This is a genomic window from Streptomyces sp. NPDC004126 (assembly GCF_050275515.1).
Classification (GTDB): domain Bacteria; phylum Actinomycetota; class Actinomycetes; order Streptomycetales; family Streptomycetaceae; genus Streptomyces.
Map to the genome: position 1 here is coordinate 1 of NZ_JBNNPF010000039.1, position 53748 is coordinate 53748.

56 protein-coding genes are annotated in these 53748 nt (G+C 71.9%); 28 read left to right on the forward strand and 28 right to left on the reverse strand.

Annotation, left to right across the window (positions count from 1 at the left end; translation table 11 throughout):
* Nucleotides 1-91: 91 nt before the first annotated feature.
* Nucleotides 92-619 (reverse strand): DUF4245 domain-containing protein, encoded by a 528-nt coding sequence (locus ACQKM2_RS29510; protein WP_427715092.1) that lies wholly within the window; start codon nucleotides 617-619, stop codon nucleotides 92-94.
* Between the two features lie 183 nt (nucleotides 620-802).
* On the opposite strand from ACQKM2_RS29510, the gene glpX reads away from it, so the two are divergent.
* Nucleotides 803-1834, forward strand: a complete 1032-nt coding sequence (gene glpX / locus ACQKM2_RS29515) for a class II fructose-bisphosphatase (protein WP_427714987.1) — start codon at nucleotides 803-805, stop codon at nucleotides 1832-1834.
* Nucleotides 1835-1921: 87 nt separating this feature from the next.
* On the opposite strand, the gene ACQKM2_RS29520 is transcribed toward glpX, so the two are convergent.
* Together ACQKM2_RS29520 and ACQKM2_RS29525 are read right to left on the reverse strand one after the other, a co-directional pair.
* On the reverse strand, nucleotides 1922-2323 hold the full coding sequence (locus ACQKM2_RS29520) for a WhiB family transcriptional regulator (RefSeq protein ID WP_386274951.1): 402 nt from the start codon (nucleotides 2321-2323) through the stop codon (nucleotides 1922-1924).
* A gap of 132 nt (nucleotides 2324-2455) precedes the next feature.
* A complete protein-coding gene (locus ACQKM2_RS29525) occupies nucleotides 2456-3148 on the reverse strand; it encodes a DUF1707 SHOCT-like domain-containing protein (RefSeq protein WP_427714989.1) in 693 nt (230 codons plus the stop codon).
* 150 nt (nucleotides 3149-3298) lie between these two features.
* Between ACQKM2_RS29525 and ACQKM2_RS29530 the strand changes: the two genes are divergently transcribed.
* From ACQKM2_RS29530 to ACQKM2_RS29540, 3 genes are all read left to right on the forward strand, one after another.
* The gene (locus ACQKM2_RS29530; RefSeq protein WP_427714991.1) at nucleotides 3299-4963 is read left to right on the forward strand and encodes a fumarate hydratase; all 1665 of its coding nucleotides are present in this window, start codon (nucleotides 3299-3301) and stop codon (nucleotides 4961-4963) included.
* Between the two features lie 138 nt (nucleotides 4964-5101).
* A complete protein-coding gene (locus tag ACQKM2_RS29535) occupies nucleotides 5102-5722 on the forward strand; it encodes a hypothetical protein (RefSeq protein WP_427714992.1) in 621 nt (206 codons plus the stop codon).
* A 96-nt stretch (nucleotides 5723-5818) separates the two neighbouring features.
* Complete coding sequence (locus ACQKM2_RS29540; protein ID WP_427714994.1) at nucleotides 5819-6592, forward strand: glycerophosphodiester phosphodiesterase; 774 nt, start codon at nucleotides 5819-5821, stop codon at nucleotides 6590-6592.
* An 84-nt stretch (nucleotides 6593-6676) separates the two neighbouring features.
* Here the strand turns inward: ACQKM2_RS29540 and ACQKM2_RS29545 are convergent, their stop codons facing one another.
* Complete coding sequence (locus ACQKM2_RS29545; protein ID WP_427714996.1) at nucleotides 6677-8206, reverse strand: ricin-type beta-trefoil lectin domain protein; 1530 nt, start codon at nucleotides 8204-8206, stop codon at nucleotides 6677-6679.
* A 107-nt stretch (nucleotides 8207-8313) separates the two neighbouring features.
* Here ACQKM2_RS29545 and ACQKM2_RS29550 point away from each other — a divergent pair, with 107 nt between their 5' ends.
* The 3 genes from ACQKM2_RS29550 (at nucleotide 8314) to ACQKM2_RS29560 (ending at nucleotide 12927) form a co-directional block, all read left to right on the forward strand.
* Nucleotides 8314-9717: a class II fumarate hydratase gene (locus tag ACQKM2_RS29550; protein WP_427714998.1), complete on the forward strand. Its 1404-nt coding sequence runs from the start codon at nucleotides 8314-8316 to the stop codon at nucleotides 9715-9717.
* Between the two features lie 103 nt (nucleotides 9718-9820).
* Complete coding sequence (gene fomD / locus ACQKM2_RS29555) at nucleotides 9821-10543, forward strand: cytidylyl-2-hydroxypropylphosphonate hydrolase (RefSeq protein ID WP_427714999.1); 723 nt, start codon at nucleotides 9821-9823, stop codon at nucleotides 10541-10543.
* 251 nt (nucleotides 10544-10794) lie between these two features.
* Nucleotides 10795-12927 carry a SpoIIE family protein phosphatase gene (locus ACQKM2_RS29560; protein WP_427715001.1) on the forward strand — a complete coding sequence of 711 codons (2133 nt, stop codon included), beginning with the start codon at nucleotides 10795-10797 and terminating at the stop codon, nucleotides 12925-12927.
* A gap of 95 nt (nucleotides 12928-13022) precedes the next feature.
* On the opposite strand, the gene ACQKM2_RS29565 is transcribed toward ACQKM2_RS29560, so the two are convergent.
* Nucleotides 13023-15314, reverse strand: coding sequence for a transglycosylase domain-containing protein (locus tag ACQKM2_RS29565; RefSeq protein WP_427715002.1), 2292 nt, complete (start codon nucleotides 15312-15314; stop codon nucleotides 13023-13025).
* Nucleotides 15315-15559: 245 nt separating this feature from the next.
* Between ACQKM2_RS29565 and ACQKM2_RS29570 the strand changes: the two genes are divergently transcribed.
* The 5 genes from ACQKM2_RS29570 to ACQKM2_RS29590 all read left to right on the forward strand — a co-directional run bounded on the left by ACQKM2_RS29570 (nucleotide 15560) and on the right by ACQKM2_RS29590 (nucleotide 20500).
* The gene (locus tag ACQKM2_RS29570; RefSeq protein ID WP_427715004.1) at nucleotides 15560-16471 is read left to right on the forward strand and encodes an SPFH domain-containing protein; all 912 of its coding nucleotides are present in this window, start codon (nucleotides 15560-15562) and stop codon (nucleotides 16469-16471) included.
* A gap of 140 nt (nucleotides 16472-16611) precedes the next feature.
* A complete protein-coding gene (locus tag ACQKM2_RS29575; protein ID WP_427715094.1) occupies nucleotides 16612-16797 on the forward strand; it encodes a hypothetical protein in 186 nt (61 codons plus the stop codon).
* A 159-nt stretch (nucleotides 16798-16956) separates the two neighbouring features.
* Nucleotides 16957-17481, forward strand: a complete 525-nt coding sequence (locus ACQKM2_RS29580; RefSeq protein ID WP_362466956.1) for a PadR family transcriptional regulator — start codon at nucleotides 16957-16959, stop codon at nucleotides 17479-17481.
* Complete coding sequence (locus ACQKM2_RS29585; RefSeq protein WP_427715006.1) at nucleotides 17478-18164, forward strand: ABC transporter ATP-binding protein; 687 nt, start codon at nucleotides 17478-17480, stop codon at nucleotides 18162-18164. Before ACQKM2_RS29580 ends, ACQKM2_RS29585 begins: the two co-directional genes overlap by 4 nt.
* On the forward strand, nucleotides 18161-20500 hold the full coding sequence (locus ACQKM2_RS29590) for an FtsX-like permease family protein (protein WP_427715008.1): 2340 nt from the start codon (nucleotides 18161-18163) through the stop codon (nucleotides 20498-20500). The genes ACQKM2_RS29585 and ACQKM2_RS29590 overlap by 4 nt, the downstream gene beginning before the upstream one ends.
* 18 nt (nucleotides 20501-20518) lie before the next feature.
* Here the strand turns inward: ACQKM2_RS29590 and ACQKM2_RS29595 are convergent, their stop codons facing one another.
* Nucleotides 20519-21466 carry a hydrogen peroxide-inducible genes activator gene (locus ACQKM2_RS29595; protein ID WP_427715010.1) on the reverse strand — a complete coding sequence of 316 codons (948 nt, stop codon included), beginning with the start codon at nucleotides 21464-21466 and terminating at the stop codon, nucleotides 20519-20521.
* 124 nt (nucleotides 21467-21590) lie between these two features.
* On the opposite strand from ACQKM2_RS29595, the gene ACQKM2_RS29600 reads away from it, so the two are divergent.
* From ACQKM2_RS29600 to ACQKM2_RS29610, 3 genes are all read left to right on the forward strand, one after another.
* Nucleotides 21591-21920: a hypothetical protein gene (locus tag ACQKM2_RS29600; RefSeq protein WP_427715012.1), complete on the forward strand. Its 330-nt coding sequence runs from the start codon at nucleotides 21591-21593 to the stop codon at nucleotides 21918-21920.
* A 144-nt stretch (nucleotides 21921-22064) separates the two neighbouring features.
* Nucleotides 22065-22619: a peroxiredoxin gene (locus ACQKM2_RS29605; protein ID WP_401244525.1), complete on the forward strand. Its 555-nt coding sequence runs from the start codon at nucleotides 22065-22067 to the stop codon at nucleotides 22617-22619.
* Between the two features lie 3 nt (nucleotides 22620-22622).
* Nucleotides 22623-23162 carry an alkyl hydroperoxide reductase gene (locus tag ACQKM2_RS29610; RefSeq protein WP_125601103.1) on the forward strand — a complete coding sequence of 180 codons (540 nt, stop codon included), beginning with the start codon at nucleotides 22623-22625 and terminating at the stop codon, nucleotides 23160-23162.
* Between the two features lie 77 nt (nucleotides 23163-23239).
* On the opposite strand, the gene ACQKM2_RS29615 is transcribed toward ACQKM2_RS29610, so the two are convergent.
* The 5 genes from ACQKM2_RS29615 to ACQKM2_RS29635 all read right to left on the reverse strand — a co-directional run bounded on the left by ACQKM2_RS29615 (nucleotide 23240) and on the right by ACQKM2_RS29635 (nucleotide 28952).
* Nucleotides 23240-23929: a hypothetical protein gene (locus tag ACQKM2_RS29615; RefSeq protein WP_427715014.1), complete on the reverse strand. Its 690-nt coding sequence runs from the start codon at nucleotides 23927-23929 to the stop codon at nucleotides 23240-23242.
* Complete coding sequence (locus tag ACQKM2_RS29620) at nucleotides 23913-25316, reverse strand: AI-2E family transporter (RefSeq protein ID WP_427715016.1); 1404 nt, start codon at nucleotides 25314-25316, stop codon at nucleotides 23913-23915. Before ACQKM2_RS29620 ends, ACQKM2_RS29615 begins: the two co-directional genes overlap by 17 nt.
* Before the next feature lie 117 nt (nucleotides 25317-25433).
* On the reverse strand, nucleotides 25434-26153 hold the full coding sequence (locus ACQKM2_RS29625; RefSeq protein WP_427715017.1) for a transglycosylase SLT domain-containing protein: 720 nt from the start codon (nucleotides 26151-26153) through the stop codon (nucleotides 25434-25436).
* Nucleotides 26154-26567: 414 nt separating this feature from the next.
* Nucleotides 26568-27884, reverse strand: coding sequence for a PhoH family protein (locus tag ACQKM2_RS29630; protein ID WP_427715019.1), 1317 nt, complete (start codon nucleotides 27882-27884; stop codon nucleotides 26568-26570).
* A gap of 306 nt (nucleotides 27885-28190) precedes the next feature.
* A complete protein-coding gene (locus ACQKM2_RS29635; protein WP_362466965.1) occupies nucleotides 28191-28952 on the reverse strand; it encodes an isoprenyl transferase in 762 nt (253 codons plus the stop codon).
* Nucleotides 28953-29079: 127 nt separating this feature from the next.
* Between ACQKM2_RS29635 and mgrA the strand changes: the two genes are divergently transcribed.
* A complete protein-coding gene (mgrA, locus tag ACQKM2_RS29640; protein WP_427715022.1) occupies nucleotides 29080-30117 on the forward strand; it encodes an L-glyceraldehyde 3-phosphate reductase in 1038 nt (345 codons plus the stop codon).
* 131 nt (nucleotides 30118-30248) lie between these two features.
* Here mgrA and ACQKM2_RS29645 read toward each other — a convergent pair whose 3' ends face one another.
* Complete coding sequence (locus ACQKM2_RS29645) at nucleotides 30249-30944, reverse strand: prepilin peptidase (RefSeq protein ID WP_427715024.1); 696 nt, start codon at nucleotides 30942-30944, stop codon at nucleotides 30249-30251.
* Nucleotides 30945-31391: 447 nt separating this feature from the next.
* On the opposite strand from ACQKM2_RS29645, the gene ACQKM2_RS29650 reads away from it, so the two are divergent.
* From ACQKM2_RS29650 to ACQKM2_RS29660, 3 genes are all read left to right on the forward strand, one after another.
* A complete protein-coding gene (locus ACQKM2_RS29650) occupies nucleotides 31392-31763 on the forward strand; it encodes a DUF192 domain-containing protein (RefSeq protein WP_427715026.1) in 372 nt (123 codons plus the stop codon).
* Nucleotides 31764-31799: 36 nt separating this feature from the next.
* Entirely contained in the window at nucleotides 31800-32417 is a 618-nt protein-coding gene (locus ACQKM2_RS29655) for an SMI1/KNR4 family protein (protein WP_007266244.1), read from the forward strand.
* Nucleotides 32418-32726: 309 nt separating this feature from the next.
* Nucleotides 32727-34022 carry an extracellular solute-binding protein gene (locus tag ACQKM2_RS29660; RefSeq protein ID WP_427715096.1) on the forward strand — a complete coding sequence of 432 codons (1296 nt, stop codon included), beginning with the start codon at nucleotides 32727-32729 and terminating at the stop codon, nucleotides 34020-34022.
* Nucleotides 34023-34200: 178 nt separating this feature from the next.
* Here ACQKM2_RS29660 and ACQKM2_RS29665 read toward each other — a convergent pair whose 3' ends face one another.
* Nucleotides 34201-34824, reverse strand: coding sequence for a hypothetical protein (locus tag ACQKM2_RS29665; RefSeq protein WP_427715027.1), 624 nt, complete (start codon nucleotides 34822-34824; stop codon nucleotides 34201-34203).
* A 186-nt stretch (nucleotides 34825-35010) separates the two neighbouring features.
* On the opposite strand from ACQKM2_RS29665, the gene ACQKM2_RS29670 reads away from it, so the two are divergent.
* Complete coding sequence (locus tag ACQKM2_RS29670; RefSeq protein ID WP_427715029.1) at nucleotides 35011-36138, forward strand: serine hydrolase domain-containing protein; 1128 nt, start codon at nucleotides 35011-35013, stop codon at nucleotides 36136-36138.
* Nucleotides 36139-36145: 7 nt separating this feature from the next.
* Here the strand turns inward: ACQKM2_RS29670 and ACQKM2_RS29675 are convergent, their stop codons facing one another.
* The 3 genes from ACQKM2_RS29675 to ACQKM2_RS29685 all read right to left on the reverse strand — a co-directional run bounded on the left by ACQKM2_RS29675 (nucleotide 36146) and on the right by ACQKM2_RS29685 (nucleotide 39183).
* Nucleotides 36146-36466: a nuclear transport factor 2 family protein gene (locus ACQKM2_RS29675; RefSeq protein WP_427715030.1), complete on the reverse strand. Its 321-nt coding sequence runs from the start codon at nucleotides 36464-36466 to the stop codon at nucleotides 36146-36148.
* Between the two features lie 113 nt (nucleotides 36467-36579).
* The gene (locus ACQKM2_RS29680; RefSeq protein ID WP_427715032.1) at nucleotides 36580-37416 is read right to left on the reverse strand and encodes a polysaccharide deacetylase family protein; all 837 of its coding nucleotides are present in this window, start codon (nucleotides 37414-37416) and stop codon (nucleotides 36580-36582) included.
* 186 nt (nucleotides 37417-37602) lie between these two features.
* Nucleotides 37603-39183 (reverse strand): MDR family MFS transporter, encoded by a 1581-nt coding sequence (locus ACQKM2_RS29685; protein WP_427715034.1) that lies wholly within the window; start codon nucleotides 39181-39183, stop codon nucleotides 37603-37605.
* A 120-nt stretch (nucleotides 39184-39303) separates the two neighbouring features.
* On the opposite strand from ACQKM2_RS29685, the gene ACQKM2_RS29690 reads away from it, so the two are divergent.
* Nucleotides 39304-39888: a TetR/AcrR family transcriptional regulator gene (locus ACQKM2_RS29690; RefSeq protein WP_427715036.1), complete on the forward strand. Its 585-nt coding sequence runs from the start codon at nucleotides 39304-39306 to the stop codon at nucleotides 39886-39888.
* Between the two features lie 27 nt (nucleotides 39889-39915).
* Here ACQKM2_RS29690 and ACQKM2_RS29695 read toward each other — a convergent pair whose 3' ends face one another.
* Both ACQKM2_RS29695 and ACQKM2_RS29700 read right to left on the reverse strand, forming a co-directional pair.
* A complete protein-coding gene (locus tag ACQKM2_RS29695) occupies nucleotides 39916-40143 on the reverse strand; it encodes a hypothetical protein (protein ID WP_427715038.1) in 228 nt (75 codons plus the stop codon).
* Between the two features lie 20 nt (nucleotides 40144-40163).
* Entirely contained in the window at nucleotides 40164-40481 is a 318-nt protein-coding gene (locus ACQKM2_RS29700; RefSeq protein ID WP_427715040.1) for an antibiotic biosynthesis monooxygenase family protein, read from the reverse strand.
* Between the two features lie 149 nt (nucleotides 40482-40630).
* Here ACQKM2_RS29700 and ctaD point away from each other — a divergent pair, with 149 nt between their 5' ends.
* Both ctaD and ACQKM2_RS29710 read left to right on the forward strand, forming a co-directional pair.
* Complete coding sequence (gene ctaD, locus ACQKM2_RS29705; RefSeq protein WP_427715041.1) at nucleotides 40631-42271, forward strand: cytochrome c oxidase subunit I; 1641 nt, start codon at nucleotides 40631-40633, stop codon at nucleotides 42269-42271.
* Complete coding sequence (locus tag ACQKM2_RS29710) at nucleotides 42261-42650, forward strand: cytochrome c oxidase subunit 4 (protein WP_427715042.1); 390 nt, start codon at nucleotides 42261-42263, stop codon at nucleotides 42648-42650. Before ctaD ends, ACQKM2_RS29710 begins: the two co-directional genes overlap by 11 nt.
* Nucleotide 42651: 1 nt before the next feature.
* Here the strand turns inward: ACQKM2_RS29710 and ACQKM2_RS29715 are convergent, their stop codons facing one another.
* Both ACQKM2_RS29715 and ACQKM2_RS29720 read right to left on the reverse strand, forming a co-directional pair.
* A complete protein-coding gene (locus tag ACQKM2_RS29715; protein WP_427715043.1) occupies nucleotides 42652-44310 on the reverse strand; it encodes a cytochrome b in 1659 nt (552 codons plus the stop codon).
* Between the two features lie 67 nt (nucleotides 44311-44377).
* Nucleotides 44378-44782 carry a nuclear transport factor 2 family protein gene (locus tag ACQKM2_RS29720; protein WP_427715044.1) on the reverse strand — a complete coding sequence of 135 codons (405 nt, stop codon included), beginning with the start codon at nucleotides 44780-44782 and terminating at the stop codon, nucleotides 44378-44380.
* 97 nt (nucleotides 44783-44879) lie between these two features.
* Here ACQKM2_RS29720 and ACQKM2_RS29725 point away from each other — a divergent pair, with 97 nt between their 5' ends.
* Nucleotides 44880-45425: a TetR/AcrR family transcriptional regulator gene (locus tag ACQKM2_RS29725; RefSeq protein WP_427715045.1), complete on the forward strand. Its 546-nt coding sequence runs from the start codon at nucleotides 44880-44882 to the stop codon at nucleotides 45423-45425.
* A 104-nt stretch (nucleotides 45426-45529) separates the two neighbouring features.
* Nucleotides 45530-46117 (forward strand): Uma2 family endonuclease, encoded by a 588-nt coding sequence (locus ACQKM2_RS29730; protein WP_427715046.1) that lies wholly within the window; start codon nucleotides 45530-45532, stop codon nucleotides 46115-46117.
* An 18-nt stretch (nucleotides 46118-46135) separates the two neighbouring features.
* On the opposite strand, the gene ACQKM2_RS29735 is transcribed toward ACQKM2_RS29730, so the two are convergent.
* The 4 genes from ACQKM2_RS29735 to ACQKM2_RS29750 are packed head-to-tail and all read right to left on the reverse strand — an operon-like array spanning nucleotide 46136 to nucleotide 48826.
* Nucleotides 46136-46606 carry a hypothetical protein gene (locus tag ACQKM2_RS29735; protein WP_427715047.1) on the reverse strand — a complete coding sequence of 157 codons (471 nt, stop codon included), beginning with the start codon at nucleotides 46604-46606 and terminating at the stop codon, nucleotides 46136-46138.
* Between the two features lies 1 nt (nucleotide 46607).
* Complete coding sequence (locus tag ACQKM2_RS29740) at nucleotides 46608-47093, reverse strand: hypothetical protein (RefSeq protein ID WP_427715048.1); 486 nt, start codon at nucleotides 47091-47093, stop codon at nucleotides 46608-46610.
* A 29-nt stretch (nucleotides 47094-47122) separates the two neighbouring features.
* Nucleotides 47123-48397: a hypothetical protein gene (locus tag ACQKM2_RS29745; protein ID WP_427715050.1), complete on the reverse strand. Its 1275-nt coding sequence runs from the start codon at nucleotides 48395-48397 to the stop codon at nucleotides 47123-47125.
* Between the two features lie 30 nt (nucleotides 48398-48427).
* Nucleotides 48428-48826, reverse strand: coding sequence for a hypothetical protein (locus tag ACQKM2_RS29750; RefSeq protein ID WP_427715052.1), 399 nt, complete (start codon nucleotides 48824-48826; stop codon nucleotides 48428-48430).
* A 110-nt stretch (nucleotides 48827-48936) separates the two neighbouring features.
* On the opposite strand from ACQKM2_RS29750, the gene ACQKM2_RS29755 reads away from it, so the two are divergent.
* Nucleotides 48937-50034, forward strand: a complete 1098-nt coding sequence (locus tag ACQKM2_RS29755; protein ID WP_427715098.1) for a MerR family transcriptional regulator — start codon at nucleotides 48937-48939, stop codon at nucleotides 50032-50034.
* A gap of 38 nt (nucleotides 50035-50072) precedes the next feature.
* Here the strand turns inward: ACQKM2_RS29755 and ACQKM2_RS29760 are convergent, their stop codons facing one another.
* From ACQKM2_RS29760 to ACQKM2_RS29770, 3 genes are all read right to left on the reverse strand, one after another.
* On the reverse strand, nucleotides 50073-50696 hold the full coding sequence (locus ACQKM2_RS29760) for a hypothetical protein (protein ID WP_427715053.1): 624 nt from the start codon (nucleotides 50694-50696) through the stop codon (nucleotides 50073-50075).
* 79 nt (nucleotides 50697-50775) lie between these two features.
* A complete protein-coding gene (locus tag ACQKM2_RS29765) occupies nucleotides 50776-51339 on the reverse strand; it encodes a DUF4291 domain-containing protein (protein WP_427715054.1) in 564 nt (187 codons plus the stop codon).
* 44 nt (nucleotides 51340-51383) lie between these two features.
* Complete coding sequence (locus tag ACQKM2_RS29770; RefSeq protein WP_427715055.1) at nucleotides 51384-51866, reverse strand: ATP-binding protein; 483 nt, start codon at nucleotides 51864-51866, stop codon at nucleotides 51384-51386.
* 247 nt (nucleotides 51867-52113) lie between these two features.
* Here ACQKM2_RS29770 and ACQKM2_RS29775 point away from each other — a divergent pair, with 247 nt between their 5' ends.
* Both ACQKM2_RS29775 and ACQKM2_RS29780 read left to right on the forward strand, forming a co-directional pair.
* Nucleotides 52114-52965, forward strand: a complete 852-nt coding sequence (locus tag ACQKM2_RS29775; RefSeq protein ID WP_360451417.1) for a helix-turn-helix domain-containing protein — start codon at nucleotides 52114-52116, stop codon at nucleotides 52963-52965.
* A gap of 9 nt (nucleotides 52966-52974) precedes the next feature.
* Nucleotides 52975-53172: a hypothetical protein gene (locus ACQKM2_RS29780; protein ID WP_360451420.1), complete on the forward strand. Its 198-nt coding sequence runs from the start codon at nucleotides 52975-52977 to the stop codon at nucleotides 53170-53172.
* Nucleotides 53173-53217: 45 nt separating this feature from the next.
* On the opposite strand, the gene ACQKM2_RS29785 is transcribed toward ACQKM2_RS29780, so the two are convergent.
* On the reverse strand, nucleotides 53218-53658 hold the full coding sequence (locus ACQKM2_RS29785) for a hypothetical protein (RefSeq protein ID WP_427715056.1): 441 nt from the start codon (nucleotides 53656-53658) through the stop codon (nucleotides 53218-53220).
* Nucleotides 53659-53748: the final 90 nt, after the last annotated feature.

Here is a 53748-nt window from a genome sequence, read left to right on the forward strand (position 1 = left end):
GTTGCAAAGAAACCCTTGCATAGAACTCTTTGCAACCTTACGGTTGAGCCATGCCCGAGAAGAACGCCGAAAGCCCGCAGCAGCCCCCGGCCTACGGGGCCTGGGGCCCCTGCTTGAACTCCAGCGCCGCCGCCATCGCGCCGAGCCCCTCGAAGCCGGCCGTGCCCGTCACCACGGTCACGTAGCCCTGCTCCTGCCGGACGAGCGCGTCGTACTTCTCGCCGTCCCAGCGCTCCCACGCCCGGTCGCCGACCTGCTGGGTCTGCCCGGTGGCCTTCGCCTGCTGCGTGAGCTTGGCCACGTTCTTGGCGGAGGCGTCGGTGGACTGCTCCACCGCCACGTACTGCTTGTCCGGGTCCTGGAAGCCCAGGTGCCAGGCGTTCGCGTTCTTGCGCTCGAAGGTCACCGAGGTCGCCCGCCACTGCTCCGGGAGGCCCACCGGGGCCGCCACGGGGTACGGCGCGGCGCGCCGGGCCGTGATGGTCTCCACGCGGTAGTCCACCGTGCGCGTCGGGTCGGCGTCCTCGTCATGGGGGATGAATATGTAGATGCCCGCCACGACCACGCCGATCACCGCCAGCGACCGGACCATGTCCCAGACCGTCTGCTTGCCTTTCATACCTGCCACCGCACCATCGTCCCGCATCGCCGTGGGCGATCAGCGGCCGGGGTGTCCGCTCAGCCGTACCGCATGACCGATATGCCGCTCATACGTGACCCGGTCTGCTCAATATGTCGATGAACCGATAGAGTTCCAGCACCCTCACATCCCGGCCGTCGTCGTACAGAAAGGTGCGCTCCGATGACCGAGCACAACCTGCCGCCCCAGCTCGAAGTCGCCCCCGACTCGCCTGACCGCAACCTCGCCCTGGAACTCGTACGGGTCACCGAGGCCGCGGCCCTCGCCGCGGGCCGGTGGGTCGGCCGCGGCGACAAGCTCGGCGCCGACGGCGCCGCGGTCAACGCCATGCGCACCCTGATCTCCACCGTCTCGATGAACGGCGTCGTCGTCATCGGCGAGGGCGAGAAGGACGAAGCCCCGATGCTCTTCAACGGCGAGCGCGTCGGCGACGGCACCGGTGCCGAGGTCGACATCGCCGTCGACCCCATCGACGGCACCACGCTCAACGCCAAGGGCATGCCCAACGCCATCGCCGTCCTGGCCGCCGCCGACCGCGGCACCATGTTCGACCCGTCCGCGGTCTTCTACATGGACAAGCTGGTCACCGGCCCCGAGGCCGCCGACTTCGTCGACATCAACGCCCCCGTCTCGGTGAACATCCGCCGCGTCGCCAAGGCCAAGCGGGTCGCCCCCGAGGACGTCACGGTCGTCATCCTGGACCGCCCCCGCCACGAGGGCATCGTCAAGGAGATCCGCGAGACCGGCGCCCGCATCAAGTTCATCTCCGACGGCGACGTCGCCGGCTCGGTCATGGCCGTCCGCGAGGGCACCGGCGTCGACCTGCTGATGGGCATCGGCGGCACCCCCGAGGGCATCATCTCCGCCTGCGCCATAAAGTGCCTCGGCGGCGTCATCCAGGGCAAGCTGTGGCCCAAGGACGACGCCGAGCGCCAGAAGGCCATCGACGCGGGCCACGACCTGGACCGGGTCCTGACCACGAACGACCTGGTGTCCGGCGAGAACGTCTTCTTCGTCGCCACCGGCATCACGGACGGCGAGCTGCTGCGCGGCGTCCACTACCGCTCGGAGACCGCGACCACGTCCTCGCTGGTCATGCGCTCGAAGTCGGGCACGATCCGGCAGATCGACTCCACGCACCGCCTGACGAAGCTGCGCGCCTACAGCGACATCGACTTCGACCGCGCCCGCTAGGAGCGGTCCGGCCGGTGACGGCACGACGAAGGGGCGGCCCCTGTGCGGGGGGCCGCCCCTTCGGCACGTCCGCTGCCGGTACGCCGGTCAGCCCGCCGCGGCGACCGGTCCGGGCGCGGCCGCGCCCGGGAGCAGCTCGGCGGCCCGGCGCCGCCTGCGCCCCAGCACCACCCGGCGCTCGGCGGCGGTGAGCCCGCCCCAGACCCCGTACGGCTCCGGCTGGAGCAGGGCGTGCTCGCGGCAGGCGACCATCACGGGACAGCGGGCGCAGACCCTTTTGGCGGCCTCCTCGCGGGCCAGCCGGGCCGCGGTCGGCTCCTTGGACGGTGCGAAGAAGAGTCCCGCCTCATCCCTGCGGCAGACGGCCTCGGCGTGCCATGGGCCGTCCTCTTCCCTGGCCGGAACCCGCGGCTTCGGCACGGCCGCCGGACGCGTCGGAAGGCTCTGGACGGCGGCTGCCTGCAGGGACTGATGCGGCGGATGCGGCACGGTCTACTCCTGACGACGTATACGCGAGCGAGAGACGATGCACCAGTCCCTACCCGCTGCGCGTGCCGCTATGCACCGTGCGCCACCGGGGCGACCCGGTTCGTCCGAAACCGGACGCAGCCCGGTCGGGTTTCAGTCGAGCTGCTTGCGGAGCTTGGCGGCCAGGTCGACGAGGCGGGATCCGCGCTTGGGCCGGGCCTCGATGTTGCCGAGCAGGGCGAAGCCGCGGACGATCACGACGGGGGCCTGCGGGTCGGCGGCGACGCCCTCGCCGCGCACTTCGAAGTTGCCGAGGACGCCGCTGCCGTAGCCGCGCAGGGTGACGTTCTCGGGGACCAGGACCTCGACGTTGCCGAGGACGCTGGTCACGGTGATCTCGGTGACCTGCTGCTCGAAGACGGCCTCGGTGAGGTCGATGGTGATGTCGCCCATGACCGATACCGCACGGGTGCGGGCGCCGGGGCGCCAGCGGCCCTTGCGGGCGGAGCTGCTGCACACCGCGACCACCGTCTCGACGGGTCCGCCGGCGGCCGCGGCCGTGGCCGCGACGGCTGCGGCGGGGGCGGCCGGCCGGTGGCCGCCCGTGTCCGCCGGGAGGTCGCGCACCAGCAGGTCCAGCTCCCCGACCGTCTTGACCGCGTACAGGGTGTCCAGGCGCTCGGAGTGCTCCTCGGAGGTCAGCCGGCCCTCCGCGAGGGCGTCGGAGAGGATCTGCGCGATCCGGTCCCGGTCGGCGTCGGAGGCGCGCAACCCGGACGGCGCTGCGGCCCCGCCGCCCGGCACGGGTGCAGGGGCAGGGGCTGCGGTGTGCTTTTCCATGTCCACGCCGCCCAGCATAGCGAGACACGATAGATCGCGATACTGCTGGGTGAGCCTTACCTCACAGACACAGTCGGCGCGAGAGGTCCTACGCTTGATGTCCGCGCTGCCAATTGGTCGCCAGCGCTGTCTGCCGAGTGAGGAATGGCTACCCAAATGCCGGAGTTCGCGTACACCGACCTGCTGCCCCTGGGCGAGGACACCACCCCCTACCGGCTGGTGACCTCGGAGGGCGTCTCGACGTTCGAGGCCGACGGCCGTACGTTCCTCAAGGTCGAGCCCGAGGCGCTGCGCAAGCTCGCCGCCGAGGCCATCCACGACATCCAGCACTTCCTGCGCCCCGCGCACCTCGCGCAGCTCCGCCGGATCATCGACGACCCGGAGGCCAGCTCGAACGACAAGTTCGTCGCGCTCGACCTCCTGAAGAACGCGAACATCGCGGCGGCCGGCGTCCTGCCGATGTGCCAGGACACGGGCACGGCGATCGTCATGGGCAAGCGCGGCCAGAACGTCCTCACGCAGGGCGGCGACGAGGAAGCCCTCTCGCGCGGCATCTACGACGCCTACACCGAGCTGAACCTGCGCTACTCGCAGATGGCCCCGCTGACCATGTGGGAGGAGAAGAACACCGGCTCGAACCTGCCCGCGCAGATCGAGCTGTACGCGACCGACGGCGGCGCGTACAAGTTCCTCTTCATGGCCAAGGGCGGCGGCTCCGCCAACAAGTCCTTCCTTTACCAGGAGACGAAGGCGGTCCTCAACGAGGCCTCCATGATGAAGTTCCTGGAGGAGAAGATCCGCTCGCTCGGTACGGCGGCCTGCCCGCCGTACCACCTGGCGATCGTGGTCGGCGGCACCTCCGCCGAGCACGCGCTGAAGACCGCGAAGTACGCCTCCGCGCACTACCTGGACGAGCTGCCGCGCGAGGGCTCGGCCCTGGGCCACGGCTTCCGCGACGAGGCCCTGGAGCAGCAGGTCTTCGAGCTGACCCAGAAGATCGGCATCGGCGCGCAGTTCGGCGGCAAGTACTTCTGCCACGACGTCCGCGTCGTCCGCCTCCCCCGCCACGGCGCCTCCCTCCCGGTCGCCATCGCCGTGTCCTGCTCCGCGGACCGCCAGGCGGTCGCGAAGATCACCGCCGAGGGCGTCTTCCTGGAGCAGCTGGAGACGGACCCGGCGCGCTTCCTGCCCGACACCACGGACTCCCACCTGGACGAGTCCTCGGACGTGGTCTCCATCGACCTGAACCAGCCGATGGACGAGATCCTGGCGACCCTGACCAAGCACCCGGTCAAGACCCGCCTGTCCCTCACCGGACCCCTGGTCGTGGCCCGCGACATCGCGCACGCCAAGATCAAGGAGCGGCTGGACGCGGGCGAGGGCATGCCGCAGTACCTCAAGGACCACCCGGTGTACTACGCCGGCCCCGCGAAGACCCCCGAGGGCTACGCCTCCGGTTCCTTCGGCCCGACCACGGCCGGCCGCATGGACAGCTACGTCGAGCAGTTCCAGGCGGCGGGCGGCTCCAAGGTCATGCTGGCCAAGGGCAACCGCTCGCAGCAGGTGACGGACGCGTGCGGCGCGCACGGCGGCTTCTACCTCGGCTCGATCGGCGGCCCGGCGGCGCGCCTGGCGCAGGACTGCATCAAGAAGGTCGAGGTCCTGGAGTACGAGGAGCTCGGCATGGAGGCGGTCTGGAAGATCGAGGTCGAGGACTTCCCGGCCTTCATCGTCGTCGACGACAAGGGCAACGACTTCTTCCAGAACCCGGCCCCCGAGCCGACGTTCACCCACATCCCGGTGCGCGGCCCGGGTCTGTAATACGCGGCTCCGAGGGCCCCTCCCCCGTTCGGGGGAGGGGCCCTCGCGCATGTCGGCCGATCGGCAGATGCCGTACCGGCGCGCTCCCGGCGAGGCTGTTCCCGTACCCGAACGGCCCACCTGAAAAGGGAGTTCACCATGAAGACCCGTACCCGCGCCCTCGCCCTCGCCGGGACCGCCGCCCTGCTCGCGGCCGTGGCCCTCGCGAGCCCCGCCCCGGCGGCGCCGGTCGCGCCGAAGACCGCCTCGGTGCACGGGGGCGGCGCGATCTTCTTCCCGTACTCCGCCAAGGACGACATCCGCTTCACGGTCGACGCCGAGTCGGTCCCGTGGACCAAGCCGTACCCGAACACCCCGGGCCTGGAGCAGGGCCTGCCGACGGACGCGCGGGGCCGGGTGACCATCTCCCACCTCTTCAAGGAGACCGGCTTCACCGGCACCGCCGAGGCGGAGGTGGACTGTCTGGTCACGGGCGGGAAGACCGCCACCCTGACCGCCGTGGTCAAGACCTCGAACGTCGACGGCTGGGAGGGCAAGCGGATCGGGATCAGCGTCCAGGACGGTGAGCGCGGGGCGCCGGACCGGGTCGGCTTCTCCTGGGCGGTCGCCAACGTCGACGTGAAGGCCGACGGCTCGGTGTCGGAACCCCGGGTGGGCACCTGCATGGCCCCGGCCCCGTTCACGGAGGTGGTCAAGGGCGGCTTCAAGGTCACCCCGGCCCCGCTGGCCCCGCAGCCGGCGAAGCCCGCGAAGCCGTAGTTCCCGGCCTGCGGTTTCCGCTCCGGGGCCCCGGGGTTAACGTCGGGTACGCCGCCCTGCGGCGACCCGTTCACCCCGGTTCGCAAGGATCCCCGTATGACAGCGACGACCCCCTCCCTCCGCACCGCCCGCACCACGCGGGTCGTCGCGCACCGCGGGGCCTCCCACGAGCACCCCGAGCACACCGCCCAGGCCTACCGGCAGGCCATCGCCGACGGGGCCGACGCGCTGGAGTGCGACGTGCGGCTGACCCGTGACGGGCGGCTGGTGTGCGTGCACGACCGGACCGTGGAGCGGACCTCCGACGGGCGGGGGGTGGTCTCCGCGACGACGTACGAGGAGCTGTGCGCGTTCGACTTCGGCCGGTGGAAGGGCGAGGAGCACCGGGGGGCGCGGGTGCTGCTCTTCGAGGACCTGCTGGGGGAGGCCCTCGCCGCGGACCGGCCCGTCGGGCTGGCAGTGGAGACCAAGCACCCCACCCGGGCCGGCGGGCGCCTGGAGGCGGAGCTGGTCCGGGTGCTGAAGGAGCACGGGCTGGCCGACGGTGCGGACGGCCGCGTCGAGGTGATGAGCTTCTCCCGGAACGCGCTGGCCCGGATGCACCGGCTGGCGCCGGGTCTGCCGGCCGTGTACCTGATCGAGCGGGCCGTGCGGCCGCCGCGTCCGCCGTTCGCGGGGCACGCGGGTCCCGGGATCGACCTGGTGCGCCGGGATCCGGGGCTGGTGGGGCGGCTGCGGGCGAAGGGGCTGCGGGTGCGGGTGTGGACCGTGGACGAGCCCGAGGACGTGGAGCTGTGCGTGCGGCTCGGGGTGGAGACGATCATCACCAACCGGCCCCGGCAGGTACGGGAGCAGCTGGAGGCCATGTAGCGGGCCGGGCTCCGCGCCCGGACGTGGGAACACCCGGCCGGATCGGTCCGGCCGGGTGTGGGGGGTTCGGTGGCGGTGAGGGGGTTACGCGAAGCGCTGGTTCGCGGAGCCGTTGCAGGGCTGGAGGCGCAGCTGCTCGTGGGCGGCGGCGACGGTGAGGCACATGCCGGGGGCGGCGGCGGGGCGCAGGGTGGCGCCGTCGCGGACGAACTGCTGGTTGGCTCCGCCGTGGCAGTTGTAGAGGATCATCCCGGTGCCGGCGCCGTAGTTGGCGCCCGGGGCGTCGAGGCAGCGGTCGTGGGTGAGCTCGACGTGGAGGGACTTCTTGGCGGGGTCGTACCACCAGCCCTGGTTGCGGCCGCCGTGGCAGTCCCAGCCGACCACCTTGGTCTCGTTGGCGCTGGAGCCGCCGAAGGAGTCGAGGCAGTTGCCGGTGGCCTCGTTCTTGACGGGCTTGTAGAGGGAGTCCCAGGCGCCGGCCTGGAGTACGGGGGTGCCGGTGCTCGCCGGGTCGGCGCAGGAGGCCTCGCGCAGGCCGGAGTCGTAGAGCTGGGTGAGGCAGGACGCGAAGGCGCCGTGGCCGCGGTAGTTGGGGTGGAAGGACTGGCGGGCGGTGTTCTCGTCCCAGGGGAAGTGGTCCCCGAGGTCGAGGTAGAGGCCGCGGGCCCAGGTGTCCTCCATGCAGACCTCGTGGCCGTGGAAGAGCCGCGAGTTGTCGAGGTAGACCGCGCCGGAGGCGAGGGCGGCGGCGCGCATGCCCTTCTCGAAGGTGGGCACGGCGTAGTTGCGGCCCCAGGCGGCGTCGGAGTCGTAGCCGGCGCAGCCGCCGGGGAGCTTGCCGGGGAAGTTCGGGTTGTCGCCGAAGTCGGGGCCGATGGGGCTGGGGTAGCCCATGACGACGAGCTTGTAGTCGGTGTCGGCGTAGCCGGCGTCGCGCATGACCGTCTTGAGGTCGGCGACGGTGGCTTCGACCTTGGGCTTCAGGCCGTCGACGCGGGCCTGCCAGCCGGGGCCGTACTTGGGTTCGCAGGTGCCCTGGCTGAGTACCCAGCGGGTGACGCAGTCGGTCATGACGGGGCCGAACTGGAGGTCGTCGTTGGCTCCGGCGACCAGCACCACCATCTTGATCCTGGTGTTGCGGGCCTTGATGGCGAGGTTGTCGCTCTGGACGAGTTCGTCGGCGTACTGCTTGCTGCCGCCGATGCGGATGTTGCCCGTGTAGCCGCCGGAGCAGGCGACGTTGAAGGTGAGGTCGGCGGGGATGCCCGTGCGGTGGATGGCCGCGTCGGGCGAGCGGTGGCACTGGTTGGACGCGGTGTTGGTGGCGGGGTCGTAGTTGCCGACGCCCTCGCCGGAGATCTCGCTGTCGCCGAGCGAGATGAGGCCGGTCTTGCGCTCGGCGAGCGGGCGGACGGCCGGGTCTCCGTAGATCTTCACGGCCTCGGCGGCCCGGACGGCCTCCAGTTCCGGCGACAGGGGTGCGATCGAGCCGGACGCGGCGGGCGCGGCCTGGGCCAGGGGGGTGACGGCGGTGACGCCCCCGAGGGCGGCCGCGAATGCCGCGAGGGCGGCGAAGGTACATCTGAGCGTGGGTTTCGTGCGGGCACGTGTCATGAACGCCTCCCCGATATCGGTGTTACCCCCGGTATTTACTGGCCGGTAGGGGAGATGGGAACAGTTCGAACAAGACAATTGCTCAAGTTTCTGAGGAGGCTACACAGATGACTGACGATCAGCAGCCGCAGGCGTTCCGGACCGAGCACGACTCCATGGGCGAGGTACGCGTCCCCGCGCACGCCAAGTGGCGCGCGCAGACCCAGCGCGCGGTGGAGAACTTCCCGCTCTCCGGGCAGCGCATCGAGCGCGCCCACATCGAGGCCCTCGCCCGGATCAAGGCCGCCGCCGCCCTGGTCAACGCAAAGCTGGGGGTGGTGGACGAGGACGTCGCGCAGGCGATCCGCTCGGCCGCGGCCGAGGTCGCCGAGGGGCGCTGGGACGAGCACTTCCCCGTCGACGTGTTCCAGACCGGGTCCGGGACCTCGTCCAACATGAACACCAACGAGGTGATCGCGACCCTGGCCACCGAGCGGCTCGGGCGCGAGGTCCACCCCAACGACCACGTCAACGCCTCGCAGAGCTCCAACGACGTCTTCCCCTCGTCGATCCACATCGCCGCCACCGCCGCCGTCTCCCGCGAGCTGATCCCGGCCCTGGAGCACCTCGCCGCCGCCCTGGAGCGCAAGGCGGCCGAGTTCGCCGAGGTGGTCAAGGCCGGGCGCACGCACCTGATGGACGCCACCCCGGTCACCCTGGGCCAGGAGTTCGGCGGGTACGCCGCCCAGGTCCGCTACGGCGTCGACCGGCTGCGGGCCGCCCTGCCGAGGCTGGCCGAACTGCCCCTGGGCGGAACGGCGGTGGGCACCGGCATCAACACCCCGCCCGGCTTCTCGGCGGCCGTGATCGCCGAGGTGGCCGCTGCGACGGGGCTGCCGCTGACCGAGGCGCGCGACCACTTCGAGGCACAGGGCGCGCGGGACGCGCTGGTGGAGACCTCGGGAGTGCTCCGCACGATCGCCGTCTCGCTCACCAAGATCTGCAACGACCTGCGCTGGATGTCCTCGGGCCCGCGCACCGGATTGGCCGAAATCAATCTGCCGGACCTCCAGCCCGGGTCCTCGATCATGCCCGGGAAGGTCAATCCGGTCGTCCCCGAGGCCCTGTTGATGATCGCCGCGCAGGTGATGGGGAACGACGCGACGGTCGCCGTGGCGGGCGCCGCGGGCAACTTCGAGCTCAATGTGATGCTCCCGGTGATGGCCCGGAACCTGCTCGAATCGATCCGCCTGCTGGGCAACGGGAGCCGGCTGCTGGCCGACCGCACCGTGGACGGGATCACCGCCAATTCCGACCGGGCCAGGGAGTACGCCGAATCCTCGCCCTCCGTGGTGACCCCGCTGAACCGGTACATCGGCTACGAGGAGGCCGCCAAGGTGGCCAAGCGGGCGCTCGCCGAGCGGAAGACGATCAGGGAGGTCGTGCTGGAGTCCGGCTACGTCGACCGGGGCGCGCTCACCCTCGCGCAGCTGGACGAGGCGCTCGACGTACTGCGGATGACCCGGCCCTGAAATCGGTTCCGGCCATGGGCCGGATCCGGTCGTTTACCGCCCCCGGCCCCCTCCGTGACCTGCACCGCAGCATCTCGCGGGGCCGCAGCCCTAAGATCTGCGCATGACAGGTACGTACGGGGGGTCCGGGGGCGGCGCGGCGCCGCCCGCCGCGGGTGACGCGGCGTCGGAGCGGCACTGGGCGCCCGGGGAGCAGATCCTCTGGCGCTACCGCGACCACGCCCCGGGGCCGGCCGGCCCGTTCCACATCGCCCGCCCGGTGACGGTGGTGCGCGACACCGACGAGCTGCTCGCGGTGTGGATGGCGCCCGGCACCGAATGCGTCAAGCCGGTGCTGGCCGACGGCAGCCCGGTGCACCGGGAGCCGCTCGCCACCCGCTACACCGCGCCGCGCACCACCGCGCGCTCGCGCTGGTTCGGCGGCGGCGTGCTGAAGCTGGCCCGGCCCGGGGAACCGTGGTCGGTCTGGCTGTTCTGGGACGACGACTGGCACCTGCGGAACTGGTACGTCAACCTGGAGGAGCCCCGCACCCGGTGGGCCGGCGGGGTGGACTCCGTGGACCACTTCCTGGACATCGCGGTCTACCCGGACCGGAGCTGGAAGTGGCTGGACGAGGACGAGTTCGCGCAGGCGCAGCGCATCGGGCTGATGGACCAGGACCAGGCGCGCCAGGTGGTGGACGCGGGGCGCTCGGCGGTGCAGGTCGTCAAGGCCTGGGGGGCTCCGTTCTGCGACGGATGGCAGGACTGGAGGCCCGATCCGGCCTGGGGAGTTCCGGTTCTGCCCGAGGACTGGGACCGCACCCCGGCGCATATGACCTCATGAGACCCTTGATGCGCCCCCGGGGGTCAAACGTAGGATCGTCCTCCGCAGGTCGTGCACGAGGGGCCCCACCAGTCCCGCATCCGTAAATGACCTGCGGCGACCGGGACTTGACCGGAGGTCGACGCGAGCGAAAGGTAACGAGCGGGACGCGGTACCCGGGGGTGATGGTGCCCCCGCCGCTGAGCGGGTATACCGCGACTGACCGAGTTGAGTGCAGCGCACATCGAGCGCAAACGGACGGAATTCCACGCGTGACGGAGTACCCCACCTCCCAGGAGGGCCCGCAGCCCACCGTCGCCTCCGGCGGAGGTACGGACGAGCTCGGCCACGGCAAGGCCCCCATCGCGGCCGCCGAGGCCGTACGCACGCATGCCGACTTCCCGCGCCCGCGCGGCACCGCCGGCGAGGGCTCCGGGCACGGCCCCGCGGACACCGGCACGGCCCCGGCGCGCGGCCGGGACGGCGAGGCCGCGCGCAACGCGGGCCGGCGCACCCCGGCCGACGGGGCAACCGGCGAACCGGCCGCCGACGGGGCCGCCGCGACGGCCGTACGGGCGGTCCCGCTCCCGGGCTCCGGCGCGGGTGCCGGCTCCGGCACCGGCCCCGGCTTCGGGGAGGCCGGGGTGGCCCGCCGCGAGGGCGACCGGCTGCGCTTCGTCGGCGCCGCCACGCGCCGGATCGCGCGCGGCATCGACCTCGACGAGATCGTGCTCGGCCTGTGCCGGGCCACCGTGCCGACGTTCTCCGACGCCATCCTCGTCTACCTGCGCGACCCGCTGCCCGTCGGCGACGAGCGGCCCGTCGGCCCGGTCGTTTTAAGGCTGCGCCGCACCGACCGGCTCCGGCCGATCGACGACCTGACCGACGCCGCCGAGGGCGCCGGGGCCGCGGGGGCCGCCGGCGAGCTCGACTTCAGCCAGCTGCCGCTGGTCGGCCCGCAGGGTGACCTGCCCGCGGCCGAGCTGTGCGAGATCCGCCCCGGCGGGGCCCTCGCCGAGGTGCTGCGCGGCGTACGGCCGGTCTTCGGGTCGGCCGCCGGGGCCAAGGACGCGCTCCCGGAGCTGCTGGGCGCCGACCATCCCGTGCCGCGCGGCCAGCGGGCCATCCTGGCCCCGCTGCGGGGCCGCCGGCGCGTGATCGGCGCGGCGGTGTTCCTGCGCACCCCGGACCGGGACGCGTTCGAGACGAACGACCTGCTGGTGGCCGCGCAGCTGGCCACGCACACCGCGCTCGGCATCGACAAGGCCGTGCTCTACGGGCGCGAGGCCTACATCGCCGACGAGCTCCAGCGCACCATGCTGCCCGACGGCCTCCCCCAGCCCACCGGGGTCCGCCTCGCCTCCCGCTACCTGCCCGCCGCCGAGACCGCCCGGGTGGGCGGCGACTGGTACGACGCCATACCGCTGCCCGGCAGCCGGGTCGCGCTCGTCGTCGGCGACGTCATGGGCCACTCCATGACCTCCGCGGCGATCATGGGCCAGCTGCGCACCACCGCGCAGACCCTGGCCCAGCTGGACCTGCCGCCGGCCGAGGTGCTGCACCACCTGGACGAGCAGGCCCAGCGGCTGGGCTCCGACCGCATGGCCACCTGCCTGTACGCGGTCTACGACCCGGTCTCGCACCGCATCACCATCGCCAACGCCGGCCACCCGCCGCCGGTGCTGCTGCACCTGGGCGGCCGCGCCGAGGTGCTGCGCGTGCCGCCGGGCGCCCCCATCGGGGTCGGCGGCGTGGACTTCGAGGCCGTGGAGCTGGACGCCCCGGCCGGGGCCACCCTGCTGCTGTACACGGACGGCCTGGTGGAGTCCCGGCTGCGGGACGTGTGGACCGGCATCGAGCAGCTCCGCGAACGCCTCGCGACGACCGCGCAGCTGACCGGGCTGGACCACTCGCCGCCGCTGGAGGCCCTCTGCGACGACGTGCTGGACATGCTGGGCCCGGGCGACCGGGACGACGACATCGCGCTGCTCGCGGCCCGCTTCGAGGGCATCGCGCCCAGCGACGTGGCGTACTGGTTCCTGGACCCGGAGGAGACCGCTCCGGGCCGGGCCCGCCGGTTCGCCCGGCGCGCGCTGGCCCGCTGGGGGCTGGAGGAGCTGAGCGACTCGCTGGAGCTGCTGGTCAGCGAGGTGGTCACCAACGCCGTCCGGTACGCGGAGCGGCCGGTGACGCTGCGCCTGCTGCGCACGGACGTGCTGCGCTGCGAGGTCGGCGACGACTCCCCGCAGCTGCCGCGCCAGCGGCGGGCCAGGGACACCGACGAGGGCGGGCGCGGCCTGTTCCTGGTCAACCGGCTCGCCCGGCGGTGGGGCGCGACCCGGCTGAGCAGCGGCAAGGTGGTCTGGTTCGAGCTCCCGCTGCCGGGGCCGCACGAGCGGCGCTGACCGGCGGCGGCACGCGGAACCGGGAACAGGAGCGGAAACGGAAACGGGACGGCCCCGCAGCGCAATCGCTGCGGGGCCGTCTTCGTCGTGCGCGCCTAGTTGCCGAACAGGTCCGGCTGCGGCGGGCCGGGCGGCGACGGGTCCTTCGTCGGCGGGGTCGGCTTGCCGGTCGGCTGGGTCGGCTTGCCGGTCGGCGTCGTGGGCTTGCCGGTCGGCGGGGTCGAGCCGCCGGAGCTGCCCGAGGGGTCCGGGGTGCCGGTCGGGCGGGTGCTGCCGGAGCCGGACGGCGACGGGGAGACGGAGCCGCTGGGGGTGGCCGACGGGCTGGGGGCGCGGGACGGCGCCGGGGTGCCCATCCGGGCGTCGTCCAGGTCGAACTGGCCCGCGGTCGTGCCCTTGAGCGCGGCCGTCGTGTACGCCTGCCAGATCTGCGCGGGGAAGCTGGAGCCGCCCGCACGGCCCTTGCCGGCGGTACCGGTCAGGGTGACCTGGCCGTGGGTGTTGGGGTCCTCGCCGAACATCGCGACGACGGTGACCAGTTCCGGGGTGTAGCCGGTGAACCAGGCGGCCACGTTGGACTCGGTGGTACCGGTCTTGCCGGCGGCCTCGTAGGCGGAGCTGCGGACGGCCTTGCCGGAGCCGTTCTCGACCACGCCGGTGAGGACCTTGGTCACGGTGTCGGCGGTGGTGCTGGTGAGCACCTGGGAGCCGATCGGGGCGACGGGAGCGAACTCGCCGTCCTTGTGCTCGGCCTTCTTGATGATGCTCGGGGTGACCTTCTTGCCGTGGTTGTCGAGGGTGGCGTAGACGGCGGCCATCTCGACGGTGTTGGCGCTCATCGTGCCGAGCGACATGGCGGGCTTGTCGGCGGGCCAGCCCGGGCGGTCGTTCATGCCCATGGATATGGCGGTCTTCTTCACGCTCGTCGGCTTGGCGTCGACGATCATCTGTGCGTAGACCGAGTTGACGGAGGAGTTGGTGGCCTCCTGGACCGAGATCATCGGGTCGCCGTAGTTCTCGTTGTCCTGGTTCTGCGGGGCGAACGGGGTGTCGCTGCCGACCACCTGGCGCTTGCTGGTGCCGTCGTAGAGGGTGCTCGGGTTGATCGGGCGGCCGTCCTGCGTCTTGGCCCCGCTCTCCAGGGCGGAGGCCAGCACGATCGGCTTGAAGGTCGAGCCCGGCTGGAAGTCGGTGCGCAGGGCGTTGCTCGCGGCCTTCTCCGCCAGGCCCACGCCGCCGTACATGGCGACGATGTGGCCGGTCTTGGCGTCGACGGAGGTGGCGCCGGCCTGGACGCTCTGGTCCTGGGGCCGGTTCTTGGTGTCCTTGCGGTCGAGCTTGGACTCCAGCTCGTCCTGGACGGCCTTCTCCAGGGCGGCCTGCTTCTTCTTGTCGATCGCGAGGGTGATCGTCCAGCCGCCGGCGTTGATCTGGGCGTCCTTGATCCCCTGCTTGTTCATCTCGGCCTCGGCGGCCTGGATGAGGTAGCCCTTCTGGCCGTCCATGCCCGGACGCGGCTTGGGCTTGATCGGCTCCTGGAACTTCAGGGTCTGGCGCTTGGCCTGGTCCAGCTTGCCCATCTCGACCATGTTGTCGAGGACGGCGTTGAAGCGGATCATCACGAGGCGCTTGCCGTTGGGGCCGGCGGTCGCCCAGTCGTACTGGCTGGGGGCCTGGATGACGGCGGCGAGGTACGCGCCCTGCTCCAGGGTCAGCTTGTCGGAGTCGACGCCGTAGTAGGCCTGGGCCGCGGCCTGGATGCCGTACGCGTTGCGGCCGTAGAAGTTGGTGTTCAGGTAGCCCGCGAGGATGTCGGGCTTCTCCATCCGCTGGTCGACCTTGAGCGAGATGATCAGCTCGCGGAGCTTGCGCGTCGGCGACTGGTCCTGGGTCAGGTAGTAGTTCTTGACGTACTGCTGGGTGATCGTCGAACCACCGGCCGTGCCCTTGCCGCGGACCGTGTTGACGAGGCCGCGGGCCACGCCCATGACGTCGACGCCGCGGTCCGTGTAGAAGGTCTTGTTCTCGATCGCGATGAACGCGGTGCGGACGTCCTCGGGGACCTTGTCGATCGGGACGATCTCGCGGTTCATGTCGCCGGTGCGGGCCATGATCGAACCGTCGGCGTACTTGTACGTGTTGCTCTGGAGCGTCGCGGTCTTGTTGGGGTCGTTCGGCTCGTCCACGGAGAAGTAGAGGGCTACGGCCGCGACCACCAGGAGGACTATGCCGCCGAGGAAAGTCCCCAGCAGCACCTTCCAGTTGAGGAAGCGGCGTATGCCACTGCGCTTCTTCGTCGCCTTGCCCGCGCGCCCGCCGGCGCGCCCGCTCGGCGCATTCCGCGCACCGCGTTGCTGCTGCGCCCGTCGCGCATCTGCTCGGCCCATCGCTCCCGCTCCGCTCGATTTACCCCCCCGACGTCAGCTCAGAAAACTAACACCGCAGGCTGTGACAAAGTTTGATCAACCCGGATCAATACCGGTCAATTCGGACGTGAGAATCAGCACCCACTCCGATGGAACCGACGCCCACGATGCCGGAAGGGTTGCGGTGTCCGCAAAAAGTGATATCACTTTGATAGAGCGGCACGGTCGACGACGGCCGGACGCAACTGACCAAACGGGGGCATTCCATGACGAACACAGCGGACGCGCGACCGAGTGGGGTACGTGAGTTCACCGCGCGCAGCGTCGGCGGCGGACCGGCCCTGCTGCTCGGGCTGGCGGGCGTCGCGGCCGGGGCGGGCCTGCTGGCGCTCGCCGCCGTGTCGGACGCGACGGCGGTCAAGGCGGCCCTGATCCCGCTGGGCTTCCTGCTGTTCCTCGGCTCGATCCTCGCGATGACCGGCCTCAACACGGTGGCCCCGGGCGAGGCCCGGGTGGTCCAGCTGTTCGGCCGCTACCGGGGCACGGTCCGCACGGACGGCCTGCGCTGGGTCAACCCGCTGACCTCGCGCCAGAAGATCTCCACCCGGGTGCGCAACCACGAGACGGCCGTCCTCAAGGTCAACGACGCCTACGGCAACCCGATCGAGCTCGCGGCGGTCGTGGTGTGGAAGGTCGCCGACACGGCGCGCGCCGTGTTCGAGGTCGAGGACTTCACCGAGTTCGTCGAGACCCAGACCGAGGCCGCGGTCCGGCACATCGCCATCGAGTACCCCTACGACGCCCACGACGAGGGCGGCTTGTCGCTCCGCGGGAACGCCGAGGAGATCACCGAGAAGCTCGCGGCCGAGCTGGCGACCCGGGTCGAGGCGGCGGGCGTGGAGATCATCGAGTCCCGCTTCACGCATCTCGCGTACGCTCCGGAGATCGCCTCCGCGATGCTCCAGCGCCAGCAGGCGGGCGCGGTCGTGGCGGCCCGCAAGCAGATCGTCGAGGGTGCGGTGGGCATGGTGGAGCTCGCCCTGACCCGGCTGGCCGAGGAGGACATCGTGGACCTGGACCCGGAGCGCAAGGCCTCCATGGTCTCCAACCTGATGGTGGTGCTCTGCGGCGACCGCGCGGCCACGCCGGTCATCAACACGGGCACCCTCTACCAGTGACCCCCTCCGCCGCTCCCCGCCCCGGCGGCCCCCAGGGCCAGGGGGCCGGCACGGGCTCCGGCGCGGGCTCCGGCCCGGGCCCCGGTTCCGCCCCGGCCGAGGGCAAGCCCGCCCGGGCGGCACGGCAGGCGCGCAAGCAGGTGCTCCTGCGACTCGACCCGCAGGTCTACGACGCCCTCGCGCGCTGGGCCGGCGAGGAGCTGCGCAGCACGAACGCGCAGATCGAGTTCCTGCTGCGCCGGGCCCTGTCCGAGGCGGGCCGGCTCCCCGGCGGCGCCGCCCCGATCCCCCCGCGCGGCCGCCCCCGCAGCGCACCGGAATCCTGAGCCCGTACGCCCGTAGGCTCGCGAGCCCGCTGCCCCTCCCGAAGGCCCGCCGACTCCCCGTCGGCGGGCCTTCGGCATGCCCGCCCGCATATCCGCCCGCATATCCGCACGTCAGATGGCTATACACCATGCGTATACACAGCATGTATAGTCGCCGCCATGTCCATCGGCCACACCCTGCTCGGCCTCCTGGAGGCCGGCCCGCGCCACGGTTACGACCTCAAGCGCGCATTCGACGAAACCTTCGGCCACGACCGCCCCCTCGCCTACGGGCAGGTCTACTCGACCATGTCCCGGCTCCTGAAGAACGGCCTCGTAGAGGTCGACGGGGTCGAGAGCGGCGGCGGCCCCGAACGCAAGCGGTACGCGATCACCGACGCCGGCATCACCGACGTCGAGCACTGGCTCTCCCAGCCCGAGAAGCCCGAGCCGTACCTCCAGTCGACCCTGTACACCAAGGTGGTCCTGGCGCTGCTGACCCACCGCAGCGCCAACGAGCTCCTCGACACCCAGCGCGCCGAGCACCTGCGGCTGATGCGCATCCTGACCCAGCGCAAGCGCAAGGGCGACATCGCCGACCAGCTGGTCTGCGACCACGCCCTGTTCCACCTGGAGGCGGACCTGCGCTGGCTCGAACTCACCGCCGCCCGCCTCGACCAGCTCGCCCGGGAGGTACGCCGATGACTCCGGCCGGCACCCTGCTCGCCGCCGCGGACCTGCGCAAGTCGTACGGGCCCACCAAGGCCCTGGACGGGGCCGGGTTCTCGATCCACCCCGGCGAGGTCGTCGCCGTCATGGGCCCCTCGGGCTCCGGCAAGTCGACGCTGCTGCACTGCCTCGCCGGGATCGTCACCCCCGACTCCGGCACCGTCACCTACGCCGGCCGCGAGCTGCACACGATGAACGACGCCGAGCGCAGCGCCCTGCGGCGCAGCGACTTCGGCTTCGTCTTCCAGTTCGGCCAGCTCGTCCCCGAGCTGACCTGCGTGGAGAACGTGGCCCTGCCGCTGCGCCTGGCGGGGACCCGGCGCAAGGAGGCCGAGGGGACCGCGCTGCGCTGGATGGAGCGGCTCCAGGTCGAGGACCTCGCCGCCAAGCGCCCCGGCGAGGTCAGCGGCGGCCAGGGCCAGCGGGTGGCCGTGGCCCGGGCCCTGGTCACCGGACCCCGGGTGATCTTCGCGGACGAGCCCACGGGCGCCCTGGACTCCCTCAACGGCGAGCTGGTGATGCAGCTCCTCACCGAGGCCGCCCGGTCGGCGAACACCGCCGTCGTCCTCGTCACGCACGAGACCCGCGTCGCCGCGTACTCCGACCGCGAGATCGTCGTGCGCGACGGCCGCTCCCGCGACATGGAGCCGGTCGTATGAGCGCGCTCCGGACCTGGTCCCGCGACCTCGCCATGGGCGTCCGGTTCGCCTTCGGCGGCGGCCGCGAGGGGTGGCTGCGCACCCTCTTCACCGGTGTGGGCGTCGGCCTCGGCGTCGCGCTGCTGCTGATCGGCACGGCCGTCCCGGGCGCGCTCGCCGCCCGCGGCCAGCGCGGCGACGCCCGCTCCCTCCTGGGCGCCCCCACGGCCGCGGCGCCCGGCCCCGACACCCTGCTCATAGCCCGCGCCGACACGACGTACCGCGGCCAGGACGTCGAGGGCCGGCTGCTGAAGCCGGAGGGCCCCCGGGCCCCGCTCCCGCCGGGCCTGAAGGCCTTCCCCGCCCCCGGCGAACTGGCCGTCTCCCCCGCCCTGCGCGAGCTGCTGCGCTCGCCCGAGGGTGCGCTGCTGCGCGAGCGCCTCGACGGCAGGATCGGCGCGGTCATCGGCGACGCCGGCCTGACCGGCCCGGCCGAGCTCGCCTACTACCGGGGCGCCGACAGCCTCCCGGCGACCGGGCCGGGCGAGTTCCGCGTCCAGCGCATCACCGGCTTCGCGCCCGCTCCCGAACGTGCGGAGCTCAGCCCGGTGATGATGCTCACCGTCCTGCTGACCTTCGTGGCCCTGCTGCTGCCGGTCGCCGTGTTCATCGCCGCCGCCGTCCGGTCCGGCGGGGAGCGGCGCGACCAGCGGCTCGCCGCGCTGCGCCTGGTCGGCGCCGACGGGCGGACGGTCCGCCGGATCGCGGCCGGCGAGGCGCTGGCCGGAGCGGTGGCCGGGCTGCTGCTGGGCTCCGCGTTCTTCGTGGCCGGCCGCCGGCTGGTCGGCTCCCTCTCCCTCAGCCAGCGCAGCGTCTTCCCGGCCGACCTGACCCCCGCGCCGGGGCTGGTCGCCCTGGTGGCCCTCGCCGTTCCGGTGGCGGCCGTGGCCGTGACCCTGTTCACGCTGCGCGGGGTGGTCATCGAGCCGCTGGGCGTCCTGCGTACGGCGTCCCCGCGCCGGCGCCGCATCTGGTGGCGGCTGCTGCTGCCGCTCGGCGGGCTCGGCCTGCTCGCGCCGCTGGCGGGCCGCCGCTACGAGGGCGGCCGGTTCAACCAGTGGCTGGTCGGCGGCGGCGTGGTGCTGCTGCTGGTCGGGGTCACCGCCCTGCTGCCGTGGCTGCTGGAGCGGTGCGTCGGCCGGATGCGCGGCGGGCCCGTCTCCTGGCAGCTGGCGGTCCGCCGCCTGCAGGTCGCCAGCGGTCCCGCCGCCCGGCCGGTCAACGGCATGGCGGTGGCCGTCGCCGGGGCGATCGCCCTCCAGATGCTCTTCTCGGGCGTGGAGGCGGACACCACGCGGGAGACCGGGCAGGACCCGTCCCGGGCCTCGGTCGCGGTGATGATGCACGGCGGCACCGAGGACGGTCTGGAAGACCTCGGACGGCAGCTCGCCGGGACCCCGGGCGTGGTCCGGGCCGTCCCGCTGACCGTCGTGGGCGTCGCCCGGCAGGTCCCGAGCCCCGGCTCGCCCGACGTGACCATCGGCAGCTGCCGGGCGCTCGACGAGGTGGCGGAGATCGGCCCCTGCCGGGACGGTGACGTCTTCCTCCTCAGCGGCGGCCCCCTGGAGGAGGCCGTCGCTCCCGGGGACCGGGTGTTCGCCGGGGACGTCAGGATCTCCGCCGCGGAGTCGGCCGCGCTGGGCGGGAAGACCGTCGAGTGGACCGTCCCGGCCGGCGCCCGTACCGTCCGCCCCCGCGAGGACCCGACCGGCAAGCTCCGCACGGGCCTGCTGGCCACCCCGTCCGCCGTGCCGAAGGACCTGGGGCGGGCCCGGTTCGCGCAGGTCTACGTCCAGCTCGACGACTCCGCGCCGGACGCGCTGGAGCGGGTGCGCACCGCCGCCTTCAAGGCGGACCCCCTGGCCGCGGCGATGACCCTGCGGGCCACGCAGGAGGACCGCGCCTTCTCCGGGATCCGGGCCGGGCTGTTCTTCGGCGCGACCGGGGTCCTGGTGCTGATCGGCACCAGCCTGCTGGTCGGCCAGCTGGAGCAGCTGCGCGAACGCAGGAGGCTGCTGGCGGCCCTGGTCGCGTACGGCACCAAGCGCTCGACGCTGTGCCTGTCGGTGCTCTGGCAGACGGCGCTGCCGGTGGCCCTCGGGCTGGTCCTGGCGGCGGTGGCCGGCATCGGGCTGGGCTCGGTGCTGATGGGGCTGGCGCACATCCCGGTGCGGGTCGAGTGGAGCCAGGTGCTGCTGCTGACCGGCGCCGGCGCGGGGCTGGTAGCGGCGGTCACCCTGCTGAGCCTGCCGCCGCTGCTGCGCCTGATGCGCCCGGACGGGCTGCGCACGGAGTAGCGGGCTGAGCCGTACGTCCTACTCCGCGGGCCACACCGGGAGCGGGCGTACGGCTTCGCGCAGCGCCGCGGCGATGGCCCGGAACTCCTCCTGCCGGGCGGTGCCCGTCCGCATGGCCAGCGCGATCCGCCGCGAGGGCGCGGGCTCGGCGAAGTAGCCGGTGGCCAGGTACTCGTTGCGCGCGGTCTCCAGCCGCAGCGCGGTGCGCGGCAACAGGGTCACGCCCAGTCCCCCGGCGACCAGTTGTACGAGGGTGGACAGTCCGGCGGCGGTCGTGGTGACGGCGGCCCCGTCGGACCGGCCCGCCTCGCGGCAGATGTCGAGGGCCTGGTCGCGCAGGCAGTGCCCCTCGTCGAGCAGCAGCAGCCGCAGGTCGCGCAGTTCCCCGCGCGGGATGTCGCGCCGCCCGGCGAGCGGGTGCTCGCGGGGTGCGAGCAGGACGAAGTCCTCGTCGAAGAGGGGCAGTTCGGTGACCCCGGGGACGCCGAGCGGCACCGCGAGCAGCAGCAGGTCGAGCCGCCCGCCGGCCAGTCCCTCCAGCAGTGAGGAGGTCTGCTCCTCGTGCACCTGGAGGTCCATCCGGGGGTAGCGCCGGTGGAACAGCCCGAGCACGGTCGGCAGCAGGTAGGGGGCGACCGTGGGGATCACCCCGAGCCGCATGATCCCGGTGAAGGGGGCCCGTACGGCCTCGGCCTCCTCCAGCAGCCCGCCCATGGCGTCGAGCACCGTGCGGGCCCGGGCCGCGATCCGCTCGCCGGCCGGGGAGAGCAGCACCTTGCGGGTGGTGCGCTCCAGCAGCTGGACGCCGAGGGCCTCCTCCAGCGCGGAGACGGCGCCGGAGAGCGCGGGCTGGCTCATGCCGATCGACGCGGCCGCGTCCCGGAAGTGCAGGTGTTCGGCGACGGCGGCGAACGCCCGCAGCTGTGCGAGCGTCGCCTGCTTCGCTCCCCTGTTGCCGACAGCCACTGATAGGTACCTCCGATCACCCGCCACCAGCGTAGGCCGTGTGCGCTGCGGGCCGCGCCGCGGCGCGTGAGAGTGGAGGCAGGGCGAGGAGGGCCCGGCCGGGGCCCGCGCCCGGGAGGCGATCATGAACAGGCTGCTCCGGACCGCCGTCCTGACCCCGCTGGCGGCCGTCCCGCTGCTCCTGGGTCCGGCGGTGGCGGCCCGCGCCCTGCCGGGCGCGCCGGCGGCCGTGCCCTGTGCGGTCGCGGCCGGCGCCCGGGCCGCGGAGGGCGAGGGGCCCGCCGCCTCGGACGGGGACGCCCAGTACGACAAGGGCTTCAGGAAGGGGTTCCAGGCGGTGAAGGCCGACTGCGGCGCGAAGCCGCCGAAGGACCTGGGCGAGCTCGACCCCGGCTACCAGCGGGGCTACGCCAATGGCGCCGCGCTGGCCGCCAAGACGTTCTGCGGCGGCTGACCCACCCCATTGATAGGGAATCCTGATCACCGCGACCACCCTTTGCGATTTCCGCGATCAATGTCACTGTGCCAGCATGTGAGACCGTCCAACCCCTTCGGAAAGCCCCCAAAAGGGTCCCTTTCCGCTCTGCAAGGAGTCAGTGTGCTCACTGTCGGTGACAAGTTCCCCACCTACGATCTGACCGCCTGCGTCTCCCTCGACGCCGACAAGCAGTTCGCGCAGATCGACCACAAGTCCTACGAGGGCAAGTGGCGCGTGGTGTTTTTCTGGCCTGCCGACTTCACCTTCGTCTGCCCGACCGAGATCGCCGCGTTCGGCAAGCTGAACGACGAGTTCGCGGACCGCGACGCGCAGATCCTCGGCGTCTCCGGTGACTCCGAGTACGTCCACCACGCCTGGCGCAAGGACCACGCCGACCTGCGTGACCTGCCCTTCCCGATGCTGGCCGACGTCAAGCACGACCTGATGCAGGCCTGCGGCGTCGAGGGCGAGGACGGCTTCGCCAAGCGCGCGGTCTTCATCGTCGACCCGAACAACGAGATCCAGTTCGCCATGGTGACCGCCGGCTCCGTGGGCCGTAACCCCAAGGAGGTCCTGCGGGTCCTCGACGCCCTGCAGACCGACGAGCTGTGCCCCTGCAACTGGAACAAGGGCGAGGACACCCTGAACGCCGGCGCCCTGCTGGCCGGTGAGTGACGGATGTCCCTCGACACCCTGAAGTCGGCCATACCGGACTTCGCCAAGGACCTGAAGCTGAACCTCGGTTCGGTCATCGGCAACCAGGACACCCTGACCCAGCAGCAGCTGTGGGGCACCGTCCTGTCCTGTGCGATCGCCGCCCGCTCCCCGCGCGTCCTGCGTGAGCTGGAGCCGGAGGCCAAGGCCGCGCTCTCCCCGGAGGCGTACAACGCCGCCAAGTCCGCCGCCGCGGTCATGGCGATGAACAACGTCTTCTACCGGACGCGCCACCTGCTCTCCGACCCGGAGTACGGCACGCTGCGCGCGGGCCTGCGGATGAACGTCATCGGCAACCCGGGCGTGGAGAAGGTCGACTTCGAGCTGTGGTCGCTCGCGGTCTCCGCGATCAACGGCTGCGGCCAGTGCCTGGACTCGCACGAGCAGGTCCTGCGCAAGGCGGGCGTCGACCGCGAGACGGTCCAGGAGGCCTTCAAGATCGCCTCGGTGATCCAGGCCGTGGCCGTCACCCTCGACGCGGAAGCGGCCCTGGCCGCCGAGTAGTCACCCCCAGGGGTGCCCCACGCGCCACCGTGCCCCCGTCGCCCTTCCGGGCGGCGGGGGCACGCCGCGTTCGCGGGTCACTTCTTGCGCAGCCGGTCCATCAGGGCGCGCATGTCCTCGACCATGGCCGCCTGGACGGCGTTCTCATCGAGGTCGCCGCCCTTCCCGTCCTCGCCCGGCCACCACTCGACCCTGATGGTGAGGACGGCCCCGCCGTCGAGCACCTGGAGCCGGGGTGCGGAATCCTCCCCGGTGAACACCGCCCGCTCGCCGAGGCCGGGGACCAGCTGGGGCTCCACGGAGGGGGACCTCAGGTTCAGGTTGTTGCCGGGCCCGTGCCCGAACTCCGCGTCCGGGTCGGTCTTCTTGTGCAGTTCGACCTGCACCTGCGCGTCGTGGGTGAAGGGGCGGTCCTCCCGGCCCCCGGTGGAGAAGCAGTGGGACCAGTCCAGCGCCGGGCTCTCTCCGTGGCTCGGCATGCCTACCCCCAGGCTCCCGGTCACTGCGCCGACGGCCTTCAGCGGCGTCTCCGTGCACAGCTGCTCGCTGTGCCGGTACGCGATGGGCGGCCCGGCGGGGACGGAACGTTCCTGCACGACCAGTACGCCCGCCCAGACAGCGGAGGCCAGCACGGCCCCGCCCAGGGCCCAGAGCCAGGGGGCGCGCCCGCGAGGCCTCTCCCGGCCCTCGGGCCGCTCCTGCGGGCCCGCGAGTTCGGCCGGGGAGGCGTCGGTCCACTCCCCGTCGAGCTCAGGCTCGCTGATCATCCCCGGCCTCCAGCGCGGCGGCCCGCACCGCCGTGGCCCCGTGCGGGCCCGGACCGGTGGCGGAGACGAGGGCGTGGTGCCGCTCGCGCGAATAGGCCCTCAGGTAGACCACCACGGTGTTGGTGACGGCCACCAGCGGCACCGCGACGACGGCCCCGCCGATGCCCGCGACCATCCCGCCGGCCGCCACCGCGAGCACCACCGCGAGCGGGTGGACGCGTACGGCCCGGCCGAGGATGAAGGGCTGGAGCACGTGCCCCTCGATCTGCTGGACCGCCAGCACCACGCCCAGCACGGCGAGCGCGATGACGGGCCCCTGCGTCACGAGCGCGACGACCACGGCGAGCGCGCCGGAGATGACGGCGCCGACGAGCGGGATGAAGGCGAACAGGAAGATGAACACGGCCAGCGGCACGGCCATCGTCACGTCGAGGAAGTACAGGCCGAGGCCGATGAACACGGCGTCGATCAGCGCGACGAGGACCGTGCCGCGCACGTACGCGGTCAGCGTGCGCCAGGCGCGCGGACCGGCGCCCGCGACACCGGGACGGGCGGCGCCCGGGACCAGGCCCAGCACCCAGGTCCAGATCTTCTTGCCGTCGTAGAGCAGGAAGAGCGTCGAGAACATCGCGAGCAGCATGCCCGTCATCACCTCGACGAGGACCGTCACGCCCTGGAGGCCGGCGGAGGTGATCTCCTCGGTGTTGGTGCCGATCGTCTCGCTGAGGTTCTTCGCGATGTCGTTGATCTGCTTCTCGGTCACGTGGAACGGACTGTCCAGTGCCCAGCTCTTGAGCTCGTTGATGCCCTCGCGGAGCCGGTTGGAGAGGTCGTCGAGGTTCTCCATGACCTGCCAGACCACGAACCAGCCCACCAGGCCGATGACGACGAAGCCGAGGATCGCCGTGACGGCCGTGGCGAGCCCGCGCGGCAGGCCGAGCCTGCGCAGCCGCACCACGAACGGCTGGAGCAGCGCGGTGACGAGCAGGGCGGCGGCGAAGGCGAGGACGACCAGCCGGACTTCGCTGATCACCTTCATCAGGACCCAGAGCATCCCGGCGAGCATCAGCAGCCGCCAGCTCGCCTCGGCGGCGACCCGCACCCCCCACGGGATGACGGTCACCGGGTCGGGCCGCCCGGGCGTCGGGGGCACCGCGGGCCCGGCCGGCTCCACGGCGCCCGGGGCCGCCGCCGACGGGGCGGAGGCGGATACGGAGGCTGAGGCGGATGCGGATGCGGAGGCGGATGCGGAGGCGGATGCCGAGGCGGGCAGCGGCGGTTCGCCGGCGGCCTCGGCCTCGACCTCGGCCCGCCGTTCGTCCAGGGCCGCCTCCATACGGCTCAGTCTGCTGCCGAGCCGGCCGAGCCAGCCTGCCCTCTTCGCCATGTCGTTCCTTTCCCCCGCCCAGTGGTGACGCCTCGCACGACCGTACACGCGAGGAACCCCACACCGTCGGACGGTGCGGGGTTCCCCGAGGCTGTACGCGGGCCCTATGTCAGGGCTCTAGTACCAGTCGTTGGCCTGGTGGAAGCTCCAGGCGCTGCACGGGCTGCCGTAGCGCTCGTTCATGTAGCCCAGGCCCCACTTGATCTGGGTCGCCGGGTTGGTGCGCCAGTCGGAGCCGGCCGAGGCCATCTTCGAACCGGGGAGCGCCTGGACCAGACCGTAGGCTCCCGAGGAGGAGTTGACGGCCTTGTAGTTCCAGGTCGACTCCGCGTCGATGATGTTCGAGAAGCACTGGAACTGGCCCGCCGGGACCAGCTGCCGGGCGATGTCCTTGACCTGGGCGACCGTGTAGGAGCCCTGGACCGGGAAGTCGCCGGCGTCGCGGGCCGCGGACCGGCTGGCGATCTCGCCCTCGCCCTCGCGCTGCTCCTTGAGCTTGGCGTCGGCCTCGGCCTTCTTCGCCTTCTCGGCCTTCTCCGCCTCGGCCTTCTTGGACTTGGCGTCCTCGGCGGCCTGGATGCGGGCGGCCTCCTCCACCGAGCGCTTGGCGTCGGCGTCGGCGGCGTGGGCGATGGTGTCGGCCTGCTGCGCCAGGGTGGCGCTCTGGACCTGGGCCTGCTCGCCGACCGGGAGGTCGGTGAGGAGAGTCGCGCCGGAAGCGGTCGTCTCGATGTCGTTGGATGCGGCGTCGCCAGTGGCGACGCCCACGACTGCGCCGACGGTGGTGACCGCGGTGGCCGAAGCCACTGCGAACCCCCGGACCGAGATCCGGCTCACACGGTGTCCTTCCAGCAGCGTCCGCAGTGACCGCGCGGTCGCAAGAGTGCCCCCTCGACACTGGTCTCCGTGGTGTTGAGGTCACTGGAGACACTGGCCCGTGGGCAACTCCCTTGCGGGCGCTGCCGGCTGTACCGGGCGGCATACGGACAACGGCTGTGGAGTTGTTCGTACTGCGCGTATCTCGAACGGAGATACAGATGTGCCGTATGCGGGGCCTGACGGAAACCAGACTCTGCCGGACCTCGACGCCGCAAGGCAATTCCGCGTTGCGTGTGAAAGGTCACACCTGCCGTGATGCCGGTGATTCGGGAAAACGGCTGTGCAGCAGGGCGCCGCCCGGCTAGGCTCCTGGGCCTTTGCCGGGCGGCGCCAACTGACCGTCCCGCTATGGGGGTTTTACCCCGTTCCCTCCTAGAGGGTCTCCAGCATCTCCGTCACCAGTGCGGCGATCGGGGAGCGCTCGGAGCGGGTCAGCGTCACGTGGGCGAAGAGCGGATGCCCCTTCAGCTTCTCAACGACGGCGACCACTCCGTCGTACCGGCCGACGCGCAGATTGTCGCGCTGGGCCACGTCGTGGGTGAGAACGACCCGCGAATTGGCCCCGATCCGGGACAGAACGGTCAGCAGGACGTTGCGCTCCAGGGACTGGGCCTCGTCCACGATGACGAACGCGTCGTGCAGCGAGCGGCCGCGGATGTGCGTGAGCGGCAGGACCTCCAGCATCCCGCGCCCGAGCACCTCCTCGATGACCTCGCGCCCGGCGACGGCCGAGAGGGTGTCGAAGACCGCCTGCGCCCAGGGGCTCATCTTCTCGGCCGCGTCTCCGGGCAGGTACCCGAGGTCCTGGCCGCCGACCGCGTACAGCGGGCGGAAGACCATGACCTTCTGGTGCTGCCTCCGCTCCAGCACCGCTTCCAGGCCCGCGCACAGCGCCAGCGCCGACTTCCCCGTGCCGGCCCGGCCGCCCATCGAGATGATCCCGATCTCGGGGTCGAGGAGCAGGTCCAGGGCGATGCGCTGCTCGGCGCTGCGCCCGTGCAGCCCGAAGGCCTCGCGGTCCCCCCGTACGAGCCGCACGTTGCCGTCGGCCGTGACCCGGCCCAGGGCCTTGCCGCGCTCGGACTGGAGGACCAGCCCGGTGTGCACGGGCAGTTCCGCGGCCTCCGGGACGTAGAGCCGCTCCTCGGAGTAGAGGAGGTCCACCTGCTCCCCCGACAGGGCGAGCTCGCTCATGCCGGTCCAGCCGGCGTCGGTGATGGCGAGCTCCGCGCGGTACTCCTCGGCGAGCAGCCCCACGGAGGAGGCCTTGATGCGCAGCGGGAGATCCTTCGAGACGACCGTGACGTCGTAGCCCTCGGCCTGGAGGTTGCGGGCGACCGCGAGGATCCGCGAGTCGTTGTCCCCGAGCCGGAAGCCCGCCGGCAGGACGCCGGGGTCGGAGTGGTTGAGCTCGACGCGCAGGGTGCCGCCCAGCTCTCCCAGCGGGATGGGGGCGTCGAGGCGACCGTAGCGGACCCGGAAGTCGTCGAGCAGGCGCAGGGCCTGACGGGCGAAGTAGCCGAGTTCGGGATGGTGCCTCTTGGCCTCCAACTCGGTGATCACCACGATCGGGAGCACGACCTCGTGCTCGTCGAAGCGGGAGAACGCGTTGGGGTCGGCCAGCAGGACGCTGGTGTCGAGGACGTAGGTCCGCCTGTCGGGCAGGCGGCGCTTTGTGCTGGTCACCACGGAAGGACGTACCCCCTCGGAAGAGGTCGGGCCATGAAGACCGGACCGGTCATCGGCGCCAATGCCAGGGCCGAGTTCCGGCCCTCCAATCCGTCCGTGCGAACCGCACGCGCGTCCTGGTGCAAAGGGCCTCCCGGGCGGACGGCCCTGTGCCGTCCGCTGAGACTCGACACCCGTGGATCGGGCGTCGACCTGCCAGGGTTATGCCCTCGAACGTGCGGTGCCATGCCATGGCATATGACGGACGCTCGGTGAACCCCTGGTGAATGGTTCGCGGGAGGCCGAGGGGGCGGGGGTGTCTTCCGGTCAGGTGCCGTAGCGCCGGTGGCGGGCGGCGTAGTCGCGCAGGGCGCGCAGGAAGTCGACCTTGCGGAAGGCCGGCCAGAAGACCTCGCAGAAGTAGTACTCCGAGTGGGCGCTCTGCCACAGCATGAACCCGGACAGCCGCTGCTCGCCGCTGGTGCGGATCACCAGGTCGGGGTCGGGCTGGCCGCGGGTGTAGAGGTGCTCCGCGATGTGGTCGATGTCCAGGACCTCGGCGAGCTCCTCGAAGGAGGTGCCCTTCTCGGCGTGCTCCAGCAGGAGCGAGCGGACAGCGTCGGCGATCTCCTGTCGGCCGCCGTACCCGACGGCGACGTTGACGAGTATCCCGTCGATGTCGTGGGTGGCCTGCTCGGCCTCCTTCAGCACCGTCTGGGTCTGCGCGGGCAGGATGTCCAGGTTGCCCACGTGGTGGACGCGCCAGCGGCCGTCCTCGGCGAGGCCCCGGACCGTGTTCTCGATGATGTTGAGCAGCGGCCGGAGCTCGACCTCCGGCCGGTCCAGGTTGTCCGTGGAGAGCATCCACAGGGTGACGACCTCGACGTCCGTCTCGGTGCACCAGCCGAGCATCTCGGAGATCTTGTCGGCGCCGGCCTGGTGGCCCTGCTCCGTCGTGCCTCCGGACGCCTTCGCCCAGCGCCGGTTCCCGTCCAGGATGACGCCGATGTGCTTGGGCGACGCGTCATGGTCGAGGCGGCCTTCCACCCGGCGTGCATAGAGCCTGTACACCAGGTCGCGCAGCTTCACGATCTTCGAGCCCCTCCGTGCAATGCCCCCGTGCCAATTGCGGTCTCCCCCGAGTCCGCCACATTACTGCGCGTCGGGATCGGGTACCCAACTCGGCCTGTCACAAGTCCGTGATAGCAAGGACAACGTGACTGATAACAATCCCTATCGGGCAGAGCCCTCGCGTTACGACTCCATGCCCTACCGGCGCACGGGTCGCAGCGGCCTCAAGCTTCCCGCGATCTCCCTGGGTCTCTGGCACAACTTCGGGGACGACCGGTCCCTGGAGTCCCAGCGCGCCATCCTGCGCCGCGCCTTCGACCTCGGCGTGACCCACTTCGACCTGGCCAACAACTACGGCCCGCCGCCCGGCTCCGCCGAGCTGAACTTCGGAAAGATCTTCGCCCAGGACTTCGCGCGCTACCGCGAGGAGCTGGTGCTCTCCACCAAGGCCGGCTACTTCATGCACCCCGGCCCGTACGGCGAATGGGGCAGCCGCAAGTACCTCCTCGGCTCGCTCGACGCCTCGCTGAAGCGGATGGGCGTGGACTACGTCGACGTCTTCTACTCGCACCGCTTCGACCCGGAGACCCCGCTGGAGGAGACCATGGGCGCGCTCGCGTCCGCGGTCCAGCAGGGCAAGGCGCTGTACGTCGGCGTGTCCTCGTACACGGCGGCGCAGACCGCCGAGGCCGCGCGGATCCTGACGGACATGGGCGTGCGCCCGCTGATCCACCAGCCCTCGTACTCCATGATCAACCGCTGGACGGAGGAGGACGCGCTGCTGGACACCCTGGAGGAGGCCGGCATGGGCTGCATCTCCTTCGCGCCGCTCGCGCAGGGCATGCTCACCGGCAAGTACCTCCAGGGCATCCCGGAGGACTCCCGGGCGGCCGCGGGCAAGTCCCTGAACCCCGCGCTGCTGTCCGAGGACGTGGTCCGCCGCCTGCACGGCCTGAACGACATCGCGGCCCGCCGCGGCCAGTCGCTGGCCCAGCTGGCGCTGACCTGGGTGCTGCGCGACGAGCGGATGACCTCCGCGCTGATCGGCGCGTCGAGCGTGAAGCAGCTGGAGGAGAACGTGGCCGCGCTGGCCGGTGCGCCGCTCACGGAGCAGGAGCTGAAGGAGATCGACTCCTTCGCGGTGTCCACCCCCGGCACCAACATCTGGGCCCAGCGCGGCTGACCTGCGCTTTTGCCCTGAGGGCGGGTGGAACGAAAAACGGGCCGGTCCGTGGGGGGGATACGGACCGGCCCGAGGGGGGGGTTCCACCATAACCCTTCGTAAAGCGTCCTGCGTGCATTGCCGCAAAACGATTACGCTCCGAATCCGCCCAGCAGCACTCCGGTGAGGGCTCCGGCGGCCATGAAGGGGCCGAACGCGAACCCCTGCTCACGGCCCGCGCGGCCGCTCAGCAGCAGGCCGAGGCCGTACACGGCGCCGTAGAGCAGCCCCAGGAACGCCCCGGCCGCCCATACCCCCCACCCGTACCACCCAAGAGCGACCCCCAGGACGAGCGCCAGCTTGACGTCCCCCAGTCCCATCCCGGCGGGGTTGATCAGGAACAGCACGAGGTACGAGGCCCCGAGCGCGAGCCCGCCCAGCAGCGCGAGCCGCCAGGACCCGGCGGCGCCGGGCAGCAGCGCGGCGCCGCCGAGCAGGGCGGCGCAGGCCGCGGCCAGCGGGAGGGTCAGCACGTCGGGCAGCCGGTGCACGGCGAGGTCGACGAGGGACAGCAGCACCAGCACGGGCGCGAGGACGACGAACACCGCCGTCTCCGGGCGGGGGCCGGCGGCCGCCGCGATGGCCGCGCAGGGGGCGGCGGTCAGGAGGGCGGGGCCCAGCCGGCCCCCGCGCCCCGGGGCGGGCCCGAGCCAGCCCCGCCACCCGCTCGGGGCGTGACCGCGCCAGGGCTCGCCCGGGGGCACCGAGAGGCGGTACGCGGCGCGGGGCAGCGCCAGGCCGGCGGTGGCGCCGTACGCGGCGGCGGCGGTGATCACGAGTGCGCCCATCCGCCGAAGCTAGACGCCCGCGCCGCCGCGAGCATGGGCCCCAGGGCCCCTTCCGCCCCATTCGCCGGCCCGCTTCCCGGGGTCCGGGCCGCTGCGCGGGGCTGGTCCCCTACCCTCCCCCAGACTCCGTCCGGGGGGACCCCCACTTCCGCCGTTCCCCGGGCGCTGCCCGGACCCGCGCCTCAAACGCCGGCGGGGCTGGAAGACCCCGGGGCTCCGCCCCGGACCCCGTACGCGCGCTCCGCGCCCGGTGCGCTCAAACTCCCCCAGCTACCGCTGGGAGGTGCCCCCAGCGCGGGCTGGAATTGCCGCGCAGCGGCAAAATCCAGCCCCGCCGGCGTTTGAGGCGCGGGGGTCCGGGGGCGGAGCCCCCGGTGAGCGGGAGAGGGGCGGGTAGGGGACAGCCCCGCGCAGCGGCAGGCCCGGCTCCCGCTCTAGGGTGACCGCATGGCGGAATGGCAGGACGGCACCGGCACCCTCCTCATCGGCACCACCGCGGTCCCCCTGGAGGTCGCCGCCTCCTACCGGGCCCGCACCCGCGGCCTCCTCGGCCGCGACGGCGTCGAGGGGGCGCTGCTGCTGACGCCGGCCGGGAGCGTGCACACCTTCCGGATGCGGTTCCCGATCGACGTGGCCTACCTCGACCGCCGGATGCGCGTGATCGCGCTGACCACGATGCCCCCGGGCCGCCTCGGCCTGCCCCGGCTCCGCTCCCGGCACGTGCTGGAGGCCGAGGCGGGGGCCATGGCCCGCTGGGGCCTCACGACGGGAGGCACGGTGGCCGTCTCGGCGGGTGGACCTCCGGGCGCGGGGCGGTAGGTTGGGGCGGTTGGGCTGGGGTCTCAGGGGAGCGGCATGACGGAGAACGCGCGGATCAAGGCGCTGGAGCAGATCATGCCGGCGACGCACGGCGCCGACGAGGACATCGACTGGCAGGCGGCCGAGGCCGTCTGGGGCACCCGCTTCCCCTCCGACTTCGTGGCGTTCATGGGGCGTTACGGGGCCGGGTCCATCAACGGCGAGGCCAGCGTGCTGCTGCCGCTGCCCAAGCCCGGGCTCCAGTGGGACCCGGCCGAGATGGCCGAGGAGACCGCCAACGCGCGGCAGCTCTGGGAGGCCGGGGGCGGCCGGGCCGCCTTCGACGTGGACCCGGAGTCGATCATCGCCTGGGGGGTCACCGGCGGGTCGGACATCCTGTGCTGGCTCACAACCGACCCGGACCCGGACCGCTGGCCGGTGCTGGTCGCCGGCCGGCACACCGCCGACGCCTTCGCCGTCCACCCGTACGGCATGGCCGAGTTCCTGCTGCGGCTCTGCTCCGACGAGTTCGACGTGAGCCCCGTGAGCATCACCTTCTGGGACGCCGGGCACCTCAGCTTCGTCCACTGGCGCAAGGCCCAGCGCCGCTGGCAGGAGGGCCGCAACCCCGAGACGGGCGAGCCGGACCCCTACGCGGGCGAGTTCGCCGACTAGACGCCCGCCCGACCGGTCGGCCGACCGACCGCGCCCGAAAATCACACCCAGCCCGTTTCCCCACCGGAAACGGGCTTTTCGGCATGTCTACGCGCGTCGCATATCCCGTACCCATATCGGAAAACACAATTCCGAAATCCCGTGATTGGAGCATTGAACACAAGTGCCCACCCAATGCATTCAAGCCGACCGCCCTCGGGAGAGAATTCCGGCCAGACGGGCCACGGCGGGACACCCCAGCCCGGAGCAACTCATAAGTAATAACGGGAATCAAAAGAAAATCAGGGGTATCCACCCGTGCGAAGAAGAATGTTCGGCGCGGCCGCCACGGCTGCCGCGTTCGGTCTGCTGATACCGCTGTCGGGCTGCGGAAGTTCCTCCGGCGGCAGCGGCGGTGACGCGTTGCAACTGGTCGCGGCCGAATACGGCACCACTCCCGCCACCAGTTCCAAGGCTTTCTGGGACAAGGTGACGGCCGATTTCACCAAGACCAACCCCGGCATCAAGGTCGAGGTCACGCTCCTCCCGTGGGCCAACATCGACCGCGAGGTCTCCAAAATGGTCAGCGCCGGCAAGGCGCCGGACATGGCGCTCATGGGCTCGTACTCGGACTTCGCCGCCCAGGGCAAGCTGTATTCCGCGGAGGAGCTGCTCTCGATCAGCGCCGAGGCTAACTTCCTCCAGCCCCTCGCCGAGGCCGGATCGGTCGGGAACACCCTCTACGGCCTGCCCTTCGTGGCGAGCAGCCGTCTGCTCTTCTACAACACCAAGCTGTTCGCGGACGCCGGCCTCACCGCCAAGGACGGCTCGCCCACCTGGCAGCCGAAGACCTGGGGGGACCTGGAGTCCGCCGCCAAGGCGCTCAAGGCGAAGGGCGTGAAGTACCCGTACGCGCTGCCGCTGGGCCCCGAGGAGGCGCACGCGGAGGCGATGATCTGGGAGCTGTCCAACGGCGGCGGCTACGCCGACAGCAGCGGCAACTACAGCCTGGCCTCGGACCAGAACGTCGAGACCTTCAAATGGCTCCAGACCAAGCTGGTCGGCCCCGGGCTGACCGGCCCGACCCCGCCCGCGCAGCTGAACCGCGCCGACGCCTTCGACGCGTTCCTGCGCGGTGAGGTCGGCATGCTCAACGGCTACCCGTCCCTCTCCCACGAGGCGCGCGCCAAGGGCATCACCGTCGGCGCCGTGGCCATGCCGGTCTCGGACTCCCTGGGCACCGGCGAGAAGCCGCCGACCGTGGGCGTGGCCGACTGGATGATGGCCTTCAAGCAGAACGGCAAGGGCGAGGAGATCGGCAAGTTCCTGGACTTCGTCTACCAGGACAAGAACCTGTCGGACTTCGCGGGCCGCTACCACCTGCTGCCCTCGACCGTCACGGCCTCCCGCACCCCCTCGGGCGGCGGCCTCGACAAGAACGACGAGCAGTTCCTGACCGCCTTGCGCGGCGCCCAGCTCTACCCGGTCAACGACCCGGCCTGGGTGTCGGTCAGCGACACCATCAAGCGCAACATCGGGCGGGCCCTGGAACCGGGCGCCAACCCGAAGGCCGTCCTGGAGGAGATCGCCGCGAAGGCGAGCGCCGCCTCGAAGAAGAAGCGCTGAAAGTCCCCCGCGACAAGGGACCTTCGCCTCCCTGCCGGACCCCATCCCGTACGGCAGAATGGCTGTCGGCACTTGATCCAAGGCCGTGGCCCAGTCGCCCGCCGGGCACCCACAAGGTGCGCGGGGCGGCAGGCCTCCCCCTCCCCCTCCTCCGCCGCCCCGGCACCGCCGCCTCCCGCTACGCCCGGCCGTTCTCCGCGGAGAACGCCTTGCGGTACCGCTCGCAGCCGGAGTCCCAGCGCAGGCTGCCCGTCAGCGTCCCGTAGTGGGTGCGCGTGACCGACCACTCCACCGTGTACTCGCCGGTGTCGCACGCGATCCTCCTGCCGCCCGGGACCTTCTGACGCCCCGTCGCCGGCTGCCCCGTCAGCTTCCGCTCCACCTCCGCCCGCGCGACCCCCTTCGCGTCGCGCAGCACGGCGTGCACGACGATCGGGTGGGTGCCGTTCTTGGTGGTCAGGCCCTTGTTCACCAGGACGTCGGACACCGCCCACGCGAACTCGTACGAGGGTTCCCAGGCCAGCGTGTCCGGGTCGGCGACCTGGCGCTCGCTCCTCGGGTCGTGGGGGTGCGACGGGCGGGTGACCGTCCCGTACTGGATGCCCGGGTGGAAGCGGACCTGGCCCTGCAGCTTGTGCTTCTGGTCCTTGGTCCACAGGGACTTCATCTCGTGCTCGCCCCCGGCCGGGTCCTGGAGGTATCCGGTGCCCGGTGCGGCCGTGGCGGGCGCCTGGCCGAGGGCGGGGGCCACGGCCGCGGCTGCCGCGGCGAGGGCGAGGGCTGCGGTACGAGTGCGCTTCATGCCCGGCCCAACGGGCCCCCGCGGCGGGCCGGAACGACGCCGTGCGCGCGTTCACCCGTACGGAGCGGGCGGCGGACGCACAGGTGACAGATTCCGTTCCTGGCCGGAATGCGCCGCGGACGCCTCTGGTTCTCTGTGCCCGGACGGGGAAACGGTCCCCGCACGACCACGGGGGATGGCATGGGCATGACGGTTGATGGAACGGTCGCGGCGGGCTGGGAGACGGTGCGGGAGGAGTTCGAGGCGTTCGTGGCCTCGGAGCCGAACCCTCCGGAGGCCCAGCTCGCGGTGCGCCACCACGGGCGGACCGTGGTGGACCTGTGGGGCGGCGAGGACACCGACGGGGCCACCCTGAGCGGGGTCTTCTCCCTCACCAAGGGTGCCGCGCACCTCGTCGTGGCGCTGCTGACGCAGGAGGGCGTGCTGGACCTGGAGCGTCCGGTGTCGGCGTACTGGCCGGAATTCACCGGCCACGGCAAGGAGCGGCTGACGGTGCGGCAGCTCGTCGCGCACGGCTCCGGGCTGATCAGCACCGGCGAGGGCTTCTCGTACGAGGAGATCGCGGACGACGCGTTCCTCGCGGCCCGGCTGGCGGCGCAGGAGCCGTACTGGGAGCCCGGCACGGCGTACGGCTACCACGCGTTCGTGATCGGTGCGCTGACGGGCGAGGTGGTGCGGCGGGTGACGGGCCGCTCGCTGCAGGAGGTCTACGAGGAGCGGGTGCGGGCGCCGTACGGGCTGGACCTGTACATGGGGCTGCCGGCGGAGCTGGAGGGCCGCTGGAAGCCGGTCCTGGAGATGCTGCCCACGCCCGCGCAGCTGGAGCTGCTCGCGGCGGGCGGGCCGCTGCCCGAGCTGATGAGGACGGCCTTCAACTGGCACCACGAGCCGCCGATGGACATCGTCGCGTACGCCAACCACCCGAAGGTCAAGGCCCTCGGCCCGGCCTCGGCCGGCGGCAGCGGTACGGCGCGCGGGGTGGCCGCCCTGTACGCGGCGGCCATCAGCGGGCTGGACGGCCGGCCCGCGCTGCTGGAGCCCGCGACGGTGGCCGACGTGGCGCGGCTGCACACGCCGGGCCAGGACCGGGTGACCTCGGAGGCGGACCACTTCGGGCTGGGCTTCGAGACCCAGCCCGCGGTGGGCCCGGAGGCCTTCGGGCACTGCGGCGCGGCGGGCGGCAACGGCTTCGCCGACCCGGTCACGGGGATCGCGTACGGGTACACGCGCCGCCGCTTCGGCTTCCCGGGCGGGCTGGCCCCGGAGAACGGGCGCCTGACGGCGGCGGTGCTGAAGGTGGCCCGGGGGCTCTAGGAGTGGCTCAGGCCTGGCCGGTCTCGAAGCGGCTGATGTGGCCGTCGGAGACGGTGAACCGCCAGGCGGTGCGCATCTCGCCCCAGGTGTCGTTGCGGTAGGAGACGACGAGGGACCGGCCGTCGTCGGTCTGCTTCTCGACCGACATGTGGCCGCGGGAGGAGAAGATCTCACGGTCCGTCCAGTCGGTCAGATCCCGGTCGGAACCGTCGTCGGACATGGTCGCGCCGGGGGTCAGGACGGCCCGGAAGGCCTCCTGGTCGCCCGCGTTGACGGCGGTGACGAAGGCCCGGACGGCGGGGTCGGTGAGCTGGTCCGGCTTGATCATGGGGTCTCCCGGTCGTGTGCGTGGTCGTGCGTCCTGTGCTGCGCGCGCGACCAGGGAACACCCCCGGCGGGGCCGGGCGGCCGACCCTCACCCGTTCGCCGCCCGGCGGCGTGTCAGGAGGGGTCGGGGGCGGTGCGCACGGGGAAGCCGGTGGGCCGGCCCTGCTCCTCCAGCCAGGTCAGGACCTGGTCGAGGGCGGCGACGGTCTGCTTGCGGTCGCCGCCGCCGTCGTGGAAGAGGATGGTGGGGCCGTTGCCGATCTCGCGCTTGACGGCGTCGACGATGGCGGCGGTGCCGGGCTTGCCGAAGTCCTTGGTGTCGACGTTCCAGCCGAGCGGGCGCATGCCGCCCGCGGCGGCGATCCTGCGGCTGTCGGGGGTGAAGGCCCCGCCGGGGGCGCGGTAGTACTCGACCTTGGCGCCGCCGCCGGCGGCTTCCTCGATCAGCTTCTTCGCGTCGAGGATCTGGGCCTGCTGGTAGGCGACGGGCTTCTTGTCCATGGACGTGTCGTGGTCCATGGAGTGGTCGCAGAGCCGGTGGCCGGCCGCGACGACCTTCTTGACCAGGTCGGGGTGGGCCTTGGCCTGGGGGCCGATCATGCAGAAGACGGCCTTGACGTCGTGCTCGGCCAGCACCTTCAGGACCTGCGGGGTCCAGCGGGGGTCGGGGCCGTCGTCGATGGTGATGTTGACGGCGTCGCCCCCGGCCTCGGAGGCGTGGGCGATGGTGTCCGGGACGCCGGAGGAGGGGGTGGGGGGCGTGCCCGCGCCGCCCGGCTTCCCGTCTTCCGGCGCGCCGCTCTGACGTGACGCGTTGTCATGGCGGGGAGCGGGGTGGTCCTCGCCGGTGGGGACCAGGGTCGTGACCCCCCAGATGGTGGCGGCGACGGCCGCGGCCGAGGCGGCGACGGCTATCCGGGCTCGGAGGCTGTGCTTCTGCGTGCGCGTCATGTGGATCAGGACGCCTTCGAACCTGAGAAGGTTCCCCTTAATTGCCCCATAAATTCCAGGTAATAAGGGGTTTAGTCCTTTATCGCCACTGGTGACACAGATGCCCCTCAGGCCCCCGCAGACACGCGAAGAGGCGGGTGGGGCCCGGGAAATCCCGGGCCCCACCCGCCTCTTGGGGTGTGCGGATCAGTGGGCGAACGAGTCCGCCGGGGCGGAGGCGGCCTTGGCGGGACCGCCGCCGGCCGGGGCCGGACCCGCGCCCCGCAGCGGGACCTCCTTGACGAACCAGGCGAGCACGAAGCCCAGTACGGCGACGGACGCGCCCAGCAGGAACGCCGAGTGGGTACCGGCGGCGACGGCGTGCTGGTAGGCGTCGCGCACGGCCTCGGGCAGCTTGGCCAGGCTCGCCGCGTCCAGCTGGGCGGCACCGGCGGACTGCGCGGCCTGCGGGCCGAGCCGCTCGGACATGGTGTCCGTGACGCGGGAGGTGAACAGGGAGCCCATCAGGGCCACGCCGAAGGAACCGCCGAGGGTGCGGAAGAGGGTGGCCGAGGAGGAGGCGACGCCCATGTCCTTCATGTCGACGCTGTTCTGCGCGACCAGCATGGTGATCTGCATCAGGAAGCCGAGACCGGCGCCGAGGACGGCCATGTAGAGGCCGGAGACCAGGCGGGTGGTGCCGGTGTCCATGGTGGCGAGCAGGAACAGCCCGACGACCATGAGGGCCCCGCCGGCGATCGGGAAGACCTTGTACTTGCCGCTGCTGGTGGTGATCCGGCCCGCGACGAGCGAGACGGCCATCATCGAGAGCAGCATCGGCAGGAGCAGCAGGCCGGAGTTGGTGGCGGAGGCGCCCTGGACGGACTGCTGGAAGAGCGGGAGGTAGAGCACGCCGCCGAACATGGCGAAGCCGACGAGGAAGCCGATCACCGACATCAGGGTGAAGTTGCGGCTGCGGAAGATGTGCAGCGGCATGACCGGCTCGGCGGCCTTGGTCTCGGCGTAGAGGAAGGCGGCGATGGACAGGACGCCGACGACGATCAGGCCGATGATCTCGGCGGAGCCCCAGGCGTACTCGGTGCCGCCCCAGGTCGTCACGAGGACGGTGGAGGTGATGGCGAGGGTCAGCAGGGCCGCGCCGATGTAGTCGATCTTCCCCTGCGACTTCTTCTTGGGCAGGTGCAGCACGGCGCTGACCATCGCCAGGGCGACGGCGCCGAGCGGGAGGTTGATGTAGAAGGACCAGCGCCAGCCCATGTGGTCGGTGATGGTGCCGCCGACCAGCGGGCCGCCGATCATGGCGAGGGCCATCACGCCGGCCATCATGCCCTGGTACTTGCCGCGCTCGCGGGGCGGGATCAGGTCGCCGATGATCGCCATGACGCCGACCATCAGACCGCCGGCGCCGAGGCCCTGGACGGCGCGGAAGCCGATGAGCTGGCCCATGTCCTGGGCCATGCCGCTGAGCGCGGAGCCGACGAGGAAGATGATGATCGAGGTGAGGAAGGAGCCCTTCCGCCCGTACATGTCGCCGATCTTGCCCCAGATGGGGGTCGAGGCGGCGGTGGCCAGGGTGTAGGCGGTGACCACCCAGGAGAGGTGTTCGAGGCCGCCGAGCTCGCCGACGATGGTCGGCATCGCGGTGCCGATGATCATGTTGTCGAGCATGGCGAGCAGCATTGCGATCATGAGTGCCATGAGGACGACACGCACGCTGCGCGGCTTCACCTCCTCGGCGCCCGCCGCTTCCTTGATGTTCTCCGCCATGTCCACTCCCCGTTCACATCCAACTGCGCCGGGTACTTACTTGCCGCCCGGCTAGTTCACTACACTGGGGAAGGTAGACCCGTCACTAGCCGGGCGTCAAGTAAGTAATTCGGGAGAGCCATGTCCAGCACCGGTCCGCAGCAGCCGCGCCGTGGCAACACGCGCCAGCGCATCCAGGACGTCGCACTGGAGCTCTTCGCCGAGCAGGGTTACGAGAAGACCTCGCTACGGGAGATCGCGGAGCGGCTGGAGGTCACGAAGGCGGCGCTGTACTACCACTTCAAGACCAAGGAAGACATCATCATCAGCGTCTTCGACGACCTGACCCGGCCGATCGACGAGCTGATCGAGTGGGCGCAGGAGCAGCCGAAGACGCTGGAGACCAAGCGGGAGATCCTGCGCCGCTACAGCGAGGCCATGGCGGCGGGCGCTCCGCTGTACCGCTTCATGCAGGAGAACCAGGCCACGATGCGGGAGCTGAGCATCGGGGAGACGGTCAAGCGCCGGCTGTTCACGCTGGTGGAACTGCTGCGCAACGACGAGGGCCCGCTCGCGGACCAGGTGCGCTGCGTGAGCGCCCTGTTCACGCTGCACGCGGGGATGATGTTCCTCCAGCACGTGGAGGGGGACCCGGAGGAGACCCGGCTGGCGGCCCTGGACGTCGCCACGGACCTCATCACCCGGGCCCACCACGGCGACGTGTAGCCGCCGGCGGCGGGCCGGGCGGGGGGCTCAGGCGCCGTCGCCGCCCGACGGGGTGCCGGAGCGCTTCTCGGCGAGGGAGCGGCGCAGGACGGGGACGGCGAGCCCCAGGGCGGTGCCGATGGTCAGGCCGGCACCTACGTTGTCGAACACCAGGAGTCCGAGCAGGATGCCGACGGAGATGCCCGTCGAGAGGCCCACGGCCGCTTCCTTGCCGTGAATCGCCTCTGCTGCCTCGGTCTTATCTTCATGCACCATGCACGCATTGTGCCAGTGGATCACTTGTCGACGGCCATGGCGAGTTCGAACACACCGCTGTTCATGTCCTCGCACAGGGCCCGGCAGGCGCCGAAGAGCTCGGTGAACTCGGGCAGGGCCTGCCAGTCCCGCACGGCCTGCTCGCCGGTCCAGCGGGACACGGACACGAAGTGGGCCGGTTCGTTCAGGTCGCGGATCAGCCGGGCGTGCAGGAAGCCGTCGACGGAACCCTGGGTCCAGGTCAGGAACTCCGTCCACCGCAGGATGAACTCGGCCTCCTCGCCCGCGCGCACCTGCCAGTTCCCCGAGGCCCAGTACCTGCTCGTCGTATCGGTCATCGCGCACCACCTCGGGAGTCGGCCCCTCCCCCAGATTAGGCCGGTGAGCGCGTCCCGGCCCGTCCGCGCGGCGCGGCGCGGCGGGGGCCGGGCGGGGAGGCGGTAGGGCATGGGGGGCACGCTCGGCGGCGAGGCTCCCTGGAGGCCCCATGACAGCGGTGGACCACGCGGCCCGGACCGAGCGGCGGGTGCGGCAGGGCTCCGCGGTGCTGCGCCTGCTGACGACCACCGACCACAAGACCATCGGCAACCTCTACCTGGTGACGGCCTTCGGCTTCTTCCTCTTCGCCGGCGTCCTCGCCCTGGCCATGCGGGCCGAACTCGCCCGCCCCGGGCTCCAGATCCTCTCGAACCAGCAGTACAACGAGGCCTTCACCATCCACGCCACGATCATGATGCTGCTCTTCGCGACGCCGACCTTCACGGGCTTCGCCAACGCGGTGATGCCGCTCCAGATCGGCGCGCCCGACGTGGCCTTCCCCCGGCTGAACGCCTTCACCTACTGGGTCTACCTCTTCGGCGGGCTGATGGTGGTCTCCGGGTTCCTCACCGCCGACGGGGCCGCCGCCTTCGGGTGGTTCGCGTACGCCCCGCTCAACGGGGCGGTGTTCTCCCCGGGCACGGGCCCCGACCTGTGGGTGATGGGGCTGGCGGTGGCGGGGCTCAGCACGATCCTGGGCGCGGTCAACTTCATCACCACGGTCATCTGCCTGCGCGCGCCCGGCATGACGCTCTTCCGGATGCCGGTCTTCACCTGGAACGTGCTGTTCACCTCGATCCTGGCGCTGCTGGCCTTCCCCGTGTTCACCGCCGCCCTGCTGGCCCTGGAGGCGGACCGCAAGTTCGGCGCGCACGTCTTCGACCCGGCGAACGGCGGCGCGCTGCTGTGGCAGCACCTGTTCTGGTTCTTCGGGCATCCGGAGGTCTACATCGTGGCCCTGCCGTTCTTCGGCGTGGTCAGCGAGATCCTGCCGGTCTTCAGCCGCAAGCCCATGTTCGGGTACGTGTCCCTGATCGGGGCCACGATCGCCATCACCGGCCTGTCCGCGACCGTGTGGGCCCACCACATGTTCGCCACCGGCGCCGTGCTGCTCCCCTTCTTCTCCCTGCTGTCGTTCCTGATCGCGGTGCCGACGGGGGTGAAGTTCTTCAACTGGATCGGGACCATGTGGAAGGGCTCGCTCTCCTTCGAGACCCCGATGCTGTGGTCCATCGGGTTCCTCGTCACCTTCCTGCTGGGCGGGCTGACCGGGGTGCTGGTCGCCTCGCCGCCCCTGGACTTCCACCTGACCGACAGCTACTTCGTCGTCGCCCACCTCCACTACGTCCTCTTCGGCACGATCGTCTTCGCCACCTTCGGCGGCCTCTACTTCTGGTGGCCCAAGCTGACCGGGCGGATGCTGGACGAGCGGCTCGGCCGGATCCACTTCTGGACCCTGTTCACCGGCTTCCAGACCACCTTCCTGGTGCAGCACTGGCTGGGCGAGGCGGGCATGCCCCGCCGGTACGCCGACTACCTCGCCGCCGACGGGTTCACCCTGCTCAACACCGTCTCCACGATCGGCGCCTTCCTGCTGGGCCTTTCCACGCTGCCGTTCCTCTACAACGTGTGGCGCACCCGGCGGTACGGGGAGCCGGTCGGGGTCGACGACCCGTGGGGCTGGGGCCGCTCCCTGGAGTGGGCGACCTCCTGCCCGCCGCCCCGGCACAACTTCCACTCCCTGCCCCGGATCCGTTCGGAATCCCCGGCCTTCGACCTTCACCACCCGGAGGTGCCCGTTGAGAGGTGAGGCCTGGCTCTTCACCGGTACGGCCCTGTTCTTCGGGGCTGCCACCGCCGTCTACGGGTGGCTGTCCGACGAGCCGGCGGGCATCGCCGCGCTCTGCGTGTGCTTCCTGATGTCGGCGCTGGTCGCGGCGTTCCTGTGGCGGCAGTACCGGCGGGGCGGGGAGCGCCCGGAGGACCGGGCGGACGCCGAGGTGGGGGAGGCGTCCGGGCGGCGGGTGTTCTTCCCGGCCCGCAGCCCGTACCCCGTGCTGACGGCGGCCGGGAGCGCGCTGGTCGGGCTGGGCGTGGTGCAGGGGCTGTGGCTGTGCCTGATCGGCTTCGGGGTGCTGCTGCCGGGGGTCCTCGGCTTCGCCTTCCAGAACCTGGAGCACCCGGAGTAGCTCAGGCGTCCCGCGGGGGCTCGGGCCGGTCCGGGCCGGCGAGGGCGGCGGCGACCTTGCGGCGCTGCTCCGGGGTGAGCGGGTACGGGACGCGGTCGCGGTGGAACCAGGCGCTGACGGCCGCCCGGGTGCGGTTCAGGGCCCGGCGCGGCAGGGGCCGGGTGGGGTCGCCGTCGTACTCCAGCGGCGCGGGCAGGTCCCGGGCGAGCATGGTGTACCGCTCGCCGGGCGGGAGCGCCTCGTGGCGGGGGTGGAAGGCGCCCTGCGCGTCCTGCACCGCCAGGCCGGTCTCCGCGCCGTCCGTCAGCAGCTCCCGCTCGTGCGACTGGAGGGCCAGGCACAGCCGCCGGGTGAGCCAGAACACCACGGCCGGCACGGCGAACAGGGCGGCGCGCAGCGTCCAGGTCAGCGGGGGCAGGGGCAGGGCGAAGACGAAGGCCAGGATGTCCTGGGCGCCGGCGAGGAGCAGCACCGCGTACCAGGAGAGGGCCGCCGCGCCGAGGGCCGTGCGGACCGGGCGGTCGCGGGGGCGGTCGCAGAGGTGCCGTTCGCCGGTGTCGCCGGTGATCCAGCGTTCGAAGAAGGGGTAGGCGTAGAGCACGGTGAACAGCAGGCCGGGCATGAGGACGGCCGTCACCAGGGGGTTCCAGGAGATGGTGTGCCCCCACAGGCGGGTCTCGACCCCGGGCATCAGCCGCAGGGCGCCCTCCAGGAAGCCGATGTACCAGTCGGGCTGGGAGCCGTCGGAGACCAGGTCGGCGCGGTAGGGGCCGTACACCCAGATCGGGTTGACCTGAGCGACGGCGGCGAGCGCGGCGAGGACCCCGGAGACGGCGAGGAAGAGGCCGCCGGACTTGGCCAGGTACTGGGGGAAGAAGGGCAGGCCGACGGCGTTGCGGGCGGTGCGGCCGGGGCCCGCCCAGTGGGTGTGCTTGAGGTGGAACACGAGCAGCAGGTGCACGGTGACCAGCCCCAGCAGCAGGCCGGGGACCAGCAGGATGTGCACGGGGTAGAGGCGGGGGACGATGTCCTGGCCGGGGAACTCGCCGCCGAAGGCGAAGCAGCTCAGGTAGGTGCCGACGACGGGGACGGACAGCATGACGCCCTGGGCGATGCGCAGGCCGGTGCCGGACAGCAGGTCGTCGGGGAGCGAGTAGCCGGCGAAGCCCTCCAGCATCGCGAGCATGAACAGGGTCGTTCCGATGACCCAGTTCAGCTCGCGGGGGCGGCGGAAGGCGCCGGTGAGGAACACGCGGAGCATGTGCGCGCCGATGGCGGCGAGGAAGACGATCGCCGCCCAGTGGTGGATCTGGCGGATCAGCAGGCCGCCGCGGACGTCGAAGCTGATGCGCAGGGTGGAGAGGTAGGCCTGCGACATGAGGACGCCGCGCAGCGGCTCGTACGAGCCCTGGTAGGGGGTCTCGCGCATCGACGGGTCGAAGAAGAGCGACAGGTAGACGCCGGTGAGCAGCAGGACGGCGAAGCTGTAGAGGGCCAGTTCCCCCAGCAGGAAGGACCAGTGGTCGGGGAACACCTTCCGCAGCACCCCGCGGGTGAGTTCCGCGAGCGGCAGCCGCTCGTCGAGGGCCCCGGCCGCCCGTGCCACCCGCTTCCCGCGCTTGGACTCCGGCACCGGCCCGTACCTCCTGCCCGCGCGCATCGCCCGGCGCGTACGCCACGCCAAGCTACCGAAACGGGACAGGGGGGTACGGAACAGACACGGCTGGTCAGGCGCGGAGCCGCCGTTCGGACTCCTCGATGGGGACGTCGTTGATGCTGGCCTCGCGGCGGCGCATCAGGCCGTCGTCGTCGAACTCCCACTGCTCGTTGCCGTGGCTGCGCCACCACTGGCCGCCGGCGTCGTGCCACTCGTACTCGAAGCGGACGGAGATGCGGTTGCCGGTGTGGGCCCAGAGCTCCTTGCGCAGGCGGTAGTCCAGCTCGCGCTCCCACTTCTCGGCGAGGAAGGCGCGGATCTCGGCGCGGCCGGTGAGGAAGCGGTCGCGGTTGCGCCAGACGGAGTCCTCGGAGTAGGCGAGGGCGATGCGCTCGGGGTCGCGGGTGTTCCAGGCGTCCTCGGCGGCCTGCACCTTGGCGCGGGCGGTCTCCTCGGTGAACGGGGGCTTGAGCACGGCGGTTTCCTCTCGGATCACGATCGGGAGAACGTTCGTTCTCAAAGTAGAGAACGAACGTTCTCAGCGCAAGCGGTTCTGAACTACCCTTCACCCCATGGACGACGAAGAGGCCCGCACCCGACTGCTCGACGCGGCGGAGGCGCTGTTCTACGCCGAGGGCATCCAGGCCGTCGGCATGGACCGCATCCGCACGGAGTCGGGCGTACCGCTCAAGCGGCTCTACCGGCTCTTCCCGGCGAAGGACGCGCTGGTCGCCGCCTACCTGGAGCGGCGCGACGCCCGCTGGATCGGCGGCCTGCGGGAGGCGGTGGCGGAGGCCGACGAGCCGGTGCCGGCGGTGTTCGACTGGCTGGCGCGGTGGTTCTCGGAGCCGGACTTCCGCGGCTGCGCCTTCCTCAACGCGTACGGGGAACTCGGCACGGGCCCCGAGGCGGTGCTGGACGTCGTACGCCGCCACAAGTCGGACCTGCGCTCCCTGCTGGGCGCCCTGACCGACTCCCCCGCCCTCGCGGACCAGCTCCTCATCCTGGCCGAGGGCGCCACGGTGGTGGCCGCCCTCACCCCCGGCCCGGAACCGGCCCTCCGCGCCCGCGAGGCGGCCCTGCGGCTGCTGGAGGGGGCCTCCCACCCGAACGGGTGAGCGGCCGCGCGACCAGGGCGGCCGTCGGTCCGCCGCGCTAGCCTGGGAGAAGGCACGCAGCGTGACGAGACACCGACGCCGCCCGGAGGACCACGGTGACAGCCATGATCGAGCGACCCCGGCCCATAGGGACCACCGAGGGGGAACCGGCCTTCGAGGACGTGCTGCGCACGGTCGAGGAGATGGACACACCAGACGGCCACAAGGCCGAGCTCATCCGGGGGAAGATCGTCGTGTCACCGTGGTCGAAGCTGCGTTACTCGCGCCCCATGCGCAGCCTGAGGGAGCAGCTCGGGCAGCACGCCCCGGAGGGGCACATCGCCGACACCTCTCCCTTTCTGTTCGGCTTCCCGTCGGCGGAACGCGGATACGGGCCGGATCTGTACGTCGTGGACGAAGCAGCCCTCGAAGCCGACGGCCGACACGCCGACAGCACTGCGCTCTCGCTCGTCTCCGAGTTCACCTCGGTCTCCACCAGGGACGCGGACTGGCAGGAGAAGCTCCAGGTGTACGGGCAACTGGTGCCCGTGTACCTCGTGGTCGACATGCAGGCGGAAGAGATCACCTGCTTCTCCGACCCCTCCCCGCAGGGCTACCGCGCCCACAAGACCGTCTCTTTCGGCACCCCGCTGCCGGTCCCCGCGCCCTTCTCGTGCGAGATCGACACGACGGCGTTCAAGGCCGGGGGCTGAGCCGGCCGGGGGCGGCGGTCACCACCTGAAGAGGACGCCCCGCCAGGTCCAGCCCGCGGCGAGGACCGTGTCGCGCAGGGGGTCCCGCATGTCCCGGGAGTCGTAGCGGAAGGTCTCGACCATGCGCCGACGGCCGTCCGGGCCCTTCTGGTACTCCCACGTCCGGGCGACCCTGGTCGACCCCCCGCGGCCGTACTGCCTGCTGCCGGAGTGCTCGTGCGAGATGTTGCCCCACTGCTCCTCCAGCGTGCGCACCTCACGGGTGCCGGGCACCAGGCGCATCCGGATCTTGACGGTCAGGTCCAGCTTGGCGATGCGGCGCTCCGCCACCAGGTCCGCCTTCTCCTTCGGGAAGGCGTGGCGCACCTGGAACGGCGCGTCGGGGCCGCCCAGCGCGAGCAGCGCCTCCCGGACCTCCGTGGTGGGCAGGGGCCGCACGCCGCTGCGGGGGTACCTGGTGCCGGTGAGCCTGTCCCGGAGCCGCCCCATGTCAGTCCTCCGCCCCGTCGGCCGGGCGTACCGTGCGTACGAAGTCCTGGAAGTCCGCGAGGACGCTCTCGTACTGGTCCGCGGTGGACGTCAGGGCCAGCCGGACCAGGGCGCGCTTGCGCGGGTCCTCTCCGTCCGGGAAGAACAGGTAGACCTGGGACTGGACGAAGTCCCGGCGGACGTCGCCCGCGACGGCCGAGAAGGTGACCCGCTGGGCCAGGGCGGGCGCGTCGGTGGAGCCGAGCTCCTGACGGTGGGTCACCACCACCGGGTCGGCGAACTCCCGCAGCCGCTCGACCGACGCGTCGGCGAGTTCGGCCGCCGTCACGTCCTCCTTGGGGAGGCCGCCGTCGACGGTGATGTTCGCCGCGAACCCGGCGTCCGGCTGCGGGTGCACGGCGGCGTAGGCGACGTCCGGAAAGGCCGGAACGGGCCGCCAGCCCGTCGGCAGCGTGAACGCGATCGGCACGGGCAGTGTCGTGGGCATCCCTGAACCTCCTTCCTCGGAAACGTACATCAGTCGAACCAGCTGCCGATCTCGTGGGCCACGTCACCGACGGTCTTCTTGACCTTGCCCGGGTCCACGGTGATCTCCAGCCCCACCGCCCCGCCGAAGAGCTCGGCGGCGCCCGCCTTCCCGCTGACCGTCCACGCGCCGGTCTCCTTGTCCTTCCGCCAGCCGAAGGACCCTTCCCAGCCGGCTCCGGCCCATCCTTCGGCCGCCACACCGACACCCAGACCACCGGACTCGACGCCCCCGGCAACGGTGCCCTTCACCCCGGCGAAGGCCTTCGCCCCGGCGGTGACCTCTTCCCGGGTCAGCTTGGCGTTGGCACTCACCTCGCCGCCGGCGAACCCCTCGATGCGCCCGTAGGCGGCGTGCGAACCGCGTTCGACCCGGCCTTCCTGCATCATGCGCAGGCCGGCGGACGCCTCGGCCTTGCCGGTGACGCCCTGTTCGCTGGCGCCGTAGTTCGCGGTGGCCCTGGCTCCCGCGTACGCGTCCTCCACTCCGGAGAGCTTCAGCCCCGCGAGCTCGCCCTCTCCGTCCACGGTGGCGTGGAAGAGGTCCGCGTACGCCTTGACCGAGCCCTCCTTGCCGTACTTGATGCCGCTGGCGCTGAAGCCGACGTCGGGCCCTGTCACCTTCACGGGGTCCTCGCGGTGCGTGATGACGGGCGCGACGTACTTCTGCGCCTTGGCCAGGTCGCCCTCGGCAGAGTTGTTGAAGCCCATGAGGGACTCGTCGGCGCCACTGCCGTGGCCCAGGGCGTCCTTGTTCCTGTCGACGACGGCGGATTCGAGGGCGTCCTTGACGTGCGTGTCGGCCTCGGACACGGCCTTCACCCGGTCGTCGATGTGCTTCTGCCACTTCTCGACCGCGGTGCGGACGAGGGCCTGACCGTCCGGGTCGTGCTGGTAGGCGCTGCGCTCGACCGGCGTGAGCTTGGCGTAGTCGAAGGCGACGCGGCCCTCCTCGGACACCGTCATGCCCGCGGCGACCGCGTCGTCGCGGGCGCTCTCCAGCTTCGCCTTCAGGTCGGTGAGCTGCTCGTGGGCTCCGCGCAGCAGGCTCGCGACCGCCTTGGCCTGCTTCTGCGCGGCGGAGTACTCGTAGCGGGTCGCCGCGAACTTGGTGCGGGCCACACCGGCGCTCACACCGGCCCAGTCGTTCCCGAGGGTGATCTTCTGGACGGTCTCGCCGTAGCGGGACTCGACCTTCTGCAGTTCGCCCGCCATCGCGTCCCACTTGGCGGCCGCCGCCGTCAGCAGGCCGAGGTCCGTGGTCATCACTTCGCCGTACGTCAACACCAGGGGCCCCTAGAGGTGGTTCAGCTTCGACTGGGACTGGAACTGGTTGTGCACCGCGGTGTCGTTGCCCGTGAACAGGCCCGAGGCCCCCCGCAACGCGGTCTTCTCCCCGGCGAGGCGGGCCATCAGCGACCGCACCTGCTGGTCCCAGGTGTCCGCGACCTTCTTGAGTCCGGCGGCCGTGTCCCAGCCGTCGAAGCCCTTCTGGGCTGCGGCGGTGGCGTCGTCCGCGTGCTCGGCGGCCTTCTTGGTGTTCGGCTCGAACTCGGTCTCGATCAGGCCCGCCGCCGCCTTCTTCTGCTGCGGCGTCGAGGCGAAGTCCCCCGGCCCGCCCGGAGCCAACGGCCCGGGCCCCGGCCCGCTGTTCAGGCGCATGCCCGCCCGGTCCTGGTCGACATCCCCCGACATGACGCTCCCCCCATCACGGATGGCTCCGATCATATGCACGGCCACCGTGCAGGCTTGACCCTCGACCAGGTGGAGGGAGCAGTGTTCCGGCCGTGGGGAACGAGAACGAGATGCGCAGCATCGGCGAGATGGCCCGGGACAGCGGGCTGGGCGTGAGCGCCCTGCGGTTCTACGACGGAGCCGGGGTGCTGGTCCCGGACTGGGTGGACCCGGTGAGCGGGTACCGCTGGTACGGGCCCGGCCAGTTGGACGAGGCGCGCCTGCTGGCGCACCTGCGGCGGGCCGGCATGCCGCTGGCCGACATCCGGCTGGTGACGGCCGGCTGGTCCGGGTCCGACACCGCCCTGGTGCTGAAGCTGCTCTCCGAGCACCTGCTCCGGCTGGAGCGCGGGCTCTCCGACGCGCGCCACGCGTTCTCCACGGTCCGCGCCCTTCTCGACGCCAGGGAGACCACGATGAGTTCGTCCTTCGCCCACCCGCACACCGCCGCCGTCCGCCTGACCGTTTCCGCGCCCGGACTGGCCGCCGCGCTGGACGCGGTCCGGTTCGCCGCGAGCACCGATCCGGAGCTGCCGATGCTCGGCGGCGTCCTGTTCGACGCCGAGGGCGGGACGCTGCGGGTCGTCGCCACCGACCGGTACCGGCTGGCCGTTTCTGCGACCGCCGTCACCGGCGCCGGGGGGTACGACGGCTCCCGGGTCCAGGCCGTCGTCCCGTCCCCGCTGGTCGACGCGATGCGGGCGCTGCTCGGCAGCGACGGGTCCGCGGAGCTGCGGATCGAGGGGAACGGGGTGGTCCTGGAGGCCGGGGAGCGGCAGGCCGGCGGGCGGTGCGGCGGGACCGGCTTCCCCGACTACCGCCGGCTCTCACGGCTGCCGGCCGGGCGCCGGGCCTCGGTGGACGTGCCCGCGTTCCGGGAGGCGCTGATCGGCGGGCCGGTACGGAGCCAGGTACGGGAGGAGGACGGTGAGGCGTACGAGGTCAGCGTGCTGGAGGTGACGGACGGGGGGACGGTGTCGGTCCGCGAGCACGCCTCCCCCGGGGACCGGGTCGGCGTCAACCGCGCCTTCCTGCTGGAGGCCTTGGCCGCGGCGGACCGGGACCGGCTGGTCCTGGAGGCCGGGACCGGCCCCAGGCCGCTGACCATCAGCCGCGGCGACGACGAGGAGACGTACTCGATGCTCATGCCGGTGCTCGTGGAGGACTAGCGGGTGTACCTCCCCTCCGCGCCCGGGGCGGCCGGCTCCTAGGCAGCCCGCAGGGCCGCGGAAAGGGCGGCGAGGGAGTCGGCGCAGGCGTACACGGTCCGGGCGTCGACCACCCCGGCGGCACCCAGGTCGAGGCGCACGGGCGGGTCCAGGCGCACGGCCACGTCCAGCGAGCCGCTCACCGAGCAGGCCACCGCGTCCGGCTCGTCCGGCACGGGCCGCGGCCCCCGGCCGTCCACGGTCCGGATCACCGGCGACACGGACCGGACCGCCGGGCGCGGCAGCACCACCTCCCCCAGGAACCCGGTGCGCAGCACCAGCCGCTCGGCGTCCACCTGGTGCGGATGCCGGACCAGCGCGGCCACCAAGGCGAGGCCGCCCGCGATCAGCAGCACCTCCAGCGCCGCGTGGGCGGGCCGGAGCGGGGGCGGCACCATCGAGGACACCAGGAACGAGGTCACGATCTCTATGGCGACCAGCGGCAGCACCAGCTGCCGCACCCCGGCCGAGTGCCGCACCCCCGGCACCGCCGGCCGCCGCACGACGACTTCCGCCAGCGACCGCGCCAGCACCCGCACGGCACCGGCCTTGCCCGGCCCGGCCGTCACGGCACCCGTCACCACCCGCTCCGCGTCGCCCACTTGGCCCCCTTCCTCCGTCATCTCACCTCAGCCTGAGCCGACTTGGGCCAGGACGAAAGTGACAAACGTCAGCGATGGGGCATGGCGGTCCGGGCCCGCATCAGGCTCGCCCGAGCCGCGCCTCCAGCGCCGGGGGCAGCGGGTAGGGCCGCTCCGGCGGCAGCAGCCGCTGCGCCCGGCCGGCCTGCCCGGTGCGGACCAGCGCCTCGGCCTTGCGCACCTGCGGGGTGAGATCGGTGACGCCGGTGACCCACTCGTCCGTGAACGTGCGGATCAGCCCGCGCCCGATGCCGACCTGGATGCTGTAGTGGTTCAGCGCCGCCCCGCGCGGCGACCGCTCGGGGTCCCACTGGACGTGCACGGCGGCCCGGGCGACGGCCTCCGGCGCCGAGGTGGTGAGCACGGCTTCGGCCAGGGCCGCCTCCCACCCCTCCCGGGTCATCCGCACGCCGAGGATCCGCTCCTGCCCGGCCTTGCGGGCCCAGTTGCTGCGGTGCATCAGCCACAGGAACGACGGCTTGATCCACGTCATCCGCCGGAACGAGAACGGCTCGACGAAACGCCCCGCGCGCAGGGCCGCGTCCGCGATGGCGGGTGCGTAGGCCTGGTAGACCACGATCGTGCGGGCGTCGTAGTCGGCCCGGACCTGGAACTGGGGTGTCATGCCCCGGAGTATCGGCTCCGGCCCGCCCGCGCCGCGACGGGATTTCACACCGGCAGCACGGCCCAGGTCCGCGTCCCGCCACCGGGCTCCCGGGAGGGACCGACCCCCCACTCCCCGCCGTGATCGCGGACGAGCGCGGCGAACACCCGGAGGGTGCCCCGGCGGCGGGCCTCGCAGAGGGCGGCGAGGCGGGGGTGGGCGTGCGCGGAGTGGCCGTCGTAGACGATCAGGCGGAGGGCGTCGTCCCGCTGGCGGAGCGAGAGGTAGGTCTCGCCGTACGGGTCCATCCGCCAGGCGGAGCCCATGAGTTCGGAGGCGGCCTGCACGGCGGTGGGTTCGAGCGGATCGAGCGCGTACGCCCGCAGCGCGGCCCGCACGACCTGCCGGGCGATCCCGGCGGACCGGGCGGAGGCGGGCAGCGTGACGCTGCAGGACAGCCCGGGCGGATCGACGGGCTCGCCGTCGGGGGCGATGGGGCAGGAGGCGGGGACGGCGTACAAGTCCGCGGCGGTGAAGGGGTGAAGCATCTTCGGCTCCCAAGTCGTCTGATGTGACGGCGGATCGGCATCGGAAGCTCGACGCGCACGGCTGGCTCACGCGGGCGGGGAGGTGGCTCGTCGCCGAGGCCGAGGCATGCTGCGGCGATGCACTTCGACTCCCCTGAGTGAGCGGTGCGCCACTTAAAGTAGCGCGAATGGTGGGGTATTCACCACCTGATCCGTGAAGCTGGGCCACGGGTGGATCCGCCGGGGCGCGACACGGCAGACTGCCCCCATGCCGCCGCGCACCTCACCGACCGAACGTCAGAAGCGACTGGGCACCGAGCTGCGCAGGATGAGACTGGCCGCTGGCGTATCGGCCGAATCCGCCGCCGGCCTACTCGGTGTCGACCGGACCAAGGTCTCTGCCATCGAGCAGGGGGTCCGGGCCATAAGCGAGGAACGCCTCCGTGCTCTGGCCTGCCACTACGACTGCGCGGACGAGGAATACATCCACGCGCTCGTCGCAATGGCGCAGACCCGGAAGCGCGGTTGGTGGGAACGCTACCGGGGCTCACTGTCATCGGCGGTGCTCGACATCGCCGAACTGGAGGCCCACGCGACGCGCATGCGGTGCGCACACTCGGTACACATCCCGGGCCTGTTGCAGACCAGCGAACACGCCCTCGCACTCTTCCGGTTCGTCGTGCCAAGGCTGCCGGAACAGCAGGTCGCTCTGCGGCTGGCGCACAGGCTGGAGCGGCAGCAGGTGCTGGAGGGCGCATCGGCACCCGAGTACGTCGCGATCGTGCATGAAGCCGCACTGCGCATGCAGTTCGGCGGCCCCAAGGTGGCACGCGCTCAACTCGAATACCTGACATACATGTCCGAGCGGGACAACATCGTCCTGCGCGTACTACCTTTCGAAGCAGGAGGGTTCCCCGGCGCGGGCCAGACGGTCAACTACCTGGAGGGGCCAGTACCCCAGCTCGACACCGCACAGGTCGACAGCACACACGGCCCCGACTTCCTGCACACCGAGGCACAACTGTCCAAGTACCGGGGCCAACTGGACTGGATGGAGCGGCTCAGTCTGTCCCCCGCCGATTCAGGGGACTTCATCCAGACCCTGGCCCGCCAGCTCTGAGAGGATCCGATGGCCGACATCGATTGGGAAGACGCCTTCTGTGGCGAAGGCGCGAGCTGCTACCGCATAGGCGTGGACGCGAACGGCAACAGCTACATCGCCGTCGCGGGACAGGAGGACCACCCCCTCACGGACAGCCGCGCCGCGCTCACCGCCCTGATCCGGGACATCAAGGCCGGCAAGGCGGACCACCTGCTGGACGGCTGACTGATGGTCCCCCCGAATCCCATCTGAAGGCTCCCCCTGGCGGGGTCAGCGGCGTCGCGGGCCGCTCTTCGCGAGGCCCTTGCCGTTGCCGTTGCCCTTGTCAGCGGATGCGACGGTGCCTGGGACCCGCTTGGCGAGGGGAGGCGGCGGGGTCGATCCCGGCGGCTGCGGAACGGCCGGGGTCCACGGCTGGATGGCGGGGCATTCGAGCTTCTCCGGCTCGCCACGGTCCACATCGCAGCTGGTCTCGAAGATCTGCCCGGTCGTGGTGACCACTTCGAGGATGACCCTGTTGGCGGTCTCCGCGATCGTGATGCCGCAGGGGTTGCGCGGGTAGCCCGTGGAGTTGGCGGAGAGGTTGTACCAGGTGTAGGCGGGGGTCATGGGGTTTCCCGCGTTGAAGTCGTACACGCCTGCCAGAGCGGTGCCGTTGGGCAGCAGTACGGCCTTGTACTTGACCTCCTCCTCGTCCCACGAGGTCGACACATCTACGCACGGCCCGGTGGGACCGACCGGGCCCTGCACACCCTGCGGGCCCTGAGCCCCGGTCGCACCCGTCTCGCCCTGAGGGCCCTG

What these genes read in the sequence shown, in the direction of transcription:
- ACQKM2_RS29530 (WP_427714991.1), top strand. Translation starts at nt 3,299, where the DNA reads ATGCCGGAGTTCGCGTACACCGACCTGCTGCCCCTGGGCGAGGACACC.
- ACQKM2_RS29730 (WP_427715046.1), top strand. Translation starts at nt 45,530, where the DNA reads ATGATCGAGCGACCCCGGCCCATAGGGACCACCGAGGGGGAACCGGCC.
- ACQKM2_RS29600 (WP_427715012.1), top strand. Translation starts at nt 21,591, where the DNA reads ATGAACAGGCTGCTCCGGACCGCCGTCCTGACCCCGCTGGCGGCCGTC.
- ACQKM2_RS29565 (WP_427715002.1), bottom strand. Translation starts at nt 15,314, where the DNA reads ATGGGCCGAGCAGATGCGCGACGGGCGCAGCAGCAACGCGGTGCGCGG.
- ACQKM2_RS29665 (WP_427715027.1), bottom strand. Translation starts at nt 34,824, where the DNA reads ATGAAGCGCACTCGTACCGCAGCCCTCGCCCTCGCCGCGGCAGCCGCG.
- ACQKM2_RS29770 (WP_427715055.1), bottom strand. Translation starts at nt 51,866, where the DNA reads ATGCTTCACCCCTTCACCGCCGCGGACTTGTACGCCGTCCCCGCCTCC.
- ctaD (WP_427715041.1), top strand. Translation starts at nt 40,631, where the DNA reads ATGACAGCGGTGGACCACGCGGCCCGGACCGAGCGGCGGGTGCGGCAG.
- ACQKM2_RS29750 (WP_427715052.1), bottom strand. Translation starts at nt 48,826, where the DNA reads ATGTCGGGGGATGTCGACCAGGACCGGGCGGGCATGCGCCTGAACAGC.
- ACQKM2_RS29550 (WP_427714998.1), top strand. Translation starts at nt 8,314, where the DNA reads ATGACTGACGATCAGCAGCCGCAGGCGTTCCGGACCGAGCACGACTCC.
- fomD (WP_427714999.1), top strand. Translation starts at nt 9,821, where the DNA reads ATGACAGGTACGTACGGGGGGTCCGGGGGCGGCGCGGCGCCGCCCGCC.
- ACQKM2_RS29620 (WP_427715016.1), bottom strand. Translation starts at nt 25,316, where the DNA reads ATGGCGAAGAGGGCAGGCTGGCTCGGCCGGCTCGGCAGCAGACTGAGC.
- ACQKM2_RS29570 (WP_427715004.1), top strand. Translation starts at nt 15,560, where the DNA reads ATGACGAACACAGCGGACGCGCGACCGAGTGGGGTACGTGAGTTCACC.
- ACQKM2_RS29670 (WP_427715029.1), top strand. Translation starts at nt 35,011, where the DNA reads ATGACGGTTGATGGAACGGTCGCGGCGGGCTGGGAGACGGTGCGGGAG.
- ACQKM2_RS29735 (WP_427715047.1), bottom strand. Translation starts at nt 46,606, where the DNA reads ATGGGGCGGCTCCGGGACAGGCTCACCGGCACCAGGTACCCCCGCAGC.
- ACQKM2_RS29715 (WP_427715043.1), bottom strand. Translation starts at nt 44,310, where the DNA reads ATGCGCGCGGGCAGGAGGTACGGGCCGGTGCCGGAGTCCAAGCGCGGG.
- ACQKM2_RS29675 (WP_427715030.1), bottom strand. Translation starts at nt 36,466, where the DNA reads ATGATCAAGCCGGACCAGCTCACCGACCCCGCCGTCCGGGCCTTCGTC.
- ACQKM2_RS29645 (WP_427715024.1), bottom strand. Translation starts at nt 30,944, where the DNA reads ATGGGCGCACTCGTGATCACCGCCGCCGCCGCGTACGGCGCCACCGCC.
- ACQKM2_RS29780 (WP_360451420.1), top strand. Translation starts at nt 52,975, where the DNA reads ATGGCCGACATCGATTGGGAAGACGCCTTCTGTGGCGAAGGCGCGAGC.
- ACQKM2_RS29775 (WP_360451417.1), top strand. Translation starts at nt 52,114, where the DNA reads ATGCCGCCGCGCACCTCACCGACCGAACGTCAGAAGCGACTGGGCACC.
- ACQKM2_RS29655 (WP_007266244.1), top strand. Translation starts at nt 31,800, where the DNA reads ATGACGGAGAACGCGCGGATCAAGGCGCTGGAGCAGATCATGCCGGCG.
- ACQKM2_RS29755 (WP_427715098.1), top strand. Translation starts at nt 48,937, where the DNA reads ATGCGCAGCATCGGCGAGATGGCCCGGGACAGCGGGCTGGGCGTGAGC.
- ACQKM2_RS29650 (WP_427715026.1), top strand. Translation starts at nt 31,392, where the DNA reads ATGGCGGAATGGCAGGACGGCACCGGCACCCTCCTCATCGGCACCACC.
- ACQKM2_RS29680 (WP_427715032.1), bottom strand. Translation starts at nt 37,416, where the DNA reads ATGACGCGCACGCAGAAGCACAGCCTCCGAGCCCGGATAGCCGTCGCC.
- ACQKM2_RS29760 (WP_427715053.1), bottom strand. Translation starts at nt 50,696, where the DNA reads ATGACGGAGGAAGGGGGCCAAGTGGGCGACGCGGAGCGGGTGGTGACG.
- ACQKM2_RS29725 (WP_427715045.1), top strand. Translation starts at nt 44,880, where the DNA reads ATGGACGACGAAGAGGCCCGCACCCGACTGCTCGACGCGGCGGAGGCG.
- ACQKM2_RS29740 (WP_427715048.1), bottom strand. Translation starts at nt 47,093, where the DNA reads ATGCCCACGACACTGCCCGTGCCGATCGCGTTCACGCTGCCGACGGGC.
- ACQKM2_RS29765 (WP_427715054.1), bottom strand. Translation starts at nt 51,339, where the DNA reads ATGACACCCCAGTTCCAGGTCCGGGCCGACTACGACGCCCGCACGATC.
- ACQKM2_RS29660 (WP_427715096.1), top strand. Translation starts at nt 32,727, where the DNA reads ATGTTCGGCGCGGCCGCCACGGCTGCCGCGTTCGGTCTGCTGATACCG.
- ACQKM2_RS29535 (WP_427714992.1), top strand. Translation starts at nt 5,102, where the DNA reads ATGAAGACCCGTACCCGCGCCCTCGCCCTCGCCGGGACCGCCGCCCTG.
- ACQKM2_RS29590 (WP_427715008.1), top strand. Translation starts at nt 18,161, where the DNA reads ATGAGCGCGCTCCGGACCTGGTCCCGCGACCTCGCCATGGGCGTCCGG.
- ACQKM2_RS29585 (WP_427715006.1), top strand. Translation starts at nt 17,478, where the DNA reads ATGACTCCGGCCGGCACCCTGCTCGCCGCCGCGGACCTGCGCAAGTCG.
- ACQKM2_RS29545 (WP_427714996.1), bottom strand. Translation starts at nt 8,206, where the DNA reads ATGACACGTGCCCGCACGAAACCCACGCTCAGATGTACCTTCGCCGCC.
- ACQKM2_RS29615 (WP_427715014.1), bottom strand. Translation starts at nt 23,929, where the DNA reads ATGATCAGCGAGCCTGAGCTCGACGGGGAGTGGACCGACGCCTCCCCG.
- glpX (WP_427714987.1), top strand. Translation starts at nt 803, where the DNA reads ATGACCGAGCACAACCTGCCGCCCCAGCTCGAAGTCGCCCCCGACTCG.
- ACQKM2_RS29745 (WP_427715050.1), bottom strand. Translation starts at nt 48,397, where the DNA reads ATGACCACGGACCTCGGCCTGCTGACGGCGGCGGCCGCCAAGTGGGAC.
- ACQKM2_RS29695 (WP_427715038.1), bottom strand. Translation starts at nt 40,143, where the DNA reads ATGGTGCATGAAGATAAGACCGAGGCAGCAGAGGCGATTCACGGCAAG.
- ACQKM2_RS29580 (WP_362466956.1), top strand. Translation starts at nt 16,957, where the DNA reads ATGTCCATCGGCCACACCCTGCTCGGCCTCCTGGAGGCCGGCCCGCGC.
- ACQKM2_RS29610 (WP_125601103.1), top strand. Translation starts at nt 22,623, where the DNA reads ATGTCCCTCGACACCCTGAAGTCGGCCATACCGGACTTCGCCAAGGAC.
- ACQKM2_RS29685 (WP_427715034.1), bottom strand. Translation starts at nt 39,183, where the DNA reads ATGGCGGAGAACATCAAGGAAGCGGCGGGCGCCGAGGAGGTGAAGCCG.
- ACQKM2_RS29700 (WP_427715040.1), bottom strand. Translation starts at nt 40,481, where the DNA reads ATGACCGATACGACGAGCAGGTACTGGGCCTCGGGGAACTGGCAGGTG.
- ACQKM2_RS29510 (WP_427715092.1), bottom strand. Translation starts at nt 619, where the DNA reads ATGAAAGGCAAGCAGACGGTCTGGGACATGGTCCGGTCGCTGGCGGTG.
- ACQKM2_RS29540 (WP_427714994.1), top strand. Translation starts at nt 5,819, where the DNA reads ATGACAGCGACGACCCCCTCCCTCCGCACCGCCCGCACCACGCGGGTC.
- ACQKM2_RS29690 (WP_427715036.1), top strand. Translation starts at nt 39,304, where the DNA reads ATGTCCAGCACCGGTCCGCAGCAGCCGCGCCGTGGCAACACGCGCCAG.